The organism is Psychroserpens mesophilus (genome assembly GCF_050617655.1).
GTDB classification, from domain to species: domain Bacteria; phylum Bacteroidota; class Bacteroidia; order Flavobacteriales; family Flavobacteriaceae; genus Psychroserpens; species Psychroserpens mesophilus_A.
This window is the reverse complement of sequence record NZ_JBODQC010000001.1, coordinates 807,398-865,068: the sequence shown is the minus strand read 5'-3', so window position 1 is coordinate 865,068 and position 57,671 is coordinate 807,398. Positions and strand designations below refer to the sequence as shown.

The 57,671-nt window shown below is 31.7% G+C and carries 50 protein-coding genes, 1 tRNA gene and 1 pseudogene (2 of these 52 running past the window's edge); 12 read left to right on the top strand and 40 right to left on the bottom strand.

All coding sequences use genetic code 11. The features are described from left to right. The 10 genes from ACRHNM_RS03760 to ACRHNM_RS03715 form a co-directional block, all read right to left on the bottom strand. On the bottom strand, window positions 1-360 hold the beginning of the coding sequence (locus tag ACRHNM_RS03760) for an arginine decarboxylase (RefSeq protein ID WP_431133807.1). Its footprint begins 1,041 nt before the window's first position; 360 of the gene's 1,401 nt are visible here — the first part of the coding sequence; the start codon lies at window positions 358-360; its stop codon lies off the left edge, out of view. Window positions 361-859: 499 nt separating this feature from the next. Beyond that, the gene (locus ACRHNM_RS03755) at window positions 860-1,744 is read right to left on the bottom strand and encodes a pseudouridine synthase (protein ID WP_431133805.1); all 885 of its coding nucleotides are present in this window, start codon (window positions 1,742-1,744) and stop codon (window positions 860-862) included. A gap of 83 nt (window positions 1,745-1,827) precedes the next feature. Beyond that, complete coding sequence (locus ACRHNM_RS03750; RefSeq protein WP_431133803.1) at window positions 1,828-2,730, bottom strand: geranylgeranylglycerol-phosphate geranylgeranyltransferase; 903 nt, start codon at window positions 2,728-2,730, stop codon at window positions 1,828-1,830. 50 nt (window positions 2,731-2,780) lie between these two features. Next, window positions 2,781-3,710, bottom strand: coding sequence for a mevalonate kinase family protein (locus ACRHNM_RS03745; RefSeq protein ID WP_431133801.1), 930 nt, complete (start codon window positions 3,708-3,710; stop codon window positions 2,781-2,783). Between the two features lie 84 nt (window positions 3,711-3,794). Continuing rightward, complete coding sequence (locus ACRHNM_RS03740; RefSeq protein WP_431133799.1) at window positions 3,795-4,898, bottom strand: diphosphomevalonate/mevalonate 3,5-bisphosphate decarboxylase family protein; 1,104 nt, start codon at window positions 4,896-4,898, stop codon at window positions 3,795-3,797. Window positions 4,899-4,992: 94 nt separating this feature from the next. Continuing rightward, a complete protein-coding gene (locus ACRHNM_RS03735) occupies window positions 4,993-5,529 on the bottom strand; it encodes a DUF1697 domain-containing protein (RefSeq protein ID WP_431133797.1) in 537 nt (178 codons plus the stop codon). After that, window positions 5,522-5,932, bottom strand: coding sequence for a DUF4174 domain-containing protein (locus ACRHNM_RS03730; RefSeq protein WP_431133795.1), 411 nt, complete (start codon window positions 5,930-5,932; stop codon window positions 5,522-5,524). Before ACRHNM_RS03730 ends, ACRHNM_RS03735 begins: the two co-directional genes overlap by 8 nt. A gap of 4 nt (window positions 5,933-5,936) precedes the next feature. Further along, window positions 5,937-7,169 (bottom strand): NAD(P)/FAD-dependent oxidoreductase, encoded by a 1,233-nt coding sequence (locus ACRHNM_RS03725; protein WP_431133793.1) that lies wholly within the window; start codon window positions 7,167-7,169, stop codon window positions 5,937-5,939. Beyond that, entirely contained in the window at window positions 7,166-7,855 is a 690-nt protein-coding gene (locus ACRHNM_RS03720; protein WP_431133791.1) for a glycerophosphodiester phosphodiesterase, read from the bottom strand. The genes ACRHNM_RS03725 and ACRHNM_RS03720 overlap by 4 nt, the downstream gene beginning before the upstream one ends. Next, entirely contained in the window at window positions 7,855-8,715 is an 861-nt protein-coding gene (locus ACRHNM_RS03715) for an acyl-CoA thioesterase (protein ID WP_431133789.1), read from the bottom strand. Before ACRHNM_RS03715 ends, ACRHNM_RS03720 begins: the two co-directional genes overlap by 1 nt. Before the next feature lie 124 nt (window positions 8,716-8,839). Here ACRHNM_RS03715 and ACRHNM_RS03710 point away from each other — a divergent pair, with 124 nt between their 5' ends. Further along, complete coding sequence (locus ACRHNM_RS03710; RefSeq protein ID WP_431133787.1) at window positions 8,840-9,643, top strand: SdiA-regulated domain-containing protein; 804 nt, start codon at window positions 8,840-8,842, stop codon at window positions 9,641-9,643. Here ACRHNM_RS03710 and ACRHNM_RS03705 read toward each other — a convergent pair. From ACRHNM_RS03705 to ACRHNM_RS03695, 3 genes are all read right to left on the bottom strand, one after another. After that, complete coding sequence (locus tag ACRHNM_RS03705; protein WP_431133785.1) at window positions 9,640-10,923, bottom strand: DUF2254 domain-containing protein; 1,284 nt, start codon at window positions 10,921-10,923, stop codon at window positions 9,640-9,642. The two genes, ACRHNM_RS03710 and ACRHNM_RS03705, sit on opposite strands and share 4 nt — an antisense overlap. Before the next feature lies 1 nt (window position 10,924). After that, window positions 10,925-14,581, bottom strand: a complete 3,657-nt coding sequence (locus tag ACRHNM_RS03700) for a metallophosphoesterase (protein ID WP_431133784.1) — start codon at window positions 14,579-14,581, stop codon at window positions 10,925-10,927. Between the two features lie 101 nt (window positions 14,582-14,682). Continuing rightward, entirely contained in the window at window positions 14,683-18,414 is a 3,732-nt protein-coding gene (locus tag ACRHNM_RS03695; protein ID WP_431133782.1) for a metallophosphoesterase, read from the bottom strand. A 206-nt stretch (window positions 18,415-18,620) separates the two neighbouring features. Between ACRHNM_RS03695 and ACRHNM_RS03690 the strand changes: the two genes are divergently transcribed. Then, entirely contained in the window at window positions 18,621-19,886 is a 1,266-nt protein-coding gene (locus ACRHNM_RS03690) for a Pycsar system effector family protein (protein WP_431133780.1), read from the top strand. Here ACRHNM_RS03690 and ACRHNM_RS03685 read toward each other — a convergent pair. Together ACRHNM_RS03685 and ACRHNM_RS03680 are read right to left on the bottom strand one after the other, a co-directional pair. Next, window positions 19,876-22,251, bottom strand: a complete 2,376-nt coding sequence (locus ACRHNM_RS03685) for a GAF domain-containing protein (RefSeq protein ID WP_431133778.1) — start codon at window positions 22,249-22,251, stop codon at window positions 19,876-19,878. The genes ACRHNM_RS03690 and ACRHNM_RS03685 overlap by 11 nt on opposite strands. 258 nt (window positions 22,252-22,509) lie before the next feature. Beyond that, a tRNA-Leu gene (locus ACRHNM_RS03680) sits at window positions 22,510-22,591 on the bottom strand. A 120-nt stretch (window positions 22,592-22,711) separates the two neighbouring features. On the opposite strand from ACRHNM_RS03680, the gene ACRHNM_RS03675 reads away from it, so the two are divergent. Beyond that, entirely contained in the window at window positions 22,712-24,100 is a 1,389-nt protein-coding gene (locus tag ACRHNM_RS03675; protein WP_431133776.1) for a dipeptidase, read from the top strand. Between the two features lie 3 nt (window positions 24,101-24,103). Here the strand turns inward: ACRHNM_RS03675 and ACRHNM_RS03670 are convergent, their stop codons facing one another. Next, entirely contained in the window at window positions 24,104-25,498 is a 1,395-nt protein-coding gene (locus ACRHNM_RS03670) for a M28 family peptidase (protein WP_431133774.1), read from the bottom strand. Window positions 25,499-25,622: 124 nt separating this feature from the next. Between ACRHNM_RS03670 and ACRHNM_RS03665 the strand changes: the two genes are divergently transcribed. The 3 genes from ACRHNM_RS03665 (at window position 25,623) to ACRHNM_RS03655 (ending at window position 29,063) form a co-directional block, all read left to right on the top strand. After that, complete coding sequence (locus ACRHNM_RS03665) at window positions 25,623-25,988, top strand: BlaI/MecI/CopY family transcriptional regulator (RefSeq protein ID WP_431133772.1); 366 nt, start codon at window positions 25,623-25,625, stop codon at window positions 25,986-25,988. 2 nt (window positions 25,989-25,990) lie between these two features. Beyond that, on the top strand, window positions 25,991-27,847 hold the full coding sequence (locus ACRHNM_RS03660) for a M56 family metallopeptidase (protein WP_431133770.1): 1,857 nt from the start codon (window positions 25,991-25,993) through the stop codon (window positions 27,845-27,847). 115 nt (window positions 27,848-27,962) lie between these two features. After that, complete coding sequence (locus ACRHNM_RS03655; protein WP_431133768.1) at window positions 27,963-29,063, top strand: DUF4407 domain-containing protein; 1,101 nt, start codon at window positions 27,963-27,965, stop codon at window positions 29,061-29,063. A gap of 4 nt (window positions 29,064-29,067) precedes the next feature. Here the strand turns inward: ACRHNM_RS03655 and ACRHNM_RS03650 are convergent, their stop codons facing one another. The 3 genes and pseudogenes from ACRHNM_RS03650 to ACRHNM_RS03640 all read right to left on the bottom strand — a co-directional run. After that, on the bottom strand, window positions 29,068-29,358 hold the full coding sequence (locus ACRHNM_RS03650; RefSeq protein WP_431133766.1) for an STAS domain-containing protein: 291 nt from the start codon (window positions 29,356-29,358) through the stop codon (window positions 29,068-29,070). Window positions 29,359-29,545: 187 nt separating this feature from the next. After that, on the bottom strand, window positions 29,546-31,279 hold the full coding sequence (locus ACRHNM_RS03645; protein ID WP_431133764.1) for a DUF885 domain-containing protein: 1,734 nt from the start codon (window positions 31,277-31,279) through the stop codon (window positions 29,546-29,548). A gap of 4 nt (window positions 31,280-31,283) precedes the next feature. After that, a pseudogene (locus ACRHNM_RS03640) lies at window positions 31,284-31,490 on the bottom strand (DUF1272 domain-containing protein); the annotation flags it as partial. Window positions 31,491-31,566: 76 nt separating this feature from the next. On the opposite strand from ACRHNM_RS03640, the gene ACRHNM_RS03635 reads away from it, so the two are divergent. Further along, window positions 31,567-31,704: a hypothetical protein gene (locus tag ACRHNM_RS03635; protein ID WP_431133763.1), complete on the top strand. Its 138-nt coding sequence runs from the start codon at window positions 31,567-31,569 to the stop codon at window positions 31,702-31,704. On the opposite strand, the gene ACRHNM_RS03630 is transcribed toward ACRHNM_RS03635, so the two are convergent. The 7 genes from ACRHNM_RS03630 to ACRHNM_RS03600 all read right to left on the bottom strand — a co-directional run bounded on the left by ACRHNM_RS03630 (window position 31,701) and on the right by ACRHNM_RS03600 (window position 36,657). Continuing rightward, window positions 31,701-32,279 carry a PhnA domain-containing protein gene (locus tag ACRHNM_RS03630; RefSeq protein WP_431133761.1) on the bottom strand — a complete coding sequence of 193 codons (579 nt, stop codon included), beginning with the start codon at window positions 32,277-32,279 and terminating at the stop codon, window positions 31,701-31,703. The two genes, ACRHNM_RS03635 and ACRHNM_RS03630, sit on opposite strands and share 4 nt — an antisense overlap. A gap of 51 nt (window positions 32,280-32,330) precedes the next feature. Further along, window positions 32,331-32,693 carry an MmcQ/YjbR family DNA-binding protein gene (locus ACRHNM_RS03625; RefSeq protein WP_431133759.1) on the bottom strand — a complete coding sequence of 121 codons (363 nt, stop codon included), beginning with the start codon at window positions 32,691-32,693 and terminating at the stop codon, window positions 32,331-32,333. 57 nt (window positions 32,694-32,750) lie between these two features. After that, on the bottom strand, window positions 32,751-33,359 hold the full coding sequence (locus tag ACRHNM_RS03620) for a DUF4230 domain-containing protein (RefSeq protein ID WP_431133757.1): 609 nt from the start codon (window positions 33,357-33,359) through the stop codon (window positions 32,751-32,753). Between the two features lie 59 nt (window positions 33,360-33,418). Further along, on the bottom strand, window positions 33,419-34,168 hold the full coding sequence (locus tag ACRHNM_RS03615) for a cyclase family protein (protein ID WP_431133755.1): 750 nt from the start codon (window positions 34,166-34,168) through the stop codon (window positions 33,419-33,421). Beyond that, window positions 34,168-35,298, bottom strand: coding sequence for a radical SAM family heme chaperone HemW (gene hemW, locus ACRHNM_RS03610; protein WP_431133753.1), 1,131 nt, complete (start codon window positions 35,296-35,298; stop codon window positions 34,168-34,170). The genes ACRHNM_RS03615 and hemW overlap by 1 nt, the downstream gene beginning before the upstream one ends. 168 nt (window positions 35,299-35,466) lie before the next feature. After that, entirely contained in the window at window positions 35,467-36,021 is a 555-nt protein-coding gene (ruvC, locus tag ACRHNM_RS03605; RefSeq protein ID WP_431133751.1) for a crossover junction endodeoxyribonuclease RuvC, read from the bottom strand. Window positions 36,022-36,024: 3 nt separating this feature from the next. Beyond that, window positions 36,025-36,657, bottom strand: a complete 633-nt coding sequence (locus tag ACRHNM_RS03600; RefSeq protein WP_431133749.1) for an outer membrane beta-barrel protein — start codon at window positions 36,655-36,657, stop codon at window positions 36,025-36,027. A 54-nt stretch (window positions 36,658-36,711) separates the two neighbouring features. On the opposite strand from ACRHNM_RS03600, the gene ACRHNM_RS03595 reads away from it, so the two are divergent. From ACRHNM_RS03595 to ACRHNM_RS03580, 4 genes are read left to right on the top strand one after another with little or no spacing between them, the layout of a single operon-like run. Next, window positions 36,712-37,686 carry a lysylphosphatidylglycerol synthase domain-containing protein gene (locus tag ACRHNM_RS03595; protein ID WP_431133747.1) on the top strand — a complete coding sequence of 325 codons (975 nt, stop codon included), beginning with the start codon at window positions 36,712-36,714 and terminating at the stop codon, window positions 37,684-37,686. After that, window positions 37,686-38,810 (top strand): glycosyltransferase family 2 protein, encoded by a 1,125-nt coding sequence (locus ACRHNM_RS03590; RefSeq protein ID WP_431133745.1) that lies wholly within the window; start codon window positions 37,686-37,688, stop codon window positions 38,808-38,810. Before ACRHNM_RS03595 ends, ACRHNM_RS03590 begins: the two co-directional genes overlap by 1 nt. A 53-nt stretch (window positions 38,811-38,863) precedes the next feature. Beyond that, entirely contained in the window at window positions 38,864-39,736 is an 873-nt protein-coding gene (locus ACRHNM_RS03585; protein ID WP_431133743.1) for a hypothetical protein, read from the top strand. Beyond that, the gene (locus ACRHNM_RS03580; RefSeq protein ID WP_431133741.1) at window positions 39,736-40,473 is read left to right on the top strand and encodes a Bax inhibitor-1/YccA family protein; all 738 of its coding nucleotides are present in this window, start codon (window positions 39,736-39,738) and stop codon (window positions 40,471-40,473) included. Before ACRHNM_RS03585 ends, ACRHNM_RS03580 begins: the two co-directional genes overlap by 1 nt. Here the strand turns inward: ACRHNM_RS03580 and ACRHNM_RS03575 are convergent. The 4 genes from ACRHNM_RS03575 to ACRHNM_RS03560 are packed head-to-tail and all read right to left on the bottom strand — an operon-like array spanning window position 40,460 to window position 44,345. Next, window positions 40,460-40,936, bottom strand: a complete 477-nt coding sequence (locus ACRHNM_RS03575) for a hypothetical protein (protein ID WP_431133739.1) — start codon at window positions 40,934-40,936, stop codon at window positions 40,460-40,462. The two genes, ACRHNM_RS03580 and ACRHNM_RS03575, sit on opposite strands and share 14 nt — an antisense overlap. A 51-nt stretch (window positions 40,937-40,987) precedes the next feature. Next, window positions 40,988-42,130, bottom strand: a complete 1,143-nt coding sequence (locus ACRHNM_RS03570) for a tetratricopeptide repeat protein (RefSeq protein ID WP_431133737.1) — start codon at window positions 42,128-42,130, stop codon at window positions 40,988-40,990. Further along, window positions 42,130-43,980: a M56 family metallopeptidase gene (locus ACRHNM_RS03565; protein ID WP_431133735.1), complete on the bottom strand. Its 1,851-nt coding sequence runs from the start codon at window positions 43,978-43,980 to the stop codon at window positions 42,130-42,132. The genes ACRHNM_RS03570 and ACRHNM_RS03565 overlap by 1 nt, the downstream gene beginning before the upstream one ends. 2 nt (window positions 43,981-43,982) lie before the next feature. Beyond that, window positions 43,983-44,345: a BlaI/MecI/CopY family transcriptional regulator gene (locus ACRHNM_RS03560; RefSeq protein WP_431133732.1), complete on the bottom strand. Its 363-nt coding sequence runs from the start codon at window positions 44,343-44,345 to the stop codon at window positions 43,983-43,985. Between the two features lie 118 nt (window positions 44,346-44,463). On the opposite strand from ACRHNM_RS03560, the gene ACRHNM_RS03555 reads away from it, so the two are divergent. After that, entirely contained in the window at window positions 44,464-44,961 is a 498-nt protein-coding gene (locus ACRHNM_RS03555; RefSeq protein WP_431133731.1) for a DUF456 domain-containing protein, read from the top strand. Window positions 44,962-45,212: 251 nt separating this feature from the next. On the opposite strand, the gene ACRHNM_RS03550 is transcribed toward ACRHNM_RS03555, so the two are convergent. The 10 genes from ACRHNM_RS03550 to ACRHNM_RS03505 all read right to left on the bottom strand — a co-directional run. Further along, window positions 45,213-45,881 carry a response regulator gene (locus ACRHNM_RS03550; protein ID WP_431133729.1) on the bottom strand — a complete coding sequence of 223 codons (669 nt, stop codon included), beginning with the start codon at window positions 45,879-45,881 and terminating at the stop codon, window positions 45,213-45,215. Continuing rightward, complete coding sequence (locus ACRHNM_RS03545; RefSeq protein WP_431133727.1) at window positions 45,881-47,914, bottom strand: tetratricopeptide repeat-containing sensor histidine kinase; 2,034 nt, start codon at window positions 47,912-47,914, stop codon at window positions 45,881-45,883. The genes ACRHNM_RS03550 and ACRHNM_RS03545 overlap by 1 nt, the downstream gene beginning before the upstream one ends. A gap of 117 nt (window positions 47,915-48,031) precedes the next feature. Continuing rightward, on the bottom strand, window positions 48,032-48,202 hold the full coding sequence (locus ACRHNM_RS03540; RefSeq protein ID WP_431133725.1) for a hypothetical protein: 171 nt from the start codon (window positions 48,200-48,202) through the stop codon (window positions 48,032-48,034). Between the two features lie 330 nt (window positions 48,203-48,532). After that, window positions 48,533-49,297: a hypothetical protein gene (locus ACRHNM_RS03535; RefSeq protein WP_431133723.1), complete on the bottom strand. Its 765-nt coding sequence runs from the start codon at window positions 49,295-49,297 to the stop codon at window positions 48,533-48,535. A gap of 185 nt (window positions 49,298-49,482) precedes the next feature. Further along, the gene (locus ACRHNM_RS03530; RefSeq protein ID WP_431133721.1) at window positions 49,483-50,937 is read right to left on the bottom strand and encodes a hypothetical protein; all 1,455 of its coding nucleotides are present in this window, start codon (window positions 50,935-50,937) and stop codon (window positions 49,483-49,485) included. A gap of 2 nt (window positions 50,938-50,939) precedes the next feature. Then, complete coding sequence (locus ACRHNM_RS03525) at window positions 50,940-52,868, bottom strand: T9SS sorting signal type C domain-containing protein (protein ID WP_431133719.1); 1,929 nt, start codon at window positions 52,866-52,868, stop codon at window positions 50,940-50,942. Between the two features lie 33 nt (window positions 52,869-52,901). Then, entirely contained in the window at window positions 52,902-53,345 is a 444-nt protein-coding gene (locus ACRHNM_RS03520; protein ID WP_431133717.1) for a response regulator, read from the bottom strand. Then, complete coding sequence (locus ACRHNM_RS03515) at window positions 53,338-55,200, bottom strand: PAS domain S-box protein (protein ID WP_431133715.1); 1,863 nt, start codon at window positions 55,198-55,200, stop codon at window positions 53,338-53,340. The genes ACRHNM_RS03520 and ACRHNM_RS03515 overlap by 8 nt, the downstream gene beginning before the upstream one ends. Further along, window positions 55,184-55,597: a hypothetical protein gene (locus tag ACRHNM_RS03510; protein WP_431133713.1), complete on the bottom strand. Its 414-nt coding sequence runs from the start codon at window positions 55,595-55,597 to the stop codon at window positions 55,184-55,186. Before ACRHNM_RS03510 ends, ACRHNM_RS03515 begins: the two co-directional genes overlap by 17 nt. Window positions 55,598-55,797: 200 nt before the next feature. Continuing rightward, on the bottom strand, window positions 55,798-57,671 hold the 3' portion of the coding sequence (locus tag ACRHNM_RS03505; RefSeq protein WP_431133711.1) for a sigma 54-interacting transcriptional regulator. It continues 1,390 nt past the right edge of the window; the window shows 1,874 of its 3,264 coding nt (coding positions 1,391-3,264); its start codon lies off the right edge, out of view; the stop codon is at window positions 55,798-55,800.

The window sequence follows — 57,671 nt, the reverse complement described above, 5'->3', positions numbered from 1 at the left end:
ACCCTCAGTTTTTAAACGTTCCACAATGTCAATATCAAATGCTGAAGAGGTTTCAATATGAATATCGTTCTTCAATGCTTCATCTAACACATGCTTAAAGTGGGAACTTTTTGTACAATAACAATAATTATATTTCCCTTTGTAGTTGTTTTTTTCAATGGCATCTGCAAACCATTGTTTTGCACGATTGATATTATTTGAAATTTGAGGTAAATATGTAAACTTTAAAGGTGCTCCATACTCTTCAACCAATTGCATTAGGTTGACATCATGAAACTCTAAGGTTTTATTTTCAAGTTTAAATTCTGGTTGAGGAAAATCAAATGTTTGATTTATTAAATCTATGTATTTTGTATTCATTATAAGTTTTAAAAATTAAAAGTATGTCTTATAGATTAACTCGCAGTTAAATCTATAATAACTAAATATAAAAAAAATTGAGGTGATTGTCTTTAAAACAACGTCTTTAACAAATATTAAAAATCAAACCTGAATTTGAGGATGAGTTGTAGGAATGAACCCAAACAAATGTTGGCTCATTAAAATGTAGTATTTAGAAGTTAGCTCTAAAATTCGGTTACTTAATCTATAAGCTGCTTTTGAAGATGACTTCCTAATTTTCAAAAACCCGAACGTAAAAACACGTTTCAATTTGTTCAGCTATAATGCAAAGCAAAAGTAATTTATTTTTTAATACACAATGCTTTTTTATGTTTTTTTTGAAAAAATAATGGCCTGTTTAGTTTTAATCATAAAACACACGCAATGCTTTAAAAATGAACTCAATAGGAGACGTATAAATATTAAGTTATAAGTAAATTATGATTTCAGCATTTAGACTCAAAGCCAAAAACTAAACTTATAACATTTTTAGTGTATTGAGTTCTTGTTCTGTAAGATGTTTCCAATGTCCACGAGGTAAATCTTTTTTAGTAAGATGACCTATTGCTACACAATCTACACGAACAATTTCGTATTTTAAATGATCAAAAATGGTATGAAGAATCGTATTGCCTGTATTTTTAATCTTAAGACCTATTTTTGATTTTGGAGCATCTTCAATGTAGCTAATCTCTTCAACAGGAACCAATTTGCCTTGAATTTTTATTCCTTCTTGAATCTTTTTAAGATCTTCAAACTTCAAATTTTTGTCCAATTCTATTTCAAATAAACGCTCAACACCATTTTTAGAATTGGTAAACTTTTTAACGATAACATCATCATTAGTAAACAATAATAATCCTGTAGAGTTTCGCCCTAAACGACCTATTGGTTTTATTCGGGCAGACGTGGCATTAGCAACCAAATCCATTACAGTTTTGCCTTTACTTTCGCTTGTAGTCGTTGCAAAACCCTTCGGCTTGTTTAATAAAACATACGTTTTCTTTTCCGGATTGATACGAGCTCCATCAAATCTTACTTCATCATCTAATTTTACTTTGTAACCCATTTCAGTAACTACTTTTCCATTTACAGTTACACTACCAACTGAAATATGCATATCTGCATCACGTCTGGAACAAATTCCAGAATTAGAAATGTATTTGTTTAAACGCATTTCATCTGGATTAGATGGTTTAGAAGGTTTTGATGGTGTTTGCTTTTTCTTGACAGGAGCATTACCTCTGGCAAAACTTTTACTTTTAGCATTATCACGTCCTCTACCCGATTTTTTATTGGTAGGTTTACTAGGTCCTCTTCCTGATGGTTTCCCTTTTCCGCTTGCGCCTTGATGTCTGCTCATGATTACTAATTTTTCGCAAAGGTACTACATTAGTTTTTACGAATCGAAATATTCTGCTGTAGATTAATATTATCAATAGGTTGTTAAATTCTATTTAAAACCACATTCACATTAATAAGAACAATAGAAAATACACCTGCTAAAATGATAAATTTCAAAATATTATGCAGTATCAAATAATGTGTTTTGGTATTTGATTTCCAAAGCAATAGCAGATAAATAAGCAGTAAAATTACCGAGAGATAAAAGAAAATATACATATGTCCTACATCATACTGGTATAAAAGTAGATATAAAGGAATACTGGTTAGTAAAATCAACATTGTTAGCATTATTTTTGATGCTTTTTCGCCGTAAACCACTGGAATTGTTTTATATCCAAGCAACAAATCACCTTTCATATTTTCTAAATCTTTTGTGAGTTCTCGCATGGAAATCATTAAAAACAGGAAAACAGCATGTACAAATATGACAGATTCAAAGTTTTTGTAGTAAAGAAAAATAGCAAAAAATGGTGTGATGGTCAAAATAGCTGAAGTAAGGTTTCCTATAAATGGGAGTTTCTTCAACTTGTGTGAGTAAAACCAGATTCCGAAGATATACAACGAGAAAAATATAACAGCATTAAACGAAACGTAGCTTGCCATGATAACAGCAGAAAAATTAAGCACAAAATAAAAAGAGAGTTTTGTATTCTGACTGACTAAACGGTCTAATTTAGATTTATTTGGACGGTTAATTAAATCTTTTTCTGAATCGTAAAAATTATTAATAATGTAACCTCCAGCGATTGTAGCGGCCGAAGCCAGTACCAACATCAGCAAATTTAAATCCAGTAGAACCGTTTTTAAAGGCTTGTCGTGAGCAAGAATATAAATAGATGTTAAGTATTGCGCAAGAACAATAATCAGAATATTATAGCCACGTACTACAGAAAACATACTGAAAAATTTGAGTAGAATGTGTTTCTGTTTACGAGATAGCATAAGTCTTTTTTTAGACTCTTCGACTGCGCTCAGAGTGACAAAATGTAGGTTTAAAAATTGTAAACCACTTCTAATTTGTAGTCTTTAAGTGATTGCTTAGCAGTATCAATATCTTCAGTAAACCCTAAGATATAACCTCCACCACCTGAACCACACAACTTTAAGTAGTATTCGTTGGTTTCAATTCCTTTCTTCCAAAGTTCATGAAATTGTTGTGGAATCATAGGTTTAAAATGGTTTAATACCACTTTAGACAATTGTTTCGTGTTTTTGAAAAGTGACTTGACATCACCTTTTAAGAAATCTTCTACACAAGCATCTGTATGCTTGATAAACTGATCTTTAAGCATACTTCTGAAACCTTCTTGTTTCATATTCTCCATAAAAATACGAACCATAGGAGCTGTTTCTCCAATGATACCAGAATCTAATAAGAAGACTGCTCCTTTACCTTCGGTTTGTTGTGCTGGAATTCCTGTAGCTTCTATATTATCTTTTGAATTGATTAAAATCGGAATACTTAAATAGCTGTTTAAGGGATCTAATCCTGAAGATTTTCCATGGAAAAACGATTCCATTTCAGAAAAAATAGCTTTAAGCTTTAACAACTTTTCTCTGGTTAAGTTTTCTAAAACTGTAATTTTATCATTTGCATATTTGTCATAAATAGCTGCAACTAATGCACCACTACTTCCAACACCATAACCTTGCGGAATTGATGAATCAAAATACATTCCTGCTTTGACATCATTTGCTAAAGTTTCAATATCAAACGTTACCAATCCAGCATCTATATCTTTTAAATAAGATACAAATCGCTTCAAGCTTTCATTAGATTTTAAAGCTTCTTGAGACGGATTTTCTTCAGTCTTTAAAGCACCATTATAAAAATTATAAGGGATTGATAAACCTTTTGAATCTTTAATGATTCCATACTCTCCAAAGAGTAATATTTTTGAATAAAAAAGTGGTCCTTTCATGTATTTCAAGCCATTTGCTTTAACAAATATACGTATTATTCTGCTATTCGGTTTATAGTCAACTGCTAAGAATATAATAAATTATTAGTTTTCACTTACCAGTTGTTGAGCACCAAAACCAATTTGGTCGCTAATATAATGTCCGTTTTGGCAATAAGCAACTAAATTAGTTTTTATAAATTCTATTACTGTATCTTTTTCATTTTCAGGATACAATACATGTACATTGGCTCCTGCATCTAATGTAAAGCACACTTTTGAATTGGTTTCGTTTCGATATGCCCAAATTTCATTAATGATTTCCAATGTGTTAGGTTTCATTAAGATAAAATAAGGCATGCTGGTCATCATCATGGCATGAAGCGTTAAGGCTTCACTTTCTACAATTTTTACAAAAGCATCTACATCTCCATTTTTAAAAATATTAATAAGCTTAGACATGTTTTCATGTGCTTGTTCAAAACGTCGAGATGCAAATGGATGATGATGCATTAAATTATGGCCAATTGTACTGCTAACTTGCTTTTCACCTTTATCTACCAATAAAATTGTATCCTGATAGTTTTTAAAATTTGCATGCACTTCATAGGGATATTTTACTCCGAATAAGTCAGAACTTCCTTCAATCTCTTTATGAGTTCCCCAAACAATCAAATCACCTTCAATACTTCTGCAAGCACTTCCAGAACCTAGTCGTGCCAAAAATGAAGCTTTTTTGTTGAAAAAAGATTTTTCGACTGTGCTCAAGGAAACATCTCTTAACTCTATTTCAATACTAACCAGACACAATGCTAAAGCACTCATACCAGAAGCTGAAGATGCAATACCAGAACTATGAGGAAATGTATTGGAGGTTTCTATTTTGAAATGATAGTCTTTTAAAAATGGCAAATAATCTTCTACTCGCTTGAAAAATGTTTCAATTTTTGGTTTAAAATCGTCTTTTTGTTCGCCATTTAAAAATACATCAAAAGAAAATGAATCGCTATGTTCCTTTTTAGTATAACTTAGAGTTGTTAAGGTTTTACAATGATTTAACGTAAAGCTGATTGATGGATTTTCAGGAATTTGGTGTTCCTTTTTTCCCCAATATTTAACAAGTGCAATATTACTTGGCGATGACCAGGTAACATTTCCGTTATTTAAGCGTTTAGGATATGCTTTTGGAATAAAATCTTGTTCTGTCATGAATCAATTTTCAGAAGACAAAGGCTGTTTAAAACAGACTTTTTGTAATTATTAATTTTTATTTTACAAAAATAAGCAATATCTAATGGTCTTTTTAATTTTCCGAAGATATAGCAATTAACTTGAGCATTGTTTTGTAATTTCTGGATGTAGCTTTTACGTTTAGCTTTTTCTCAAACGAATTCATATTAAATTTAGACTGGCCATAGCCTTTTGATGAATGATAGTAAAGACAATCGTTAATAATGACGAACTCTTCATTTTCGAAAGAGATACTTGAAACCAAATCAATCAAATCTCTTTTAGGAATTTCATTGAATATTATAAAATAGCTGTTTTCTTTTTTTTCTTTTGAAAACGGACAAGCATCAAATATAATTTGCAATTGAGTTCTTGTTTTAGCAATCACTGGTACATCAAATTCAAAATAATTCTTAATCGCCTTTTGTATTGTTTTCTCAATGTTTTGACTATTCTCTTCTTTAGACTGGAGTATGACATTTCCGCTTTGAATGTAAGTCGATACGTTTTCAAAACCAGATTTTGAAAGTAATTCCCGTAATTCAGCCATTGGCACTTTTTTATGACCTCCAACGTTTATTCCTCTCAATAAAACGATATATTTAGTCATTTTTTCTGCGATTTTCAACTTCCCGTCGGCGCATTGGCATACTATCAATTAGCCTAAATATTACATCGGTTTTTACTAGTGTATTTGTACTGTATTTCTCGGCTCCATCTAGACCTATTAAAACCAATTTAAATCCTTTAAAAATCGTAGTCTCTTTAGAAGTTTCAGATTTGTTTTTGAAATTATAAAAGGTGCATTTTTCCTCTAAACATTTGTATAACACTAAGTCTCTATCGATGAGTTCTTTTTTGTCTTTGATAAGAATGTCAAACTGTCGTTCTGCTAATTCAAGGTTGTCTTCATCAGCAACTATGAAGAGAACACGCTCTTCCCATTGATGTTTATCAAGGTTTTGAGACCAAAGGCAATTTGACATAAGCATAATTAAAATTAAATATTTCATATAATTAACCATTTGAAATAGACGTTGCTGCAATATATGCTCCAGACCAGGCATTTTGAAAATTGAATCCACCAGTTATTGCATCTATATTTAATATTTCTCCAGCAAAATATAGATTTTTGTATAGCTTACTCTCAAAGGTTTTAAAATTCACTTCTTTAAGGTTAATGCCTCCAGCTGTGACAAATTCTTCTTTAAACGTACTCTTCCCTGTGACTTTAAACGTCGCTTTTGTAAGCTGAGCTGCTAACATTTCTAGTTGTGATTTATTTACATCTGCCCATCGTGTTTCGTTCGTCATTTCAGAAGCCAAAACTAACTTTTGCCATAGACGTTTTGGTAAATCAAATTGAGCAGACTTAAACACTGATTTCTTGGCAAGATCTTGTTTTAGAACTTTTAAATAATCAAGACAGTTCTCAAAATCTTGCCTGATAAAATTAATTTCTATACTGAATTTATAATCGTGTTTGGCTAATTCGATAGCACCAAAAGCCGATAGTTTTAAAATGGCTGGTGCACTCATACCAACGTGTGTGATTAAAAGTGGACCTTCACTATATAAATTAGAATCAACGACTGTAACCTCAACATTTTGTGCCACAACTCCCGGAATATCTTTAATACGTTCATCTTTAATATCAAAAGTAAACAAGGAAGGTACTGGTTGTGAAATGGTATGTCCTAATGCTTCTAAAAGACTCCAGATTTTAGTATTACTTCCTGTGGCTATTAATAGTTTTTTGCATGAAAAATCGCCTTGATTAGTACTGATTTCAAAATGGAGACCTCTCGACTCTGCTTGAGTTGACACATTTATATGTTTCACCGAATGATTGTATAAAACCTCAACATTATGTTTTTCTGCTTCATTTAAGAAACAATCAATGATGGTTCGTGACGAATTAGTAACAGGAAACATTCTACCATCCTCTTCAATTTTCAGTGCGACACCTCTTTTTTCAAACCAGTCGATGGTATCTCCTGTCATGAACTGATGAAAAGGTCCTAACAATTCTTTCTCTCCTCTTGGGTAATTGAGCACTAACTCGGATGGAATAAATTCGGCATGAGTGACATTGCATCGACCTCCTCCAGAAATTTTTACTTTTTGAAGACCTTCTTTTCCACGTTCGAGAATGGCAACTTTCAATGCTGGGTTTTGCTCTGCAATATTAATCGCTGCAAAAAAGCCTGCTGCTCCACCTCCAACTATAATCACATTATATGCAGTCATATCAAATCAGGATTATCAGAAATAATACCATCTACACCATACGTTTTCATACGCTTTATTGATAGTTGGTCATTGACTGTCCAAGTTAACACTTTATAACCTTTCTCTTGAGCTGTCTTAACATTATCTTTTGTGACTAATGCCACATTTGGATGTATGGCATACGCATTAATTGTGTTTGCGAATTCGATGGCATCTGAAACGCTAGCTTTTGTTAGTACACCTGTGCGCAATTGATTATTAAATTTATAAACGGCCTCTAATTCATGATGTTGAAAGCTTGAAATTAAAAAATGATTCAGATTCCATTGTTTAGTATCGATATACTTTGAAATTATTTTGCAAGTCGCTAAAGCTGTATCTCTACCTTTGAGTTCAATATTGATGATGCATTTTTTGTCAATCGTATCCAGCACTTGCTCTAAAGTAGGAATCTCATATTGACCATTTACCTTGAGGTTTTTCAGTTGTTTTAACGTATGTTTTGAAACTTCACCAGAACCATTTGTCATTCTGTCTAAAGTAAAATCGTGAAAAACTACCAGTTCTCCAGATTTACATTTATGAACATCAACCTCTATCGCATCAACGTCAAATTCTAATGCTTTTTCTATGGATGCTATCGTATTTTCAGCTACATATGTTTTTGCACCTCGATGCCCTATTTTCAATAATTTTTCAGACATTATTTCGGACGCATTAAACCTTCCTGAGCTACAGAGGCTATTAAAACACCATCTCTGGTAAACAAATTTCCTTTAGCAAAACCTCTGGCATTGGATGTATTTGGAGATTCTATTGAATACAATAACCAATCGCTGTAATCAAAATCTCTAAAAAACCACATCGAATGATCTAAACTCGCTGTTTGGGTGTTATTCCAGTTTGCTTTGCTGGCATGTCTATTCATCGCTGAGGTGAGAATATTATAATCTGAAATATAGGTTAAAATTTGTTGTTTATCACTTCTACTTAAGTTTGAAACATCGCCTTTAAGTTTTACCCAAACATCAGTAAAAGGAGGCAAATCTTTTTTATTTAGTGGGTTTGCGATTTGAGTAGGCTTAAATTCTATTGGACGCTCAATTTCGAAAAACCCTTTGATTCTACTCGGAAGTACATCGCGATAGGTTTCAAGCAAATCTGTCCAACTCATCAATTCCTCAGGCAACTTGATATTAGATTTCATCTCAATTTGATGTTCATAACCATCTTCCTGTTTATGAAATGATGCTGATAAAATAAATATAATTTTTCCGTTTTGCTGAGCAGTTACGCGTCTTACTGAAAAACTTCCACCATCTCTTATAATACTCACCTCATATTCGATTGGAATTTCTAAATGGCCAGGTTCTAAGAAATAGGAGTGTAAAGAATGTAATATTCTACCATTTGTAATAGTTCGTGTAGCAGCATTTACAGCTTGAGCTAATACTTGTCCGCCAAAAACATTCGGACTTCCAACTGTTTTACTAAATCCTTGAAATTTGGTGGTTTCAATGTAGTTTAATTGGATTAATTGTAATAAATCTTCAGTTGAGTTCATATCGAAATATTTATTTCTTCAAAGCTAAAAAAACCGTTATTCTAATAAGCCTAAAAAGTGAATTTTATAATTAGTTTAAGATTTAAAATTTTAGTTTTACGGTAACAATTCTATATTTCATTATATGAAAGCATATATCAAACCTATTTTTATTGGCCTGTTTTTGATGTCATGTAGCACAGGAAAACTTGATGCTTTGGCTGATATAACATCTAGCTTAAAAGAAACCTCTGCTTTAGAAAAAACCAAAGACTCAAACATATTATGGGTTATACAAGACGCTGGAAATAATAATCATTTATACGGCTTAGATATTGAAGGACATATTATAAAAGACATTACTGTTAACAATGCAGAAAATAGAGATTGGGAAGATTTGACATCTGATTCTGAAGGAAACATTTACATAGGTGATTTTGGAAATAATAATGAAAAACGTAAAGATTTTACCATATATCAAGTGCCTAATGCAGAAAACGTAACAGATTCAGTAGAAGCAACTGCAATTCATTTCACACTTCCTGATGATATGGATTCTGCAGATTTTGAATCGTTCTTTTTACATCAAGGATTCTTTTATATTTTTAGCAAAGACAAAAAAACCTGTAAACTTATTAAAGTGCCTCATATAAAAGGCAAGCATGAGGCTCGTTTCATTTCTGAAATACAATTAAAAGGGAAACATAATAAAGTTACTTCTGCAGATATAAGTGAGGATGGGAGTATTGTGGTTTTATTAAATCACGACAAACTTTGGAAACTAACCAATTTTTCAAATGATGACTTTTTTAGCGGAACTATTGAGGCTTTAGAATTTGAACATGATTCTCAAAAAGAAGGCATTAATCTGGTCAATGATCATCAAGTACTAATAACTGATGAACGCAACAAATATGATGGCGGAAACATTTATCTTTTTGATTTCTAAATCGTTGGATTTAAAATTTTAACAGCTTCTAAATCTGCACTATTTTTAATAGTTTCTAATGCATCTTCATATAAGTTTTTCAGTTCTTGTTCAATAGCGTCTTTGTAAGTTTCCTCTGCCATTGCATCACTCTTATATAGGTAATTTAACATAAAAAACAGTTTTTGAACTATTATAATATCGTGTTTACAATAGGTTCTTAACGCTGCCATTATCTGAAACAGTAAGTCTTTAAAATCGACAGCATTAATCTTTAAAATTGGAGAAGCATTTGTATTACAAACAATACTTGAATCATTTTTTTGAAGTCTTAGCGCAAATAATTCTGTTAAATAATCGATGGCATTTAATGCTGTTCCAGGATCATTGATACCAGGTGACATGGCTTTAACAGCAATTTCAGTAATCTGCTTGAAAGCGAGCACATAATTATCTTCTATTAATTCACTTTTAGAAAAAAGTAAGGATGCTAATACATCGTTTAAAAGATCGTCATCTAATTCTTTATCTACTTTTAAAATTGGTAATTTTTTTAAAATGTAAGTTCCTTTTATTGGTAATATTTCTAATTTTATGTGTTCTCTGTCTGAAATAATTTTCAATGTTTCAATACTTATATCCTGAAAATACCCTGAATTATTTGAGTATATGGTCTCCCAGTTAGACGTGTCTGGAAACTCATTAGTGTTATTCCCTTCTGAATCAATAAGATGTTTCAATCTCATTTTAGCAGTATTAAAAATGCGATCCATAATATTGTTTACCTGAATTTCCTGAGAAATAGAATGAATAAAATAAATAAAAGCACCTAAACACAAAGTCATTAAAACGATAGCTAATAAGACCGAAAAACCAGGCAACTGATATTTATTTCCGTCAGGTTCAATGGACACCAATGTAAATATGCAGTATAAAAGTGTTGAATTGTATATCCCTAAAATGATTTGATGTCTTCTATTAGAAATTAATCCTGGCAAGACTCTTGGAGAAAAATTGCTTGAAGCCTGATTGAGTAAAATCATTACCAGTGAAAAACTAAACACCATTATGGAAATTAAACCAGCGATAAATGTGGTTAATAAACTTCTTGCCGTTTCAGTGTCATTAACGACAAATACAGGAGCATGCTCTAAAAGGTAGCTAGAGATGCCTTTACTTTCAAAATAATACATTAGCAAAGCAAACAGCAATCCACTAAGACTCAAAAGTGATGGATAAAAAGCAATTTTACTTTCTAATATTAAGATGTATTTAATTGTATTGCTAAAGTATTTTTTCATTTTAGAAACTCAATCCAAATCCGAAACTAAATCTCATACTGTCGTCTGAGGTAAATAAAGCCATATTCATTGATAACATATCTACCATATTCAAAAATAAACCACCACCAACAGAAGTATTTAAAGCATCTTTATTAAAATCAGGGTTTAAAACCAAATCATCACTTACCCAGACACGACCATAATCGAAACCTCCAAAAATACCATATTCAATAGGTACTATTGATGTTTTAACACGTTTAAGATTATATCTCAAATCTGTGCTCTGAAAAAAAGATCGTTTTCCTGAAAACCGTTCATTTCTATAACCTCTCAATCCATTATTTGCACCTAATGTAGCTGCCTGATAAAACTCAAATTCATTTCCAAAATTAACATGACCTTCAACCCTTGAAGCTAAAACAATGTTACCACTTGCGTTTAATTTATAAGCTACTCCAAGAGTTGGAATTACATAACTGTAATTATTAGAATTTGTAAAATTTTTGGTATATCCTAAAGCCACATTAAAATCTATTCCTAAAGTTGGAAATGCTTTTTCATCTACATTATTAAATCCATATGATAATTCGGTATTAAAGAAGAAGTCTCTATCAGGATTAAAATCCATTGGAAATAAACTACTAATAAATCTGCCATCCGTATTTTCAACTCGTATGGCTTCAAAATTAAATCCAACAGATAATTTACTACCATACTCGCCTCTTTTAATTAAAGAGGTTCCAACAGCATACGTGGATTGCCTAACTCTATTAAAATTGAAATCCTCTTCGTCTCCATTTGGATTATCTGTGCTTAAATTTGGTGTAGAGTTTCCAAATCCGAAGAAATTAACTGCAAAACTAGGACTTGCAATTCTTGCGGTTACACCAACATTAATATCGTTAAATATTTCTGCATATTCACCATTATAATTTAAATCAAAACCACCAGTAGCAAAAAACACATGACCATTTATATTATGCTGAGAGGTGAATTTCTCATTGTCATATCTGTTTCTTATGAAGACACTTCCAACGCCTAATTTAAAGCCATCATCAGGATTAAATCCGAAAACAGGTAAAATAACTTTTGAATTAAATTTAACTTTTTGAAAGTCGTATAGATTAGAATAGTAATCATCTTTAAGATGGTGATTTCCATTGTTGGTTATAAACTCACTTTCCTTAGACTTATAATCGTAAATATGAACTTTTTTTCCATTTACGATATTGTATCTGTCTTTGTTTTGACCTCCAACTATTCTCAGTCTTATTTTAGCCTCTCCATCCCCTTTAACTTCAAAATAATCATCATCATCTAAACCAAAAATCCATATTTCTTTATTCTCTTCAGGATGATATAAACGCTCATGAAATAAATCTGTTTTTTTAGCCTGTTTAATGCGGTACACTTTAACAGACACTACTCCATCTGGCAATCTTTCTATTTCAAACCAATCGTCTTTATCAGTTCCTCTTACAGTTGCATATTTGTTTACAATACTGAAATATTCGTCTGAAGTTAATTTTAAATGTTCACGTCTCTGAATTAATTTTTCTTTTATTGACTGAATTGTTTCATCTCTAACCTCCTCAGGAAAATTTAAAAAAGCTCTGTCTATAACCTCTTCGGTTAAATTATTTTTTATGAGTTCAACTTCTTTGTCCCAATCTGCTTTATTTGATTTGGTTAATATGGCTACATCCAATGGAAAGGGTTCTACATTAAACCATTTAGGATCTTTTAACTCACCTTCATAAGAACGCAACAATCTAATTGGAGGGATTAAAAACGTAGCTGTTTTCATCAAATAACCATCATCCATAACAGAAAAAGCCTGATCTCTGTCTCTGGGAACTGGCCTGTAAATTGTTTTACCGTCTTCTTTAAAAACTGCCCATCTCCATTGATCTTGATGCCTATCCCAATCTCCAATAACCATATCAAATAATCTGGCTCTTATATAAGCTGACTCATCAACAACATGATCTTCCTTTTCTCTAAGCTCTTCCAGCATATCATAAGTACTAATCAATTTATCAGCATAGCCAAATCCTACTTTATCACCATGACCATCGGCTGCTCGTTCTTCAATCATATAAATTTCATCACCAAACTCGTCATTAAAATTTCCTATCGCTTTTTGTTTAGGCACATAAAACAATCTAGGTTCTGTATAAAATACACCTACTGCTTTTGATAGCTCAGCTATTGTAAAAGGTGCATAAGGATGGGATCCTGTAAATCCATCAAGTAAGAATGCTTCCGTTTTAGTGCCTTCAAGTTCTGGAGAAATATATTGGTCTCTAAAAAGAACAGATTGTAAATACTGAACACCATTCTTTCTCAATGCACGCATGACGTATTCTCTTCCCTGAGGATCTTTTAAGCGTAATGATTTAGATTGGTGTCCTCCTCCTTTCCTTACGGGAATTAATCCTCCATAAAGCGTATCTAAATTAACTGTAGGCAATTCAACTTCAGTACTAAAATATTTACGATAGCGTTCTCCCCAAGCTTTTTTGTACGACTTTCTTTTATTCGTTTCGTCTTTTGTATAAATAGATGCCTTAACTGTTTTGGGCATGGATTGATTATAATCTGTAACAACACTTTCATTTGCTTTTAGTACTTGGGTTTCAAAAACAGGTGTATTCGTTCCAGTAGCATAAAATCGAACATAAGACGATCCATCGTTAAAAACATCTAATCTTGCATAACCTTGGTGACCATATGAAAATTTTCCACCTCCAACATTTCTGGTAGCAGTTGCTTTTGACCCAGAACCACTAATAATTTGTGGGACATTGTTTTCGATAATGTATTGCAAATTATGCTCGTGACCAGAAACAAAAAGTGCTTTATCATTTTCCTGTGTCATTGTAACCAGCAACTCTTTTAATTCACGGTATCTTTTATTATTTACATCTGTATTTGAAGCTCCACTTGTTTTACGAAGTACATTTTTTAAGGTTCCTAATACTGGAACTGGCGTCATGTGAGAACCAAAACTGTATTGACCACCATGAGGTCCATTTGTAAACATTGGATGATGTATGGCTATGATTGTCGTTTTTCCTCTAGCCTTTTTTACTTCTCCCTCAAATTCATCAATAAAACGTGCTCTTGTTTTAAATTCGCACTCGTCATTTATTTTAGGATGTTTGTCCCAATCTGTTATGTACCATTGTGAATCTACCAAAATAAGTACGATATCATCAGAAATGTTTAGCCTTTGTATTGGACATCCATTTTCAGGTAAAAAAGTATCTTTTCCTAATTGGTCTTCAATATATTTCTCCCGTTCTTTTAAGCCTTTCAAACCATTATCTTTCCAATCATAATCCCCTGAAATAAAAATAGTTTGTCCTTGAAAGTTTTTAACCGATTTTGTTTGAATATCAAGTTGTTGCTTGCCATCATTATCTCCTAAAAAAATAACTGTGCTTTCTTTTGGTGCTTTGTTTAATTCCTCAGAAAATGCCTGAAGAGTTTCTGAAGACGCTCTCTCTGTAGTACTACCAGCATTGCCAATAAGATAAATAGAATGTGCCAGCTCTTTATCTGGCAACGTAGATTTGATACTGGCATCGTAATATTGAGGCTTAAATGTTGCGCATGCGTTGAGTAACATTAAAGCAGAAAATACTACTATAACTTTTAGTTGGTTTTTCATTTTGGCTGGTTATTAATAACTTAAAGATAATAGAAAGATAAGAAATATCTTAAAAAACAAATTTTCTTTTATCAAAGACAACCAACAGCATACCTTTTAAATTAAAAGTTTAGTCCAAAACCAAATGAGAATCGCAACCCTTCAACGCTGTTAAAAAGGTTGAATGTACCTGATAAGCTTTCGGCTGCAGTAATCCAAAATCCTCCTCCATAATTATTATGCCATTTCTCTGAGTTATCATCTTTAAGCCAAACTCTACCAACATCTAGGCCAGCGAAAACTCCAATTTGCAATGGTAGAGTGCTTGTTTTAAAAGAGTTGAAACTATATCTTAAATCTGAACTTCCAACTAAAGAGTTTCTTCCTGTAAATCGTTCAGTTCTATAACCTCTAAGTCCATTTTTTCCACCAATGTTTGCGGCTTGATAAAATAAGATGTTATTCAAATTTCCTATTCTGAATTGTGATCTCAAATCTGTTTTCAAGACCAGTTTCCGATTGCGACTTAAAGCATTATAAAAGCCTAAATTAGAATTCACATAACCATACGTATTTTCAGTGTCTTCAAATTCTGTTTTAGCTCCTACATTTAATAAAAATGTCATTCCTCTGGTTGGATTTAATGCAATATCAAAGCTTTCGTATATATATTCTGCTTCTAAGGCTCCAAACAAACGTCTTTCATAAAATTCATCAACAGATTCAGGTATGATGTCTGTTATAAATCTATTATTTGTATCATCAATTTCTATAGCTTCAAAGATGGCTCTAAACCCATAGTCACTACCAAAACTTCCTTTCTTCAAAATTCCGGCTTTAGCCATATAAATACTCGTTTTAACACGATTATAATCTAGGTCTAAATCATCACCAAAATTTTGTGTTTCATTTCCAAATCCAAAAAAGTTATTTGTAAAATTTGCTGAAGTAAATTGTCCTCCAATATGTAAATTCCAATCGTTCATGATGTTTGCAAACTCGCCATTGTAGTCAATCGCAAATCCATTGGTTGCAAAGAAATAACCTCCTTTAAAACGGTGTTGCTGTGAAAACGGATTTCGCTGAAACCCATTTTTTGTTAACACATATGAAATCCCAAGCGATACACCATCATCTGGATTAAAACCAATAGCAGGTGTAATGACGCTGTTTTTAACTATATTTTTTTTGTAATCAAACAAATTGAGCTTATAAACATCAGTTAACCTAATATTAGCTCCTCTATTCTCTTGTATTGTATTTAGCTTGCTCTCATGATCGTAAACTCTTACTCGTCTTCCGTTTTTTATGATGTAAGTATCGTTTTCCTGACCTCCAATAATTCTTGTAAATATTAAATTATTAGCTTTTCCTGTGACTTCAAAAATATCTTTATCATCTAATCCATAAACCCATATCTCTTTAGTTACATCCTTATGAAATGTTTTATCTACAATGACTTCTGCTTTCTCACCATCAATAATTCTTGAAATTTTAACATGCGTTTCATTATCTGCAATTCTTGTGATTTCAATATAGTCATCTTTATCTGTTCCGGTAAGAATGACTAATTCATTTAAATACTCATAATATCGGTTGGCAATATCTACCAGGTTTGCTCGTCTTCCTTTTAATTTTGATTTAATGTCTTCTAAAGTTTCATCCTGAGCAGCTTCAGGGACTTTAGAAAATGCTCGTTCTATAACTTCGTCTGTAATATTATCTTGTAAAAAAGTAGCGTGTTCTATCCATTTTTCGAGTGTAGATTCCTGTACTAAAACACGATCTAATTTAACACCTGCAGCATTCATCCATTCAATATCTTTGAGTTTTTCATCGTAAACCTGAAGCTGTTTTGTTGAACCAGAAATAATTCTCATAACATCCAATAATGTGCCATCGAAATTTGAAAACACCTGATCACGATCTCTGGGAATTGGACGAAACCATTTATCACCATTTTCTTGATCAAATTGTGCCCAACGCCATTGATCCTGATGACGATCCCAATCACCAATTAACATGTCAAACAGTCTAGCTCTTATGTAAGCATTTTCATCTATTTTGTATTTTTCGTCCTCTCTAACCTTTTCAATAATGTCATGAGTGCTTTCAATATCGTCGGCATAACCAAAGTTTCTTTCATCAGTGTAATTCTCTTCTGGACGCTCTTCAATCATGTAAAGTTCATTCCCGTAATCTTCATTGTATTTCCCTAAATGTTTGTGTTTTGGAATGTAAAATATTCTGGGATTTGTATGATATATTTTCGCTGCATCAGATAAGTCTGGCACAACGGTAAAGGCATATGGATGAGCCGCAGTATAGAAATCCTGGATTAAACCTTCCACAGTTGTCCTTTCAAAATCATCCTGAATGTAAGTATCTTTAAAAAGAACGGTTTGCAAATATTGAGTTGCACTTTTTCTGAGAGCTCGCATATTGAGTTCTCTTCCGTCTTTAGTTTTTAATCTCAATGAACGTGTTTGATGTCCACCTCCTGCTCTCACAATCTCAAGTCCGCCATATAATGTATCTAAAGTGGCAACCTCAGCCTTAATTTTTGTACTATAAATATAACGATAGTGATCTCCCCAAATAGATTTAAAAAAGTCAGATTTATCTGTTTCTTCTTCAGTATAAATTGAAGTTTCTATTTCCTGCGGAAAGGTATCTGGCAAATTAGAAACATCATATTCTTCTGTTGGAGGATAAACTTCTTTTACAAATAATTTTTTTGGTTTTCCGTTATCTTCGCCATAAAAAGTCACCCAACTACTACCATCCTTAAAAACCGTTAATTCTGCAAAACCTTGTTTCCCATATGTAAAAAGGCCAGTACGACTCAAACTGGCATAAGATTCCTTTGCTCCTGAACCTGATACAATTTGCTTTATATTTTCACTCTCATTATACTGAAGCGTGTGCTCATGGCCAGATACAAAGACTAAATTCTTAGAGTCTATTACCAATGTTTTAAGACGTTTCATTAAATTATTGTAACGCTCATTATATCTATCTTGAATTGAAACACCTCCTTGTGTTCGGACTTGCGTTATTAAAGATGATAAAACAGGTAATGGAATCTTTTTTTGTGTTGGATACAGATGCTTTGATGCTGCATAATGACCACCATGAACACCATTGGTATACATAGGATGATGCATTGCAAACACAATTGTTTTGTTTTGAGCTTTTTTTAATTCACCTTCTATTTCTTCAAAAAAGCGTTCTCTGGTTTTGATTTCACAATTATCATTAATTGTTGGGTGATCATTCCAGTTTTCTAAATACCATTGTGTATCAATAATAATAATTTTAATATGTTCTCCGACATCAATATCTTCGAGCGGACAACCATTTTCTGGTTGAAATGTATTTTTTCCCAGAGCGTCTTCTATATATTTTTCCTGAAGTCTTAATCCTTTAGGACCGTTGGCATACCAATCGTGATTTCCAGGAATGAACAGTACTTCGCCATCAAATTCTTTTAAAGACATGATTTGTCCGTCAAGAGCGTTTTCAGCACTTTTTCGTCCTTTAACCCCTTCTTTTGGCAATCCACTTGGGTAAATATTATCTCCCAAAAAAATAGCATAATCTCCTTTTGTATTTTTATTCTTAATGTGGTTGTTAAATGCGGTTAAACCTTCAGACATTCCTCCTTTGGGAGATTTTCCCGCATCACCAATAAGATAGAACGTTCTATCTATTTCTTTATCAGGTAATGTTGTCATTTTATCTTCATCATTTTTATACTGTGCTTTGTAAGTTGCACAAGCATTTAACAGTATGACTACAATTATCAGTAAAACTATCCTGTAAGGTTTTATCATGTCTTTAAGTATAAGCATTGCAAGAACTAAAAACTAAACATTTATTGTTAGTGCTAATGCTAAAGATATTAATTCTAAAGCTAAATAGCTATATCCAGAATCTCTATAATTACTGGTCTTATAAAAAAATTTAATTCTTAAAATCAAATATATCTACGATAAATAAAAGTACGTATTATACATTAGCTAAAGTTTAGTATTTTTACTAAAAATCATATTTTTTTATGGACACTCTTATTGCTAAAGCTGAAAAATTTGTTTTTGATTTATTAAAAAAAGAGTTAGATCAAACCTATTTATATCATAATTACAAGCATACCGAACGCGTTTTAAAAAGCACGCGCGAAATTATTGAAAACACAGATCTGTCAAAAGAAGAAACTGAAATTCTTGAATTAGCGGCCTTGTTTCATGACACAGGTTATATTGAAGGAACGGATAATCATGAAGAAAAAAGTGCAGAAATTGCCACAAAATTTCTAAAAGAACAAGATGTTGATACTACTATCATTGAATCTGTTGCTCATTGTATCATGGAAACTAAATTTAAAGAAGTTCCGTCTACTAAACTAGGAAAAATAATTAGAGATGCTGATGCGTCACATTTTGGTAAAAAATATTTTAGTGAAGCCAGTGAGTTTTTAAGAAAAGAACTTGAATTAAAACAAGGTAAAATATATTCCCCAACCGAATGGCGGAATGAAAACATTAAAGTTTTAACTAAAAAACACCAATTCTATACTGATTATGCATTAAAAAACTGGCAACCAGTTAAAGATGATAACCTTTCAAAGCTCTTTAAAGCAAAGAAAAAACAAAAGAAGAAGTTTAAGAAAGAGGAAATGAAAGCTAAGTACAAAGCACAATATAAAAATGAAAGTCCAGAACGTGGTGTTCAAACATTCTATAGAGTTGCGCTTAGAAACCACATTAAGCTTAGTGATATCGCAGATACCAAAGCCAACATTTTATTGTCTGTAAACGCCATTATAATCTCTGTGGTCCTAGCTAATTTAATCTCAAAATTAGACACCAACCCTTATCTTGCTTGGCCAACAGTCATTTTCACTTTATTTAGTGTAATATCAATGATTATGTCTATTATAGCGACACGTCCAAACGTAACAAGTGGAGAATTCACAAAAGAAGATGTTAAGAATCAAAAAGTAAATTTAAGTTTCTTTGGTAATTTTCATAAAATGAAACTTGAAGAATTTGAATGGGCTATTCAAGAAATGGTTAATGACAAAGATTATATTTACAAAGCATTAACTAAAGATTTATACTTTCTTGGAAAAGTTTTAGAACGAAAATACAAATTACTACGAATTACATATACCGTTTTTATGATAGGCATTATAGTCTCGCTAATTGCATTTGGAATTGCTGTAAAAAATAATCCTGGCATTGATATTGAAGACGTTATAGATACTCCATCAAGCTTCATAAAACCAGAAAAGCCAATTGATTATTTAGCCGTTAAGTTTTAAGTTCTTTTATTAAGTCATCGTAAGTATAGAAATCTTTATTATTATTTTCTGTATGATATAAGACACTTACTCTAATTGCTTTTAATCCAGTTACAGCTTGCAAATCTTGCAATTCAACAATTTCAACATCATCATCTAAATACTTTTTAAATTGTAAAAATTTAATATATCTTAAGTATTCTATTTCGTCTTGTTTTTGAGAATATACAATACTTATTTTTCCTTTTTGAGTTACACGCTCTGTGGTGCCTTTAATATGAGCCTTATCAACTCGTTTTTTAACAATCTCATATCTGGCATTATAAGTTCCATCGACGTCAAATTGCTTTTCATCCATTCTGAAACTTATTGACAAGGGTTGATTAAACACCAATATCATTGAAGCAACATCTAGCTTGACTGGAAATTTGGATTGCATTAAATAAAACGCATTTTCCATTTCAATCATAACTTGTAATTGCCACAATCTTAAGTTGTATAAATAAATAGGGTTAAAACTGTTTTCTTTTGTAATAGATTCACCAATATACATATTGTGCTCAACTCCATCTGTTTTGAAACGCTCAAAATAGTGAGGATACATCGCTTGGGCTTCTACTTGTTTTATATCTAAAAGTGTAGCCATTTCTTTATTAATTATAGCAATCGTATCGTCATATTCTTTTCTATGGTGATACAGAACTTCCATTTTATCATCTATACTATCAAAATACTGTTGCACATCTTCTTTTAAGGCATTAATAGCCACTAAATGATTTAATACCGGATCAATATCTTGCTTAATAAAATCAGATATCTGTTGTTCACTATCAACTTGAAAATGGACTTCCAAATTATCTAAGTACGAATTTATTTGAAATAAAAACTGTTCATAAATGGGAAGGTTTTCTAATTGTAAAGCTTTTTCTAGAATAGATTTTATACCATTTAATTGAATTGTCAAATCTTTACTTGTAGCAAAATTTCTGGCTTCAGAAGACCCTTTGATATCAATTTGGCCATATAACGGGTAAATATTTTCAAAAGCTATTTTATTAAAGCTGGGCTTTTTACCATTCAGTTGGTCTTTGATAAAATTTCTGGCTTCTTTTTCAAAACGCCATTGTACACTGGGATGAATTGAAGTACATTCTCTCTGAATAACAGCTTCAATTAAGTTTTTTTCTTCATTTTTAAACCGCTCAACAGCAGTCACAATAAAAGGCATGACATCGTTTAACTTGTTAGCGTTGATACTGTTTAAAACTTTTGGTTCTTCTGAAACAATTTCAAGAATTCCCATTAACCCATTTTCATTAGCTATAGGAGCTAAAATGGCACTTTTTATATTTTGAGCTTTTAAAGTTTTATATTGAGGAACTTTTCCTTTAGACAACTCATAATATTTATCTACATCTGAAACAGAATAGAATTTTTTATCGTTAAGTAGTGTATGATAAGACACACTACACAATGCTCCAGAACAAGTATTAGATTCTAAATTATTGAGCAAAAAACTATTCATTTTAGTTCCATAAACACGCTCAAACCGATCATCTTCTTCGTTATAAATTGAAAATCCAACTTTTAGGTTTTTCAACCCTAAAAGAGATTGAAAGATTTGATGAAAATCATCCATAAACCCTTCATTCTGTCTTTTATCTTCACCTATTAATGCTGTCTTAATGTTAGATATGGCTTGATCATCTGTAACATTAAAAATGTTAGAAATCACAAAACCCTTGAAAATATAACTATCTTTAGGAAACTTCTCTTTCCATAACTCAATATTTTCAAAATTATCAAGAAGTTCATCTACATCGTTTTGAGTGATTTTTGGAGCTTTTTTTGTTGGAATGATTTCTATAAAATCGGCATTATATAAAATTATATAAAATTTGATTACACCTTTTGCATCAGGAATTTCATAATAAAATGGTTGTTTAAAACTCAAATTAAATCCATAGCAAAATGAAAGAATGATGGTGCATGCAATTATATACCTATCATCTTCTGGCATATTTTTCATTTTCAATTCAAAATCGTCACCAGCATCCTTAATAATACTTTTAAAACGTTCAGAAGAATTGAATATGAGATTATGAAAAGGCACAGATGCTGTTTTAATTTCATTTTTTGTTAAAACAGGACTAAAAGAATCTTGGAGAATAATACCAATTTCTTTTTCACGTTCTTTTAAAATAGAAATATCACTAAATCCGTCGCGTAGTATTGGAAAAGCAGTCGCTGTTTTTAAAACACGTTTTGCTTTGGCCGCAATAAACTCGTCTTCACTTAAAGCTAAGTTTTCATAATACGTTAAGAGCTTATTAAAACTTATTAAAAGCTTAAAGGGAGAATCTAAATTATGGTTGATATCTTTCATAAAGCCACTTTAAAATATATAAAGTTACAAATTAATAAGTATGTCGTTATCAGTTAGACTTTCTTACTTCTAAAATGTAACAAATAAGTATGTTTTTTAATACGATTTAGTTCATATAAAGCTTAGAAAATCTAAAAACACACTTCAAGATCTTTTATGAAACAAAGAAAAAACACTTAAGATAATCTTCTACCTAATAAACTTAACCGTATTGAAATAAAAAAAGCTAACTTTTAAAAGTTAGCTTTTTTTATTCTGTACAGGCGGAGAGACTCGAACTCTCACACCTCGCGGCACTAGATCCTAAGTCTAGCGTGTCTACCAATTCCACCACGCCTGCAACTTTCCAATAAATATTGGGATGCAAATATAAACAATACTTTCAATATTCAAATAACTTTAATTGTGAAAAAATCATCTTCATTTTTGTATTTTTGAAAGAATTCAAAAATACTCACTTATGCAAAACATTCAATCTTATTTAAAAGATCATAAAGATAGATTCTTAAATGAATTAATAGAACTGCTTAAAATACCTTCTGTTAGTGCTGATCCAGCGTTTAAAGATAACGTTTTAAAAACAGCTGATGTTATAAAAGAGAGTCTGTTAAAAGCGGGTTGTGACCAAGTTGAAATTTGTGAAACAGATGGATTTCCTATTGTTTATGGCGAAAAAATGATTGATAAAAATCTCCCAACAGTTTTGGTTTATGGTCACTATGACGTTCAACCTGCTGATCCATTAGAGTTATGGGATTCACCACCTTATGAACCTGTTATCAAAAAAACAGATATACATCCTGAAGGTGCCATTTTTGCTCGTGGTGCTTGTGATGACAAAGGCCAAATGTATATGCATGTTAAAGCTATGGAGTTTATGACAGAAACTGACCAATTACCTTGTAATGTCAAATTTATGATTGAAGGAGAAGAAGAAGTTGGCAGTGTTAACCTTTCAAAATTCGTGAAGAACAATCAGGAAAAACTAAAAAATGATGTGATTTTAATTTCAGACACTGGAATGATTTCCAAAGATGTACCTTCTATCACTACTGGATTACGAGGATTAAGTTATGTTGAAGTTGAAGTCACTGGACCAAACAGAGATTTACATTCTGGTTTGTATGGAGGTGCTGTTGCAAATCCAATCAATATTTTAACTAAGATGATTGCTTCGCTTCATGATGAAAACAATCAGATCACAATTCCTGGGTTTTATGATAAAGTAGAAGATCTTTCAGATGAAGAACGAGCAGAAATGGCTAAAGCTCCTTTCTCATTAGAAGATTATAAAAAATCAATAGATATTGACGCAGTTTATGGTGAAAAAGGCTACACTACAAACGAACGAAATTCCATAAGACCAACATTAGATGTCAACGGAATTTGGGGAGGTTATATTGGCGAAGGTGCAAAAACTGTGATTGCTAGTAAGGCTTATGCCAAAATATCTATGCGATTAGTGCCTCATCAGGAATGGCACGACATTACAGAACTTTTTAAAACACATTTTGAAAGTATCGCTCCTGCTGGTGTAAGAGTAAAAGTAAAACCGCATCACGGCGGACAAGGTTATGTAACGCCTATTGATAGTATAGGTTACCAAGCTGCCTCAAAAGCCTATCAGGATACTTTCGGAAAAACACCAATTCCTCAACGTAGTGGTGGAAGTATTCCAATAGTGTCTCTTTTTGAACAAGAGCTAAAAAGCAAAACCATTTTAATGGGCTTTGGATTAAATAGTGATGCCATTCACTCGCCTAATGAGCATTTTGGAGTTTGGAATTATTTTAAAGGAATAGAAACGATACCTCTATTTTACAAGTACTTTACGGAATTAAGTAAATAGTATTTAATCTTTTACAATTTTATAAGTTCCTGTGTTTTCAGAAGATGATATTTTCAAGAAATAAATACCTCTGGGTAAGTTTTTCATGGATAACGATGTTATTTCTTCAGATGTATTTTGCTGTAGTATTAATTTTCCAGATACATCAAACAGATCTAATGCAACAGACGTTGTATGGTCTGGAATTTCAATATTGAGTTGTGTTTTTACAGGATTAGGAAAGAGGTTGACTTCAGATACTAAAAAATTATCGAGACCTAAAGTATCAAAGACAACACAATCGCTCACTTCAACACAGGTACCTGAAGTGATTTCAACAGCATAATTTCCGCTAGCCATAGGTATATAAGATCGAGAAGTAGCTCCAGAAATTGGAGTATTTGTATCACAATTAATCCATTGGTAAGACGCAGAATCTTGATTTGCGGTTAACAGTATATCTGTTTGAGTTACCCTATTATCAATATCCACTAAACCTCCAACAGTAGCCATATACGCAGTGGTTAACTTTGTTAACTCATAAAAATAAGGTAAATCTAACGTACTGTAACGATCTCCAGAAGAGTGGTAAAAAGGTGTCTCATCATTAGTTTCCCATGATTCTCCCAACAAGACTGCTGAAAAAGCATCCACAGGAAAGTTTCCTACAGCCCAAAAACTAGCGTGATCACTATTAGCTGTACCTGGATTGACTTCAACAACACTTAAATCAAAGGTATAAGAGTTTAATACACTGATGATATCATCTTTCATACCTGCTGAATTAGCAATATTTCTGTAATCGATATCAAATTGGTTATCTCCAGGTGTTCCAGGTGCATCACCATCATAACCCATCATATCCAGATTTAAAACGCCTAATATATTATCGCCATTATTAAAGGCTTGATTAGCGTAAAACTGAGACCCTCTCAAGCCTATCTCTTCTTCATCCCAAAGTGCATATACAATGGTATTATCTAAACATTGCGTAGATAAAATTCTTGCGGCTTCTAATACAGCCGATGTTCCGGTAGCATTATCATCGGCACAATAATCTGCCAATGTATCATAATGCGCGCAAATAATATAGATATTTTCCGGATTTGTTTTTCCTAACTGAGTTGCAATAATATTTCTTCCGTTTGTATTAAACGATTGATCTGTGATGGTGATGTTATCTAATTGCTGAAACTTCTGAACTAAATAATCTGCAGCTATATCATTATTAGCTTGTTGCCTGTTAATTAAAGTAACCGTATTCCCATTGACCACAGTACTCACTTCGCCAGAAAATTCCTGAAGTGTAATTGACATTGAACTTATATTAACCTCATCAATAATATCTTGAACAGATTGTGCTTTGGAACAAAATACACTTAAAAAAAGGCATAGAATAGTAGTTTTAAAGGTCTTCATTGTGGGCAATTTTTCTTTAATTTTTCATCAAATATAGTAGATTTTGGTAAAATAGAGGTTCATATCATTTGTAAGTTAAAATTTTTATTCTACATTTGTAGAGTCAATTCTAAACATGTAGAGTATGCAATTATCAAAATCTGAAGAACAACTCATGCAGCATTTGTGGAAACTTGAAAAAGCATTCATGAAAGATTTACTTGATGCTTATTCTGAACCAAAACCAGCAACAACAACGGTTGCCACCCTTTTAAAGCGCATGATTGACAAAGGCTTTGTAAGCTATAAACTCTATGGAAAGTCTAGAGAATATACTCCCTTGGTTAAGAAAAAAGATTACTTCTCAAAGCACGTTAACACATTAATCAAAACCTTTTTTGATGATAGTGCAAGTCAGTTTGCTTCATTTTTCACTAAAGAAACAAACTTAACTAAAGAAGAATTAGAAGACTTAAAAACTTTAATTGATAACGAAATAAAAAATAAGTAATCATGCTGATTTATCTTTTAAAATCCTCTGCTTGTCTTGCTCTTTTTATGATTTTCTATAAATTACTCTTAGAAAAAACCAGCGTACATACTTTAAAACGCTTTTATCTTATAAGTGTCTTGATTCTAGCATTTACAATTCCGTCACTGACATTTATAGAATATATTGAGCCTGTAATTGCAGACAATATTATGCTTGGAGGTTCATCTTTTGAAATTATTGAAACACAGCCTCAGAAAACAGCAACAGATTATACGTCAATTATTTTGTGGAGTATGTATGGTTTGGGTGTTATTGTTTTTCTTATGAAATTCTGTATGAATCTTTACAGAATTATATCAAGAATTAGGAACAATCCTAAGTATAAATCAGCAACTTTCATTAATGTCCTTGTCAAAAATTTGATAACACCACATACGTTTTTTTGTTACATTTTTTTAAATAAATACAAATTTAAAAACTCTGAAATCCCTGAAGAAGTCATCTTACACGAACAAGCACATGCCAAACAAAGGCATAGTATCGATATTATTTTTATAGAACTTCTTCAAATTTTATTCTGGTTTAATCCTTTAATCTATTTGATAAAAAAAGACATCAAAATGAATCATGAATTCTTAGCTGATGAAGCAGTATTGAAACAAGGAATTCAGCCATCAGTCTACCAAAACACCATATTAGCGTTCTCATCAAAAGCAACTTGTCACCAATTGACAAATGCTATAAACTATTCATCCATCAAAAAACGATTCACAGTTATGAAAACACGTACATCAAAAACTAACGTTTGGCTAAGAAGTCTGTTTATTCTGCCTTTAATTTCAATAATGCTTTATGGTTTTAGTGAGAAAATACAAGTTGTAAAAGAAACCCCTTTACAAGAACCTCTTGTTGAAAGTTTAGATTTATATTTAAACGATGACAATAAACTTTTAAAGGATAATGAAGTCATCACTTTGGAAACAATTGAAAACTTATTTCAAATAAACAATAAGCTTGAAGTAGCCATCACATATAATTTAAGAAACAAGTCAATCAATTCAGAAGCTTTAGTACTAAAACTGAGAGACATTGGCATAAAAAAAATCAGAATTTGCTCCAGTAAAGACGCAGTTTCTGACAGTACTCTCGAACATAAACAGAATGCCAGTAAAGCTCAAATTGAAGGGTATATTAATCCTCAAACCCAAAATTCATATCGAATTTCTTCTAAAACTGAAACACAAAACGATAAGTCTGATGTAAATGACCCAGTTCCTCCTCCTGTTCCAGATGATACTACACCTGAACAACACAAAAAAATGCATCAGGCAGTAAAAACTAATGGAGAGAACATCAACTTTATCACTACAGGAGAAATTAAAACCGGTTTCACAAAAATAAACGGTCAAATACACTATTTTGTGAGCACTTCAAATGGTAAAAAGTATTATAACAATAAAGGGTTTGAAGTTTCAAAAGAAGGACAAACAATCGGCTCCAGTCAAGTCAATGCTTCAGATGTTGTTCCTGGTCAATATATCACCAAAGTGTATAGTGATAACAAACTTGTAGCAGAATTTAAAGACAATAATCCTAATACTCAGCAAACTGTAGTTAATATTCCCTCTCCAACTAAACCAATATCACGCTTAGACCATATCATTAACATGGCTAAAAAAGATGCTGTGTTTTTTTATGAAGGACAAAGTATATCTTCTGATAAAGCCATTGAACTTATTAAAAATAATGATGACCTGAACCTTTTTACTAAAGACATCTCAACAGATAAACCCAGAGTGTTTTTAACTACAGAGACAAGTATTCTAGAAGATAATGATGGTATAAAAAGGAAACCACTTTCTGCTAAAAAGATGTAACAACCTATAATATACAATATTAAAAAGCCTCAACACTGAGGCTTTTTGTGTTAAATTATGTAACAAAGTCTGATTTCTAGCGTTCTAATAGACAATCAATCAAAATCAAATCATCATGCTTAAAAAATTCTTTATCATCTGTTCTGGATCAGATACAGATATTCTTGACAACTGTTCTATCGGTGAACAAAACAAATTTGCTGGTATTGGAGCTACCGTATTTTTCACTGCTGTAATGGCCTTTGTAGCTTGTAGTTATGCTCTTTTTACAGTGTTTGATCATCCTTTTGCTGCCATAGGTTTTGGACTTATTTGGGGATTATTAATCTTCAATTTAGATCGATTTATTGTATCAACAATTAAGAAACGCGACAATATCATTGATGAAATTATACAAGCCTCTCCTCGATTAATTCTAGCTGTGATTATTGCAATCGTAATTTCAAAACCTTTAGAATTGAAAATTTTTGAAAAGGAAATTAATCAGGTTCTTTTAGAGCAGAAAAACGATTTAACTTTAGCCAACAAAGCACAAATTGCCCAACAATTTACACCAAATGTTGAAGCTCTTGAAAACGATATACATGTATTGCAATCTCAAATTAATGCTAAAGAAACTGAAGTTAATGCATTATATGACACGTACATTTCTGAAGCTGAAGGAACTGCTGGCACACAACTTTTAGGAAAAGGTCCTGTATACAAAGAAAAAAGAGAGAAACACGATGCTGCTTTAGCAGAATTACAACAACTTAAAACTGATCATAAAGCTAAAATTGCAGTAATTGAAAATCAAATTACACAATTAAAATCAGATTATGATGCTCAAGTGGTGACGTCACAACCTATTATTGATGGTTTTGATGGATTAATGGCCAGAATAAATGCCTTAGGCAAATTACCTTGGCTTCCTTCTCTTTTTATTTTACTATTATTTTTAGCCATTGAAACATCACCAATATTTGCAAAACTTATGTCTCCAAAAGGCGAATACGATTACAAGTTGGAAGATGCAGAAACTGCTATTAAAACCTGGGTTGAACAAAAAGTGAGCGAGCGAAAAACCCTTCTTAAAACAGACCAAACACTCAATAATAAAATCTACAGCGATATCGCTGAAGAAGACGAACTCTATGCTTATAAACGTAAAAAGGCCAGAGAATTAATGCAACTGCAAGCAGACGCCTTTTTTAAGCATCAAAAAAATGCATTGTAAAAACTTATGCAGCAGTTATCTTAGGTTCTTTAGTTTTAAAATGATTAAAGACCTCTTGGCATCCTAAACCAATAATTGATAAACGTTTTTGCTTTACTATTGATTCGTTGTGTAACTGCGCTATAGCAGTAACACCATGTCTATCGATACTTTTTAAATCTTCAATACTAATGGTAATTGCATTTGCTTTTTCGAAGATGTTTCTGAATTTACTCTTAAACAAATGAATGTTGTGTCTGTCTAAAGACCCTTTTACTTTAAAAAAGTTGTTTGAATCTGTAATTTCTAAGTCCATAATAATAGCATTTTAAGGTTAATCTCATTGTAAATTTTGGCGCTAAAATCAATGATTTATGATATAAATATGCGACATTAAATACAGCTTATGCTATTTTTTCGACTAAATGTATAATTGGTTAGATTTCGTTTATCAACAGTATTATTTATTCGATAAACTGCACGTTAACAAGAGATTAATAAACCTAATCACTATTGGTTTTGGCAATATAGTTGTTGATTCTATTCTCTAAAATTGAAAGGGTTACTGTGCCTTGATTTAAAACAACATCATGAAATTCTCTAATATCAAACTTTGATCCTAAAGTAGTTTCTGCTTTTTTTCTTAACGCTCTTATTTTAAGTTCGCCTATTTTATATGACAAGGCTTGACCTGGCCAAGAAATATAGCGATCAGTTTCTGTATTAATTTCATGAAGTGACAATGCTGTATTTGAAGCCATATAATCTATAACCTGCTGACGTGTCCAGCCTTTAGCATGAATTCCTGTATCTACTACCAATCGGCAAGCCCTCCACATTTCGTAAGTTAATTTGCCAAATTGCTCATAAGGTGTCGTGTACATTCCCATTTCTTCTGCTAAAAACTCACAGTACAATCCCCAACCTTCACCATAAGCAGACAAATACATATTTTTTCTAAACCTTGGAATGCTATCACCTAACTCATTATTTAAACTCCCTTGTAAATGATGTCCAGGAACTGCTTCATGAACGGTTAAGGCAGGCATTGTATACAATGTTCTACTTGGCAAATCATATGTGTTTACCCAATAATATCCAGGATCTGTACTTTCCTTTGTGGTACCAATGTAGCGACCCGTTGTATACTTTGGAGCAATAGCATCTGGAACTGCAGCCACACCATAAGGTTTACGAGGCAGTGTTTTAAAGAAACGTGGCAATTGTGCATCTGCTCGTTTTGCCATATCACGTGCAATCATTAATAATTGCTCAGGCGTTTCAGCATAAAATTGTTTGTCATTTCTTAAAAAATGGAAAAAATCTTCAAAGCTTCCCTTAAAGTTTAAATCACTGATAATGGTTTCCATTTCAGATTTGATACGCGCCACTTCTTTAAGTCCGATTTGATGAATATCGTCAGCACTATATTGCGTACTTGTTGTATAATAATTAATTCTGTTTTGATAGTAAGCCTTTCCATTTGGAGTTTCTGAGACACCCAAAGTTGTTCTGGTCTTCGGAAAGTATTCTGTTTCAAAAAACGTTTTGATTCGCTTAAATTGTGGTGTGACTTTAGTTTCAATTACTGTTTTTGCAGCAATTAATACTGAATCTTTCTGAGAGTCGTTTAAATCGTTTGGAAGATTTTTAAATGGAGTGTAATAAAAGCTATCTTGAAAATTATCAACGATATGTGTATCGTAGGTCGATTCATATCCTTCAAAAATAATTCTGGGTTGAGACACGCCTTTTTTTAAGCCTTCACGCAGATGTACTAAATTTTGATTGACAAACTCAGGAATGGCATTAAGCTTTTTAAGATATTCACGCACTTGCCAATAGCTAGTGAGTGGTCGTACTTCATAAGTTAAATTAGTGTGGAATCCAGTATCTGATAACAACGGATTTAAATAGCCTTCAAACTCATAAAAATCAATTTCATCTTTCAGTACAAATGTTAATAGCGTTAAAGAAATCTGATCTGTTTCATTTAAGGTTTCAGATTTTATTTTTGAAAGCTTATCTAATGTCTTTTGAGCAAATTCAGCTTCTGCTTTATAATAATCTTTAGAGTAATCTCCTAAAGGATATCTATTTCTGTCATAGCCTTCATGATTTTGATAGTCCTCAATTATTGCTTGTAGTTCTTCCGAAGAAGACATTATTTCAGAGCTATCCTGAAATGAAAACAAACAAAAAAAAGTAATAATTAGTAAGGGTTTTAAATAGAACATGAGTTTAATTTTTATCGAGACGTTTCTGGTGCTGCTTCAAATCAACTGGTTTATGTATAACAACCGTTGAAACTGGATATTTTTTTAATACATTTTCAGGACGAATAGGACGCTTTTCAAAATAACCTCCACAATTCGGACACACTTGCTCTAAAACTCCATCAACACAATCTTGGCAATAAGTACATTCAAACGTACATATCATCGCCTCAGTTGAATCGAATGGCTAAGCCCTGTTACAGTGTTCACAAGTTGGTCTTATGTCTAACATTATTTAATTTTGCAATATGAAATCATCATCCCAAGTCATACTGTACATTATATTGGCCATTATTACAATTTACGGAATTGTTTCTGGAAAATTTCTATTTTTAATCTTTATGATTCCTTTGGGTTTGAATTTCTTTAAAAAGAAAGACGACTAAAGTTTCTTTACATATTTGGTAATGATAACGATTTGTTGTGCTCCTACTTTACCTTCAATATATTCGGCATTTTCATGATCTAGCCTAATATTTCTAACTGCAGTACCTTGTTTGGCAACCATACTTGAGCCTTTTACTTTCAAATCTTTGATCAAAACGACTGAATCACCAGATTCTAAAATCACACCATTGACATCTCTATGAATGATTTTATTAGCTTCATCTTCATGTTCTCCAGTTGCTCTTGCTAAAGCCAAAGCCTCATCATCTAAATACATCATGTCTAGCAAATCTTTTGGCCAACCTTCGCCTCTTAGACGTTGTAACATTCGCCATGCCATAATCTGAACAGCCACATGCTCACTCCACATACTATCATTTAAACACCTCCAATGGTTAGGGTTCATCTCTGTATTACCCTCAATTTGGTCTCTACAAATTTTACAAACCAATACGTCATTAGCCACATTCTCATTTAAGGAAGGTGGAATGGTATATTGTGACAAATCGTTAGTAGCACTGCACATTTCACAGCTATTATTACTTCGTTCCTGAAGCGTTTGTAATACACTCATTTAAGTTTTTAATTTACGATTGTTGAAATTGAATTGTACAAACATACTATTTTATTGAAGAGCATCTCTCATTTTTTTAGTCATCCCTTTGACAACCATATCGTAGGAATGATCAATGAGTTCACAAATAAGTTTTGGTGACAATTCACCTGTATGAATATAAACACTATTCCATTGTTGTTTATGCATGTGGTAACCTGGTTTAATGCTGTTGTATTCATCTCGTAACTTTTGCGCATATTCGGGATCACATTTTAAGTTCACAAACCCATTACCTTCTTCCCATTTTTTTAAGGATGCCAATGCAAACATTTTACCCAAAACTTTAAATACCAAAGTGTCCTGATCAAATGGGAAATGCTCTGTAACGGCTTTCTTTTTTACACAGTAATTTCTGTAGTCTTCGATGTTCATTCCTAAGTTTCTAAAATAATTTCCGCATCACATACGAAATGACAAATTGTTAAGCTCTTATGGTGATAATTTCTTCTGTTCACCTTCAATTTTCAATGCTGAATAATCCAGTTTCCATCCAATAGTTTCGACGATACTTTCAATCAATAAAACCGACTCAAGTGCTTCCTTTTTTGCAATCTCATACAACCCGCTTTCTGGAACTTTGTTCATGATGTGATTTTTAGCTTCATTGTGTAATTCTGTTAAATTTGAAGCTTCAAACTTATTGAACATCCCATCTTTCTTGTCGTAATAATTTAAATCGGTTTCAATGGACAAGACTTCTGGCTGAGGAAAATGAAATAGTTTCACGGTTTTGGTTTTTGTATCAGATTCTAGCTGAATTTTAGATAAATCAAAACCAACATGTGCTTTAGCATTAATGACTACCAGTGCTTTTTTTCGGCTAACGACGAGTTTTAAAAAACGTTCTTTAACATCTTCATAATGGTAAATCTCAGCAAAATCACCTTCAACAGTAATGAATTTACAGACTTTTTTAATTTTATCCAATAAGATTACCGACTGTGAATTAGTGCGTTTTTGTATTCTGAATTGTTTGACTAATGTCACAATAGCTAAAGTAACTAAAATGCTTATTATGATGATAAAAAATGTTTCCATAGGATCTTTATATGCTAATAGACTTCTCGACTAAGCTCGAAGCGACACTGAATTTTAATTTATTCTAATACTTTAAACAAAACAGGCTTGCTTGGTGTGGCATCATTTTCAAAAGAAGCAATTTGTAAATTCAGCATATACTCACCATCTTCAACTTTATTGGGCACATAAATAAGTTCTGTTATTGTACAATCTTTTCTATACTTACCACCAACTTTCCAAAATGCCTTATGCGCTTTTAATTCACCTTGATCTTCTTCTTTATCTACACTAGGTAAATCAATTAACAAATGTTTTATGCCTTTACTCACCAGATATGCAACGGCATCTTCTTTTAAGTAGGTCCAGTTTGTTTTTGAATATTGCTTAGACATTTTATCTTTCATATTGGGTAACGTCCTAATTACAATAGCATCGCGCTTTTTATTACCTAAGGCAAATTTTAATTGGGTTTTTGAAATTACGGTATCCTCACCTTCCTGTTCTGGAGCAACGGTAATCACTTCGGCTAAAAAGAAAAATTGTTTAAGGTTTTTATTTATGGAGTGAAACGCCTTTGTGATATGTCCGACACATTCGGTATGTGTTCCATGTGCATGTGGATTAAATTGAATGTTATTGAAATTCACATCTGCACCTTGAGCAACACTTCCAACCCAATCCTCTAGCTTAACAGGTTCTATTTTGGGCTCGTCAATATACCACGCATTTACATTTTTTTTTGATGCTCGTATCGGAATTGAAATATCCAATGGTTTTGATAAATCTAATTGTAGTTTTCTGGAATTGTATTGTATTGTTGTTAGCACTATAAATTAATTTTAAACAGTTCGGAAGCTATACCATCACATAAAAATTGTCCTTTTTTTGTAACACGTAAATGCTCATCATCAATATACAATAAATGTTGATTTATAAAAACTTTGGATTGCTCTATTAAATAATCTTTAAAAATACTCCCAAAGTCTGCTTCTACTTTATGAATTGAAACTCCCCAAATGGTTCTCAAACCTGTCATAATGTACTCATTGTATTGATCTGTTTTAGTGAGTGTTTCTGTTTCCATTGGGAGTGTTTCATTTTGAATGGACTTGATATATTTTGAATTATTACGCACATTCCATCCACGTTCTTTTCCGTTAAAGGAATGCGCTGAAGGTCCGATACCCAAATACGATTTTCCTTGCCAATACGCAGAATTATTCTTACTGAAATAACCTGTTTTTCCAAAGTTAGACAATTCATAATGCACAAAACCCGAAGCTTCTAATGTCTCTTTTAAAATATGGAACTGATCATGTGCTTGCTCATCATTAACATCTTCAATAAGCCCTTTTTTTACAAAACTCGCTAGTGCTGTTTTGGGCTCAACAGTGAGCGCATAACTTGAAATATGGGGAATATTAAATGATAATACTGTGTTGATATTTTGTTTCCAGCGTTCGTTACTTAAACCTGGAATTCCATAGATTAAATCGACTGAAATATTATCGAAATGTCGTGTTGCTTCAGACAAACACTCTTTTGCTTCTTCAGCATTATGAGCGCGATTCATGAGTTTAAGATCATCTTTAAAAAAGGATTGGATGCCAATGCTTAACCTATTTATTGGTGAAGTCGACAAATCGTAAATTTGTTTAGCTGAAAGATCATCAGGATTAGCTTCAAGCGTAATTTCTGGATGCTCTGAAATCTTATAGTTTTCATTAATTGTATCAATCAAAAATTGTAATTCTTCAATCGTCAACAAACTCGGTGTTCCTCCTCCAAAATAGATAGTTTCAACTGCTTTATTCTTAAATTCGTCTTTTCTAAGTTGAATTTCTTTAGCTAAAGCCATAACCATCTCATCTCGTTTTTTTAAACTTGTTGAAAAATGAAAATCACAATAGTGACAAGCTTGTTTGCAGAATGGTATATGGATGTAAATGCCGCTCAATTTTAGGTGTTTAGGTGTTTAGGTGTTTAGGTGTTTAGGTGTTTAGGTGTTTAGGTGTTTAGGTGTTTAGGTGAAAATTAAAAAAACAATCAAATAAGGATAGATTCTGAATCAAATGCTAAATTACATATCAACAACTTTACGACTTCACATGATACTAAAACTTAACTATTTTTTCACACGACCTTCATTCTGTTTCACAAAAGCGCTCCAACCAGAATAACTTTTTCCAATTTCAATACGACCTTCGTTATAAAAATGACATACTGCTGCTGCTAAACCATCTGTTGCATCTAAGTTTTTAGGTAAAGATTTTAAGTTGAGCAGACTTTGTAGCATTTTTGCCACTTGTTCTTTACTGGCATTTCCATTACCAGTAATTGCCATTTTAATTTTTTTGGGCGAATACTCAGTAATTGGAACTTCACGTGACAAACCTGCTGCCATAGCAACGCCTTGAGCTCGACCAAGTTTTAACATACTTTGTACATTCTTCCCAAAGAATGGTGCTTCAATCGCTATTTCATCAGGATGATGCGTATCAATCAATTCAATAGTGCGTTCAAAAATGAGTTTTAATTTAAGATAATGATCGCTGTACTTCTTTAAATCGAGTTCATTGAGTTGAAGAAACGTCATCTTTTTTCCTTCAACTTTTATGAGTCCGAAACCCATAATAGTTGTTCCAGGGTCAATACCCAATATGATTTTTTCCTTGCTCATTAATTAGCAGTATTGACATCCACTTAGCGAGAATGTAATTCCGAAGGTTATTGTTAACAAATTTCCATTAAACGATCCGAAACCATCTATTACTGGATCAAAATCTTTTCCTAATCCGAGAATATAAGACACATCTGTATATAAAGACATGCGCTGTGTTAAACCATAATGTATTTCAAGTCCTGCCATTACATTTAAAAATGACACTTTATTATTAGAATAGTCGCCTAGAGGTTTTACAAACGTATAACCAGGACCTACATGAGCAACCAAACGTATTTGTTCTGGCAAAAATGTGATCAATTCTGTAGGATCGTAAACAAACTGAGCATTTAGTCTTGTATAGTTGACTTTAAAATCTGGTGAATCGCCATCACTTGAAAATCTATTAAATCCAAAATCAAGTTTTGCTCCAAATTGCGGTTTAAACATGCGTTGAAATCCAGCATTTATCGTTGGAAAATTCATTGACTTCGATTCAAACCCTTCAACAAAACCAGATTGTGATGGACTATTCACGCCTAAAGCGATTTGAGCTTTCCATTTATTAGTGTCTCTTTGAGCAAATGAAAATGATGAAATTAATAAGGCTGCTATTAATAATTTATATTTTTGAGTTTTAAATTTCGAAATCATGTTATTATAATGGTTTATTTTGCAGGCTAAACAAAAAACGTTAAGATAAGCTCAATGCATTTTGGAAGCCTTCCTTACAAAACTAAACAATTCTTTCTTTTACTTATTAAATTAAGTATTGTAGTTGGTGCATTTTATTTTATTTACAAAAAACTCATTGAAAACAAAGAACTTGATTTTCGTGTTTTTCTTCAGTTTTTAAGAGATAATGACACTTTTTCGGTTAAAACCATTCTTATTTTACTTTTTTTAACTGGTTTTAACTGGTTTTTAGAAATCTTAAAATGGAAAATAGTAGTCGCTCCAATAGAACATATTAGTTTTAAAAATGCCCTCGAACAAAGTTTAGGATCTTTAACGGCATCGTTATTTACACCAAACAGAATTGGTGAGTATGGCGCTAAAGCGATTTATTATACTTCTGAGAAACGAAAAAAAATTGTTTTGATCAACTTGCTGAGCAATATGATGCAAATGGGAACTACGATACTCTTTGGTACTATAGGTTTATTTCTCTTGAATTCTAAATACAATCTACATATAGATTACTTTAAAGGCTTTCGTTTTTTGTCTATACTTATTGTCATTGCTGTTTTTACGGCTTTTGGGCTCAAACAAAAGAAATTTAGCATCAAAGGGTTTTCTATTGAACGATTGGTTCGTTTTTACAGGAATATTTCAACTACAACAAAAATTTCAGGTATGGTTTTATCTGTTTTAAGATATCTTGTGTTTTCATTTCAGTTTTATTATCTACTGACTGTTTTTGATGTGAATATGAGTTATTATCATGCTATGATTGTGATTACTTCTATGTATATTTTAGCATCTGTAATTCCTTCCGTTTTTATTTTTGATGTGGTTATAAAAAGTAGTGTCGCTGTGTATGTATTTTCAATTGCAGGCATTAATGATTTTACTACACTTAGTATTGTCACCTTAATGTGGCTTCTTAATTTTGTATTGCCTAGTTTATTTGGAAGCTATTACGTATTAAACTTTAACTTACCTAAAGACACCAACTTATAATGCTAATCATCGTTATTGTAATCCTCATTTTATATCTGCTACTAATTGGCAGTTTTACCTTTGGTTTTGATAAGGTAAAATCAGTTGCTCTGGAAGATATTAAGGCTAAAATTGATTTTAGTATTGTTATTCCTTTTAGAAATGAAGCCAGCCATTTACCAGATTTATTGCACTCTATTTTAGAGTTGAATTACACCAAACATAAATTTGAGATTCTATTCATTGATGACAACTCTGAAGATGAATCGGTAAAACTCATTAGAAGCAAACTGAGTAAAACTCAGATAGATTTCACCATTCTTACGAATGACCAATATTCAAATTCTCCAAAAAAAGACGCAATTACAAAAGCCATTTCTCAATCTAAATATGACTGGATTGTTACTACAGATGCCGACTGTAAATTACCTAAATACTGGTTAGATGCTTTTGATTATTTTATTCAGAAAAATGACACTAAATTTATCGTTGCTCCAGTGACCTATTACCAAACAAATTCGTTTTTAAAACGGTTTCAATTGCTTGATTTTTTAAGTCTTCAAGGTGTCAGCATTGGTGGTTTTGGCATTAACAAACCCATTTTGTGTAATGGCGCAAATCTAGCTTATACAAAAACACTTTTTTCAAAGCTGAATGGGTTTGAAGGGAATTCACATATTTCAAGTGGAGATGATATTTTCTTATTGCAAAAAGTGATTGAAAAATACCCTTCACAAATTCAATATCTAAAAAATGAAAATGCAATTGTAAAAACGGCACCTCAACCAAATCTTAAAAATTTAATATCTCAACGAGTTCGTTGGGCAGCGAAAACATCGAGCTACAACAGTCTTTTCGGAAAACTCACAGGAATAATTGTCTTTTTAATGAACGGTTTTTTAGTGTGTTCTCCCCTTTTAGTACTTGCTAATTTTATATCCTTAAAAATTCTGATGTATGTATTTGTAATTAAGTTTAGCATTGACTTTCTATTACTCTTCAAGACAGCTCGTTTTTTTAATCAGGACGCCTATCTAGCATCTTTCTTTTTTTCAAGTTTTATATATCCATTATTTTCTGTGTATGTTGTTTTTATTTCAGTATTCAGAGGTTATAAATGGAAAGACAGAGCATACAGCAAGTAGTGTTATCTCATTTATTTTTGTTAGATTTACATGAACAACAACTTGATGTCCTGATGAAAAAAATAATCTGTGTTTTATGCTTTATTCTTAGTGTTTCATTTCTAAATGCTCAAGAGCGTTATACTGTAAATGGGGAAACACTTGAATTAAAAACTGAAGTTGATGGCAAACTCGATTTGCTTTGGAATATCATTGATGGTAAATATCGTTATTTCGTTAGAACGGAAGACAATACCATTACAGAACTTAAAAACACAAAAGTAGACCGAAGATTTCAGGAAGAATACAAAACGCTTCTTGAAGAATTAACCAACAATTCAATGTCTACAAAACGTCTAAATTTAACACTATTCAGTTTAAAAGAGTTTATTGACTCCTATAACATATCAGCAGATAGCAATTACCAAACTAATATAAGTCGAAGTAAATTTGAGTTTAGACTTGGTGTTTTTGGAGGTATGACTAACAACCCATTTGTTACAAATCCAAACAATGAAAAAACTCCTCTTTTTGGAGCTGAACTTGAAGTATTAGAAGCCAAGCGCATTTCGAGACATGCTGTTTTTATGCAATTAAAACATGTGCTTGAACAAGACGATATCAAATATTCTACAACAGAATTATCACTAGGTTATCGCTTTAGAGTTATTAATAAAGAAACCTTTAGTCTTTATGCTAACATGAAATTTGCAACACTTAACTTTTCTAATGCTACAGCCATTACTGAAATTAATGGTGTTATCACCACTGAAGAGTTTAGTGACACTGCATTTGATGTACCATTTATTTTTGGTATTGGTGCCGATATTAATGTGAGTAAAAATAGCTTTATCACTTTAGCTTATAATGAGCTTTTTGCGTTGTTTATAGATAATCAAGGTAATTTTTCAACCGACTTTTCTATTGGATACAAGTTTAAATTGTAATGCGCTTATCTAATTACAGAACTAATAATCCCGTATTTTCTAAATATTTTTGGGAAAGTCAAAACAGTTCTCATAAAAAGATGTCTGTTTATGGCGTTCTAATAAAATCTATTCTTTGCATATTAGTTATTGCTACTCTAACAGCTTATATCTGGAAACTTAATGAAAATGGAATGCCTGTAAAATGGTTTACCCTTGGCGGCATGCTGGCTGCTATTATTATAAGTGTTATCATTTCTGTACGACAACATTGGGCTCCATTTTTAGTTCCGATTTACACCATTGCTAAAGGTGTTTTTCTTGGTGGTTTTTCAGCCTATGCACATAAACATTTTCCAGAACTGCCTTATCAGGCTATTGGTGTAACCATAGTCACTTTTTTTGTGATGCTCATATTATACCAAACCAGAATTATTGTGGTTACTAAAAAGCTGAAAAGTGTTATTATTACTGCTACTGTTAGCATTATAGTTGTGTATTTAATGTCTTGGATTCTGAGTTTTTTCGGAATCAAATCTTACATTTGGGGAACCTCCTGGTTTGCTATTATCTTTAATTGTATTGCCGCTATCGTTGCCTCCTTTGCGTTACTTTTAGACTTCGATTATATTGAACGTTATAAAAATAAGGCTCCGAAATTTAAAGAATGGTTAGCAACTTGGGGACTTTTAGCAACGCTTATTTGGTTGTATGTTGAAGTCTTGAGATTAATGCAAAAACTGGCTATTCGATTTTAATAATCACAGGTAAACTAAATTGAGTGGTTACTAGCTGACTCCGTTTTATTGCTGGAAAAATTTTTGGTAACGAATCTAAACTTTGGCGTAATAAACTATCTAATTGTGGGATTTCCTGTTTAATTAACGTACTGCTTTCTATCGAATTGATTGAAAACTCACCTTGATTATCAATAGTGATTTTTAATTGAACCGTATCTTCAATAGATTTTGAAACCACTATATGATACTGAGACAAGTTTGTGTTTAATAGATCTCTAAGCGTGCTTTCAAAACAATGTTTTTTATTTGCTTTTCCTAAGGTCGAATCACAAGATGCAAACGTTGGATATTCATCTACATCATGCCACGTAAACATTTCCAGTTCATTTTCTAGTAACTCTTCAGAATATACTTTTTTCTTGCTGAAGTAGTCACAAGACATCATATTGACAAATACTAGAAAGATTAAAATACGCTTCATGTTGGTTTAACTGATAGCGAAAAATACAATTTTTTTAGATATTAAAGTGCTTTACTCTTTTTCCTTTTCCTTCAGAAATTTTTCTTCCTTTAATTCTGATAATCGGCGTTTTGCAAAGTTTAAAAATGGTGACGTAGAATGTCCATCAATAAAATCCTGATAAGCTATTATTTTTGAATCAATATCTGCATAATAATGATCTTTAGTTGTGACTATAAAAAAAGCTGAAGATGTATTCTCAGGATTTTCTTTTAAAGACACCTCAAAAGCCTCAATGGCTTCCTTGTAACGTTTTTGTCTGTTGAGCAGCATACCAAGCTTTTGATATTCGTAATCTAAAGGCACATCTTTCAATTTAAGAGCTTTTAACAGATAGGTTTCAGCGTTTGCAAAATCATTAAGTCTCTCAAAATACATTCCTATTAAAAATAAGGCATTAGAATCATATGGATTATAATCCAACACTAGTTTACGATGCGTAATAGCCTCTTCGTATTCTGACAATTCAGCATGAATACTACTTAATTTTTCATGAATAAACTCTGAAGATTCTCCTAAGTCAATGAGTTTTTGAAACCAGACTTTAGCGTCTCTGTAATAATCTTGATAATAATAATTTTGCGCTTTTAAACTGATAAGTTCAACATTATTTTCATAAGCTTCTAAGCCTTTATCAATATAGCGATGCGAGATGTCATGTTTTCGTTTTATTAGAAAATGTTTCGCAATTTTAAATATGGCTTTTTGATGTGTGTTATCTAAATCGTAGGCTGTTCTAAACCGATTCATAGCTGTAGAATCATTCATTTTTTCTAAGGCTAATCCCATTTCATAATGGTAATTCGGGTTGCGATAATCGATATTCATTAAGTCATTAAATACTTCAATGGAAGCTTTAAAATGTTTCGTTTTAGATAAGAGTTTTGCATATTCATATTTAGATAATGCATCATCTGGATGTACTTCAACAGTCAACTTATAATAGCGAAGTGCCTCATCATAATTTCCAATAGCAATAAATGATTTTGCAATTTTATCATATACTTCATTTGGATTAACATACGATTGATAGGTTGAAATGGCTTTACTGTAATTTCCGTTGAGATATAAGCTATCTGCAATAGTCAAAACCGAGGGTTGTGCTTCGGTTTTAAAAAATATCAAAACAAACAACAAACTAAATACTATTCTCATTAATTCTTTTTATCTGGAGCAATTTGAAATAAAATTGGCAAACTATAAGGCACAGTAACTGCTTTACCTTTTTGCTTTCCAGGTTTAAATTGCGGTAATAAATTTATAACACGTACCGCTTCAGTTTCTAATTCTGGATGAGATGCTCTTGCTCTAACCTCTATGATTTCTCCCTGAGTATCAATTTTAAAAATAACCGAAATACGCTGCTTACCTGTTAAGCCTAACTGCTTGGCTAAAGCAATATTAAAATTTTTATTTACATGAGATGCAATGCCATTACTCATGCAGGTTTTACGTTCTTCGTTTGTTGTTAAGTTTTGACAGGTCACCATTACTGGAACTTGGTCTACAACAGCAAAAGGCACTTCAATAGATTCTACCACATCAATAACCTTAACGTCTTGCGTAACTTTAGTTGATGCTTTAGGGTTTTGCAAAATCATTTTTCCTGTTCCTGTCATATCCACAATTAACAATTCTTTGAAATAATCATCATATTCTATCATATCAAGTTTTCGATCCATTTTTTGTTTCTCTTCTTCTGTCCAGTTTGAAAAATCATTAACAATTAAACGCAACACACCATCTCGACTATTATTTTCCCATATATCTCTGGCTTCATCTGTTTGCTTCCATGCCAGATATTCTTCGTAAGTTCGATTTATCATCTTATTAATAGATTCAGAGCGTTCAATATTTTGTCCAGAAATGTCATCATTATTTTCTACCTTTTTTCCCTTAAAACCTTTAGATATAAACTGTAAATAAGCATTGAGTTTGTAATATGCGGTTTTGGTTTTTATATATTGGTCTTTATCACTTATGCCAAAATCAAAAATATCTGTAAAAGAAGCTCCACTTTCCTCCATTTCAATAATTTGTTTGTAATATTTTTCTCTTAGCTCTTTATCGCTTAGTTGAGAATCTTCAACTTGAATGGTTTCCTGAATGACTTCGGTTTTTTCTTGAGCATACGAAGACGTGTAAACAAGCATTGTGCTTACTAAAGGAAGTAACAAAGCATATTTTAAAACATGGATTTGTTTTGATTTTGTTTTACTCATCATAAGGATTCGTTTTTTAATTAATGACTGTTTAAAGAATGGGTTAACAAAAGAAAAATTTTGGGTTTCAAATACTTGTGCTAATAAATTGTTGTAGTACTCCGCTTTATTTTTAAACTTTACTGCTTTAGCATCTGCTATAAATTCATGAAGTTCAGAAATTCTGTTTTGATATATATAAACCAGTGGATTGAACCAAAATAGGATTCGGAGTACTTCAAAAAACAGCAAGTCTAATGTATGCTTTTGTTTAACATGAACCATTTCATGTTCTAAAATAGAATCGCGATCTCTAATATTGATGTTTTCACCTATAAAAACATAATGAAAAAATGAAAATGCTGCATTGCTATTAATCAGTTTAATAATTAACAGATTATTACTCCAGCGTTTTGGATGTTTTGAAGCTAATACTACCAATTTAAAAACCTTGAATATTAGAGTTAGGAATGCCATACACATTCCGCTAAAGAGTATTATATTCCATATAGAAATTGGCTCTGGTTCAATAGTAATTCCGGCAAGATTAGCAATTTCAGGATGCACAGAACTCGATTCTGTTAGGTTACCAATAATAACTTCAGGCAACCGAATTACAAATTTTTCAGGTATAATGGTTTTTATACTTTCAATTTTTATAAACGGAACAATAACCGATAGTAAAGCGGTTATTAAAAGGTAAATCCTGTTCCAATTGAAGAAAGTCTCCTTCCGAAGAAACACATCATAAATTATTAAAAACCCAAGTTGAAACGCAACAACTTGCAATATATAATGTAACATATTTAAGTGTTGTTTTTATTAATATCTTTTAAAATGGATTCCAGATCCTTGAGATCCAGATCATTTTTCTTTACAAAAAAAGATACCATACTTTTAAAAGAGCCTTGAAAATAATTATCAACTAAAGTGTTTATTGACTGATTACTATAATCTTGTTTTTGAACAATAGGAAAGTACAAATGGCCTTTGCCTTGTTTTTCATAGTCTACAAATCCTTTAGCCTCCAAGATTCTAACTATAGTAGAAACTGTATTGTACGCAGGTTTTGGTTCGGGCAATTCTGAAATAATAGCTTTCACGTTGGTCTTTTTAAGTTCCCAAAGCACTTGCATGATTTCCTCTTCTGCTTTTGTAAGTTGTTTCATATTTAAAAATTAAACACTTCAAATATAACTAAAATATTAGTTTAAACTAAATATTTAGTTCATAAATGTAACAAATCGATTCTTATGGCGTCTAATTGTTAAATTTTAATGCAACTAAATGGATATTTTTTTAATCATACTTGCTGCCTTTTTTATGATATTGGGAATCATAGGTAGCTTTTTACCTGTTTTACCTGGCCCTTTAACTAGCTGGATAGGTTTACTCATGTTTCATCTTACTGATGTTGTACCAATGAATTGGACATTTTTAGGCATAACACTTTTTGTAGCTATTACAATATGGATTCTTGATTATATAATTCCTGCTATGGGAACAAAACGTTTTGGAGGCAGTAAAGCTGGTATGATTGGAACAACTGTAGGCTTGATTATTGGCTTATTGTCACCAATTCCAGGAGGCATAATAATTGGACCATTTATTGGTGCCTTAATAGGAGAACTCATTAATAAAAGTGAATTTGATAAAGCACTTAAAGCGGCTTTTGGTTCTTTTTTAGGATTCCTTGCATCTACATTTATAAAATGTATGGTGGCACTATTATTTCTAGGACTTTTTATTGTGAAGATTATCGAGTATCAAGATGTACTTTTTTAAATAAATCGTTAAAAAAGACAAAACCTAACAATTAGTATTAATTGTTAGGTTTTTTTTCTTTGCTATTAATTCAACAAAACACTTAGAGGGATTAAAAGTTATTGTGTTGACTATTCAAATATAAGTCTAGATAATAACTTTTTGATGTGGAAAAACCGTAAACATGATGCGGAAAAAACGTACTTTGCAGAATTAACAAGGGTTTAAAGCTGTTTTTTTTGAGGTGAAAATTGCAAATATAATCGCTATTCCTAAAGAAATCCTTTTTTTCTGGCTTCCAATATCAAGGATTCATCCTTACCATCTTCTATTGAAAACAATAATTTGAGTTGTTTTTTGCGTTTTTCTATCGCACTCATAGACAAATTAATATGTTCTGGAAGACTTCTGGTTTTCATTCCTTGAGCTAAGAGGTGGAGAATTTTTCGATTAATCTCATCGACATAGATTTCATTAATAACCGATTTATTTAAAAAGTTTGATACTGTACTACTGTAATATGGTGGATCTACTAATATATGATGAAAGGCTTCTGCCAGTTCGCTTGAAGTCAGATCGCTCTTAATTAAAAATCCGTCAGGATTTATTTCTTTTACGATACTATGTATGCGGTACGATTCATTAAACATAGTAAGGATTATAATTTTAGCATTAGGTAAAATATTCTTAGCAATTTTAGCTAAATCCTCACCAGAAGTTATTCTACCGTCTGAAGATGGAGGCAAACTAATATCAAAAAAACAAACGTCATATGGTCGTTCGTCTGCTGCCTTTTCCATTAATAAATTTGCAGTATCACAGGTATTAGCAGTATCTATTACTAAGGTTTGATTTTCTTTTTTTGTAGCCATTAAAGTATTCTGATATCCTTCAATTATGATAGGATGATCATCAACCATTAAAATATGAATGTGCTGCATTATGGGTTGGTTTTATAAGGAATTTTTATTTGTATCGTTGTACCTTCTTTAATTTTAGATTTAATTTCTACAGTGCCTTCTAAGTCATTAACTCTGGCATTAATATTTTTAATTCCGATGCCTTTCTTACTCTTATTAACATCAAATCCTGAACCATCATCAGTGATTGATAATAAAATTACGTTATTTTTTAGTTGAAAACTAATTTTTACGGTTTCAGCATTTGCATGTTTATAAATGTTTTGAAGGGACTCCTGAATAATTCTGTAAATATTAATTTTGTTTTTATTTGACACCATTTCCCAACTGACATCATCTGTATAATCAAATTTAGATTTTAGTTGATATGCACTGGTTTGTTTCTCAATTAATTCAGAAACAATATCCATAAAGCCAGAACCTGAAACGAAATCGGTGTTGAGGTCATGTGAAATTTTGCGAATGTCATCTTCAATGGTCTTTAATTCATTTATATAATTAGATCTGTTCTGAATGGCTTCTTTGCCTTCTGAGAAATTTAAGCTATCTAAACTGAGACGTGTTCCAAATAATCGCCCTAAAATGCCATCGTGCATTTCTTGAGAAATTCGTTTTTTTTCATTAGCTCTGGCTTCATCTACCTTGTCCTGTTGCGACAACATAAGGTTATAGATTTCTTCATTGGCTTTTTGCTGATCTTTTTCAAACTGAAGTTCTTTATTTTTAGCACGTTGTGTAATGATAATATATAATAAAAATAACGTTACCAGTAATACGGCTGAGACAATTAACAACCACATTCGCTGTTGAGAAATACGTTCGTTTTCCTCTTCTATTTTGTCAGTTTCAAATGCTATTCTGGCAAATTTATCTCTGACATTTCGTTCGACATTTAGCAAGCTATCACTGAGTGTGATATGCTCAATAAGATAGGTTTTCCCTTCTTCACCTTCTTTGAGTTCAGAAAGCACCTTTAGCGCATCTAAAAGTATATCGTTTGAGGATGTTTCTTTTGCAATTTTGTAAGCTATATTAACATATTTCAAAGACGAGTCAGGCATCTGTCTTTTCAAATAAAATTTTGAAAAATCTATGCTGACAGCTAACTTGGTTATATCATCTTTAAGACTATCACTAATGTGAAATGCCTTACTAAATAGGCTTTCCATTTTGTCATAATCGTCATGACCAGCAATTAATTTAGTATATGCTATGTTATCAATAATCAAAGGATAAAATGTAGGATCATAATCGTCATATTGATCCCTTATGTTGACAAGGCTATTATATAAATCAAGTGCTTCATCATAATTTTTCTTTTTTCTGTAAACAAAAGCTTTATTATTTATAGAGAAGATTTCATTATAAAATCCATTGTCCATGGTTTTAGCAACCTTTTCTGCTTTGTTGTGGTATTCGAGAGATTTATCATAGTTGCCTAGTTTTAATGATATAATTCCAAGCAAATTATTGAGATTATAAATCTGCGCGAGATTAAATTCTGTCTTTGGAAAAGACTCAAACATTTTTATAGCTTTTATGGCATTCTCTTCACTACCTATGTAATCTCTTTCAGTTTCTTGAATATCAGATATAACTAACAATACAAACGCCTCATCTTCTACATTACCTAATTTTTTATAAAATTTAATAGCTTTTGAAAAATAATAGTAAGCACTATCGTTTTCATATTGTGAATAATAATATTGACCTATATTAAATAAGGCTGAAGATGTAGCTGTAGAATCATTGACTTTTCTGGCTAATTTTAAATTTTCAAAATTCAGATTTTTATATTGCTCATATTTACCTTCGTTAAGATAAATAGTAGATAATCTTCTTTTGCTTTTTAATATTGAAGAATCAATCTTAAGTTCATTTGCTATTTCTAAAGATTGCTTCGCAAGTTTTTCTTTTTCTTCAAATGACAGATTGTTTTCTTTTGATTGTTCTCTTAAATTAATTAAATCTTTGATTCTATCTTGATTGTCATTTTGAGCTAAAACGAATAATGGAAGAAAAAAAACAAATATTAACTTAAAAAAATCTTTCAAAGTAGTCACGTATAATTTAAATCAAATTTAATTTAAAAATTCAACATCGCAACAAAATAAAAAAGCATTAACCGAATTTACAGTTAATGCTTTATATTTTTTTAAAGTAAGATACTTCTATCCGTTAGGCTTTAAAGTTCTATTTTTCTTAGCATGCGCTAACAAATCATACTGCTTTTGTGTCTTGTAAGTAGGTTCGTTATTATCGGCTACTGTATCACTACTCTGTCCTGAAACAGTTAATAATACTACTGCTAATAATAAAAATGTAATTTTTAGGGTCTTCATAATTTTAATATTTAGGGTTTGTTAAAATTCTATTTTGTTAATAATAAAACAGCATCAAAAATGCCAGTCGAGGGAAGAATGGATTATTAACTAAAATGGCAAACCTGCCAAAAATTCAAAAATTTATGAGGGAAATCAAACGCAAAAAGCGTCTAAAAATAAAAATGGATTATTAAAATTACCTTGATAAGTGATTTAGGGGCTTATGAAGGACTGTAAACATACTACTATTTTGTGTCATAACAAAAATAAATCGGATGAAATGCTGTATTTTATCGATTAAATACATATTTTCCTTAAAAAATGTTCATTACATGTTAATAAGTCCGGTTATTGTATGTTTGGGTTAAAGGGAGCTGCATCCTGATTATCTGGAGTGCCATCTAAATCTGAATCTCTGACATCATCAGAGATAACCAGTAATTGCCAATGCAAAGGTAAATACGTTCCCATGACCAAATTATTGAATTCTGTTGTTGGACCTGATGCTAAGGTAACAGAAATAAAGGTATTTCCTAAGCTTGGCATGAAATGGGTTTGAACGGTTAATAAAGCAGTAAAATTACCAAAGCGAATTAAACGGGCTCCAAACGTTGTAGGAAATCCAAATTCATTAGACTGTTGTGTTGTAGTACAAATGACTTGCGGACTTCCATTAAATCCATGAAATTGCATAATTTGGTTTATTTCAAATGCAACGATGTCGTTGATTTGGACCTGACCGATAAAAGGGCTTGAAGGAATATACCTCCAAACGACATTATTATCATTTCTGAAAACATTCACTCCTATAGTTCCTGATTGTAAGTCTGTGATTTCTTGAGCCACATACCCTTGAGGCATTGTAAAACCAAGAGCAGGATATTGTGAATGAATAAATTGTTGACCAGGATTTGTCAATGTTGGAATTTGTGCTAAAGAGGTAGGTAATCCGTGACTCCCATCCCAATACATAGCTTCTGGTCCAGATATACCATTACATATTTGAGAATTGAATTGTTGTAAATCTTGCTGGTTATTATTGGCATCATCTTTACTGCAAGCAAAGAGTATTGAAATTAATGCTAAAATCAGAATGTATTTAAATGCTTTCATGATATCAATATTTATAATCACATCGAATGGATTAAAAAATGTCATCAAGACTTCTCTAAAACAAAAAAGCATCCCAATTTTCAATAAAGAAAAAAGGAAAGCTTTTAATAGCTCTCAGAACAACTCAAACGTTTATATTACTAAAAAAGCCAAAATTGAAGCACATTTTCAAAACAATTCTAAAATTACTTAATATCTAAATTTAAAGAGAAAACAGTGATTGAAGTAGTCCCTGAACCAGTTAATCTTTGAGCCCAAATTTCAATATAATCATTCTTTCCTAGCTCTACTGTTCCAGATATAGCATTACTCGAAATATCTGAAGTATTATTAACTCGCATTAGCGTATTAGTTTCTATCAAACTTGTGGATCCATTCTTTCTTATAAAAAAAGCATAATAATCACCAATACCACTATTCCCTCTAACTGATAGAGATGCACTTATTTTAAAAGTTCTTGTTTTATTTCCTAAATATGTAATTCGGTTATTTTGTGGTGAAGATGATCTAAACATGTTAACATCATTTGTGGTATTTGAACCTGAGTTTCCCGTTAAATTAAATGCATTACCATTAGTAACAGTTTGAACAAATCCTGTGGTGATGGTTCCATTATAATATATATTTGCAGAAGCAACTTGGTCAGTTTCTACCTTTATTCCAGGACAGTCAACGGTCCATGAATTATTGAAACTATAATCAGGATAAGTTCCTGTACTATATTTTTTAACATATTCTGTGCTTGTTCCGTTAAAGCTAACTCCAGACAGTACAGCTTTCGAAACGCTTGGATTATTACTTAAATCAATTCCTTTTGCTTCTCCATTAATAGTCATAAAACCTCCTTGTTTTTCAATGGAACTAAAAGTACCTGAATAGGTTTCATATACACCTGAATTTGTAGAAAACCAACCTGTATTACTTATAAGTAAATTATTGATGTCACTATATTCAATTCCTGAGGCATTGCCTGTAAATTGAACTATACTTAGGAATACAATTCCATAACCATCTATTACTCCTACAGAAGCGGCATTTGCTATAACAGAATCTCTTATAATTAAACTTTCTGAAGTACTACCAGTCAAATTAAAAATAGTGCCTCCAGCTAAAGTTAAGTTTTTAATAGTACCTCCTTTACTTCCTATAAACATATCTCCACTAGCTTTAATTAATTTGTCTTCGTTTGTATGCAAACCTTTTAAATAAGCATTATTTAGTTCAATTGGAAAAGTTAAGTTTATGATGCCATTAATTTCATAAACTGAATTTGAACTTAGTAAATATTTAGAGCCACCTCCAGCAGTAAGCTCATCACTTAGGTCTGCTTCAGATTTAATTAATTTGTGATTATTTCGTGTTTTAGAATCTAATTTTGTCCAAGTACTTGATTTATAAAAGTAAAAAGCATTTTCTGAAGTATCATAAACTAACAGACCATTTGCCGGATTGGAAATAGATATCCGTTCTGTAGACGTCATCCTCGGAGCCAACATTCCTTTGGTTGTTGAATCTAAATCTAACATTGCAGAAGGATCTGGATTTAAAGTCCCTATCCCAACCTGAGAGTAAAGATTAGCACTTAATAAAAATAAAGTAATTAATGTAAATGCGATTTGGTGTAATTTTTTAGTTTTCATAATTAGTAGTTTAATATTTTAGTAGTTTTTTGGGAGTTATTTGTATTTAAAACAACCAGATAAATACCTTTTGCTTCATTAAATGGAAGTTGTATTTTATTCTGATTAGTTATGTGTTCTGAGAATGATAAAATGTGCTGTCCCAAGATGTTATAGACATCAATACTTTTAATTTCAAGATGATTTGGTTTTGTTAGAACAATTTGGTTTTTACCATTATAATAAACTTGAGTTTTGTTTAGGGTTTGAGTTGTTGTATTTAAGGTTTCAGAAGGTTGAAACACTATAGAATATCTATCAAAATACTCTCCTGCAGGCAAATTAATTTCAAAATTGGAGTCATTTAAATTATAGGTTGTGTTTAATATATTATCTTTTACATAAACAATATCTGTAAAATTTTCAACCGAGTCCAGCATAAGTTGATGTGATCCTTCTTCTGTAATAATCAAGCCTAGTGGAAATTCCATATATTCTGAAAAATCATTGACGCCTTGAATACCAAAATGATTATTAATATTATCATCTATAATAAAAAACACATCATCTTCTCTTTTAACTAGCTGAATAGCGTCATAACCATTATTATAATTTAAGTCTGCTGTAGAGTCTGGCAAAAATCCTAATAATAATTGACGATGAAATCCTTCTGGATCCTCATAACCTATTCGCACATATTTATTATCAAATGACATTCTTTCGAATTGTGAATTAAAAACACGTTGCGAATTTTCAAAAACAATATTTCCTGAGGCCATTGCTTCAATAAAAAACCCTTTGCCAACTGGCACGTATTTTGAAGGCTCTGTTACTTCACCTGCATCACCAATCCCTGAAATGAGAGGTGAAGCGATGGAAGGAGGTGTGCCGCCAGTAAGGTTTCTAATAGCATAACCTCCCATATGACTTGATAAAACATGAGATGTAGAGCCACCATCAACCCAAAAATAAAGAGCTCCTGTGAGAGAGAGGTTATCATATAAAAATTCTTCTGCATCTAAAGCAGATGGATAAGGGTTGCCTAATAAAATATTTTCTCCTGAAGTAACAGGAATGTAGTAATCTCCATTATTTGGTGTTCCATAATACACATAATTTTGATTAGGCTCTGTTGTATTAGTGCCTTTCATGGTATAACCTTCTCCTGGATTCAATGTGCTAGAACTATTTAATTGTATCCAATCATAATAAGAACCTGTGGCATTAGAATATTTATAAAGCCAGCTCGTATTAATCGTCAAAGCTGTAGTTACATTACCACTAACATCTGTAACCGCAGGCAATCCATTATAAGGTGATCCAGAATTAAATAATATTTGTGTTGGGCTAAAAGGGTTATGTGATGAATCACTTCCATCAAATTTTCCTCCTAAGAGAGAAAAGGTACCTCCATTATTTACAGGTGAAGACCAATAATCGTATTGATAAGGTGATGCTTTTCCTTGTTGATCTATCAAAAGTTTTCCTGCTACATTAACATTACTATCTATGCCAGAATGACGTTGTATGAGCTGTGATTCACCATTAAGTCTTAAATCACCACTTTTAAGATTCAACGCATTTACTACCTGTAATAAAAAATCATTGGCGACAGACACACCTTTTTTATTAACTACTGTTACATCAATTTCTAAGTTAAAAAAATTGGCATTTCCGCTATCTCCTGATAAAGTTAGCAAAGTATTCTCAGCACTCTTAAAATAAGTGGTTCCGGAGGAAGCCGCAGTTAAACCATCATTAATAAAATTGCTGTTTAAATAAAAATTTCCATCACACACATGGTTTCCTGTGGTGGCATTTGTGTATTCATCTTGAAAATAAACATTGGTGCCTGATGTAATTTTAAGCGCACCTTTATTTATAATTTGTGCATTTGATAGAAAGCAAATGGCTGAGATGAAAAAAAGTATAAGTGTAGGTTTTAAATTCATAATTATAGATTTGGTTAATACTATGTTTAGGGTCTAAATTATTTTTTTGAAGTATTCATGATTTTTAAAGTTTATAGAGTTATGTGATACACTTTTAAGTTTATCAACCGTTAATGGTTTAGTAATATAACCTGAACAATAGATTTCTTTTTGAGCATTTCGGATATCGTCTGGACAACTTGAAGACGATACCATATAGATGGAAATCTTGTCTTTATTAACTAAATTTATTTTTTTAAATTCTTCTAAAAATTTAAAGCCATCCATTTCTGGCATACTCACGTCCAATAAAATAATATCTGGGATAGTTAAACATTTTATATTGGTATTTAGTTCTAGAAGTTTAAAAAAACTTATTGCTGAAATAGCATTGTTAAAAACCCTAGTTTTAATAGTAGAGTCGTACTTTTCAATAATTCTTTGATTGACAAATAAATCAATTTTATTGTCATCGATTAACATTATATTTTCAACCATTTTTTTTGGTATTTTCTATTAGGTTTGGCAATATTATTTCGAACGAAGTGCCTTTATTTATTACACTTTTGACTATTATATCTCCATTAAATTCTTCTACAATTCGCTTAACAACATAAAGACCAAGCCCTGATCCTCTGGGATTTGTATTACGAACTCTGAAATAGAGATCAAAAACTTTATTAATATGGTCTTTTTTGATTCCAAGTCCATTATCGGAAATCACTATAGAGACTTCTTTATTTGTAGGCTTAACAGACACATCTATTGTAGGAGAATTAGTTTTAGGTTTAGAAAAACAAATAGCATTTTGTATGAGGTTTTGAAAAATGAAATCTAAAAGTTCATTATTAAAATAGAAGTCGCTTGATTGCTCTATATCAATATTGAATACTATATCATCAAATTGTTCCATTCTATTTGAAACAGCTAAGGTGTTTTCTATTATATTTTCAAAATCAACAGGTGTTATATCTCTCCTCTTTTCGCATATAATGGATGCAAATGCCATATCATCCAATAGATCTCTTCCTTTTTCAAAAGTTTCAATTAACATATTAACTAAAACTGAAACTTTATCATTAAGCTTTTCTTCCTTTAATAGAAGTAAAAGACCTTCAGCTGAAGTTAGTGGTGCTTTTAAATCATGAGCAGATCGATATAAAAACAACTCCAAATCTTTGGTCGTTTTCATTAATTTTTCTTCTAACTTTTTTCGTTTTGAAATATCGAGCATAATGGCGCAGTAGAATTTTTCTTTTCCATTATTCCAATGGCTCATCGTGAATTCTACAGGAAACTCTTCTCCATTTTTTCTTAGTCCGAGCATCTCAATATTTCCACCATATAAATTGTTGTCAAGCTTATCTTTTACTTTTAAAAGCTCCTTTATGCCATTATTGATTTCTTTCTTTGAAATTAATATGGATAAATGTTCACCAATAATTTCAGAATCTGTATATCCAAATGCTCTTTCGGCTCCTTCGTTCCACTCAATAATTTTTCCTTTACTGTTAGCCACAACTATAATCCCAACATTTATGGATTGAAATATGTTACTGTATTTTGTTTCTACCGCTTTGAGTTGTTTGTTAACCTTTACACTATTCTTTTGTTTCTTTGATTTTAATATGGCATAAATGACCTCATTTTGAAGGTTAAATACAGGTTTTATTTTAGTGATATAAAACGCTTGATTTCCTTTTGAAGTTAAACCAACCGATTGATAACTGCTTGTTTTTCCTTGAAGGAAAACCTTATCTATTCGTTTTTTAAAGCAATCAACATGTAATGGATTTACAAAGTCGTAAACAAATAATCCGAGGACACTATTATCGGTATGGTTTAACTCAACTTGTGATGTGTTAAAAATTTTTCCATTTCTGGTAATAAACAACTCCTCCTTAGTGATATCTCCAATAAGTCGTTTTTCATTACTATGAGTTGAATCGTAATCTTTTTCTACACTGTAAAAATTAGTGATATCCTTACTGTTTGTTATGTACTTAATAACCTCTCCACTACTGTTTTTTATTGGAGTAATAGTGGTCTCTAACCAATAGTTTTTATCATTTTTACCTTCGTGAAACAATATGCCGTTCCATTCTTTTCCAGCTTGAATTACCGACCAAATTTTCCAAAAAAGTTCTCTAGAATGAATTAGAGATCTCATCAATTGGCTCGCTGGCATTTCAATATCCTTTTTTGAAACACCCAAAATTTTTGAAAAGTTATCATTAGAGTAAAGGATTCTGCCGTTAGCATCAAAAACAGATATTATCAAATGATTTTTTAAAGTTTTTAAAAGATCAGTATCGTGGATGTTATAACATTCACTATTAGTCATGTTGGGCATACAATTTATTTTTAGATTCTATACAAGCGGCTAAAGCATCATCAAAACTCTCAAAAATTTGAACATTAAAGTTCTTTAAATAAATTCTGTTATAAGAAGCTACAAGCAATTTGCTATGTAATGTATTTACAACAAAAGCATGAAGAGTTATTGTTTTAATAATGATACTTTTAGCAAGAGTTTTTGCTGCATCGGGTGAAAAATTCCCAGTAAAATCACAAGCATCAATAAGGAAAGGTAAAGGTTGACCTTTAGTGAGTTTCTTTATTTTTAGAATATAGATTTTAGCGGTATCTACTGAAATATGACAAGTTGTTTGATTGAACTTACAGAACAGTATATCATCTTTCATCCAAAATTCTACGTTTTCAGATTCGTTTTGATTAAGTCTTTTCATGCATTAACATTTTTATAGCTTTTGGGCAAAAACCAAATGCCAAGATATATGCCAAACGAAAAAAGACCTACATAAAAAAATGTATCTACTTAATAATCAGACATAAAAACATGTATAAAAAAAATACAGAAAAATTATATGGCACGGAATACCGAAGAAAATATTCGACGAACGAAAACATCACGGAATACCGTGACTTTTTATGGTTTTTCAATTTTCAATTTTTTTATTCTGTCTCTCAGCGTACTGGGTTTTATTTGAAGTAATGTTGCAGCACCTTCCGAACCACCTATTTTCCAGTTACATTTTTTGAGGATTTTTTTGATATGAATTCTTTGAACATCATCAAGAGATAACGCTGTGGAAGAAATTAAGGATTTTTTTGCTGATGACTGAAAGTTGGGGATGATGAGCTTTTCTTCCTTAGACAAAATTACAGCTCGCTCCATAAGGTTTTCTAATTCTCTTATGTTTCCTGGCCAACTGTAGGATTTTAAACTGGTTTTAGCGCTTTCTGATATGTACTTAATAGTTTTATTATATAGCTTGCTGTATTTGTTTACAAAATGATCAATTAAAATTGGAATATCTTCAACTCGCTCTCTTAACGGCGGAATAGTTATAGGAAATACATTAATTCTGAAATACAAGTCTTCACGGAAATTCTTTTCTTTTATTTCCTTTTTAAGATCTCGATTTGTGGCTGCAATAATTCTTATATCTACTTTTAGTGTTTTATTTCCACCTATTGGCTCTATTTCTGACTCCTGTATAGCTCTTAATAGTTTGGGTTGCATTTCTAAGGGTAATTCACCTATCTCATCTAAAAATAAAGTTCCGCCATCTGCCAACTCAAATTTCCCAGGCTTATCATTAATAGCTCCTGTAAAAGCCCCCTTTTTATGACCAAAAAATTCACTTTCAATTAATTCTTTGGGAATGGCTGCACAATTAACCTTTATTAAAGGCTTGCTCATTCTTGCACTCGTATTATGGATTGCCCTTGCCAATAACTCCTTACCTGTTCCAGATTCGCCTAACAGCAGAACTGTTGCATTAGTTGCTGCGACCCGTTCTACGTCTGTTAAAACTTGACTAAATGATTTGCTTCCGTAAACCATTTCTTCATAATTAAAAGACAAATCAATTTCTTCACGTAAATACGTGTTTTCCTGTTCTAATTCCTTTTTATATTTATTTAATTCAGAATTAAGTTTTAAAAGTTTTTCATTGGTTTTAGTTAATTGGTTTTCTGCTGCTATACGTTCTCTACTTTCAACCATAAGTGAAATAATATTTGCAATTGAGGTTGCAAAGTTTTCTTCCTCGTCGGAATACGTTCTTTCATCACTATAACTTTCAAAACTTATTAAACCATAACGCTTATTCTTGCTATGAATAACTGCGTCAAGACGTGATATCGTTTTCACATCAATATTAAACGCTTTGGAATAGGCTTTTGTTATTGAATGACTGTTAATATCACTAATATTTAAAATAGATTTGTCGCCTAAGGCCTTAAAATATTCGGGGAAATCAGTTTTATTTATTACCAAAATATCATCATCTAAAATTTCTTTTTTAGAATTATAATACACCTTACTTAAGAGCTGTTCTTCATCGTTTTTAAATTTCCAAATTGATACCTGATCTACGTTTAAAACTTCGGAAGACACTTTAGCAGTATGTTTAAGGGTAGACATATAGTCTTGACCAATCATAGATACTAGTTTAGAGATAGCCTCTTTTCGCTTTCGTGAAACCTCAGCGCGTTTCTTTAATAATCTTTCTTCCTTTTTCCGTTCAGAAATATCTGTTATAGTGGCAAAATACGCCAAGTTTTCTCCTTTTTTATCTTTTATAAATGAGAATGCTAAGGACACAGGAAATCGCTCTCCATTTTTTCGCATGTAAATTAATTCTCTTGTCTTGTATTCACCATTTTTAAAGCCATAAAAAGCCTCAATTATTTTGTCATGGTATTCTGGTGGCCAATATTTAAAAGGCGGCTGATCCCCTATTAATTCTTTCTTGGTAAATCCAGTCATTGTACACAATGCTTGATTAACCCGAA

Coding starts and splice junctions, on each gene's coding strand:
- ACRHNM_RS03755 (WP_431133805.1), bottom strand. CDS start 1,744: ATGAGCAGACATCAAGGCGCAAGCGGAAAAGGGAAACCATCAGGAAGA.
- ACRHNM_RS03750 (WP_431133803.1), bottom strand. CDS start 2,730: ATGCTATCTCGTAAACAGAAACACATTCTACTCAAATTTTTCAGTATG.
- ACRHNM_RS03745 (WP_431133801.1), bottom strand. CDS start 3,710: ATGAAAGGACCACTTTTTTATTCAAAAATATTACTCTTTGGAGAGTAT.
- ACRHNM_RS03740 (WP_431133799.1), bottom strand. CDS start 4,898: ATGACAGAACAAGATTTTATTCCAAAAGCATATCCTAAACGCTTAAAT.
- ACRHNM_RS03735 (WP_431133797.1), bottom strand. CDS start 5,529: ATGACTAAATATATCGTTTTATTGAGAGGAATAAACGTTGGAGGTCAT.
- ACRHNM_RS03730 (WP_431133795.1), bottom strand. CDS start 5,932: ATGAAATATTTAATTTTAATTATGCTTATGTCAAATTGCCTTTGGTCT.
- ACRHNM_RS03725 (WP_431133793.1), bottom strand. CDS start 7,169: ATGACTGCATATAATGTGATTATAGTTGGAGGTGGAGCAGCAGGCTTT.
- ACRHNM_RS03720 (WP_431133791.1), bottom strand. CDS start 7,855: ATGTCTGAAAAATTATTGAAAATAGGGCATCGAGGTGCAAAAACATAT.
- ACRHNM_RS03715 (WP_431133789.1), bottom strand. CDS start 8,715: ATGAACTCAACTGAAGATTTATTACAATTAATCCAATTAAACTACATT.
- ACRHNM_RS03710 (WP_431133787.1), top strand. CDS start 8,840: ATGAAAGCATATATCAAACCTATTTTTATTGGCCTGTTTTTGATGTCA.
- ACRHNM_RS03705 (WP_431133785.1), bottom strand. CDS start 10,923: ATGAAAAAATACTTTAGCAATACAATTAAATACATCTTAATATTAGAA.
- ACRHNM_RS03700 (WP_431133784.1), bottom strand. CDS start 14,581: ATGAAAAACCAACTAAAAGTTATAGTAGTATTTTCTGCTTTAATGTTA.
- ACRHNM_RS03695 (WP_431133782.1), bottom strand. CDS start 18,414: ATGCTTATACTTAAAGACATGATAAAACCTTACAGGATAGTTTTACTG.
- ACRHNM_RS03690 (WP_431133780.1), top strand. CDS start 18,621: ATGGACACTCTTATTGCTAAAGCTGAAAAATTTGTTTTTGATTTATTA.
- ACRHNM_RS03685 (WP_431133778.1), bottom strand. CDS start 22,251: ATGAAAGATATCAACCATAATTTAGATTCTCCCTTTAAGCTTTTAATA.
- ACRHNM_RS03675 (WP_431133776.1), top strand. CDS start 22,712: ATGCAAAACATTCAATCTTATTTAAAAGATCATAAAGATAGATTCTTA.
- ACRHNM_RS03670 (WP_431133774.1), bottom strand. CDS start 25,498: ATGAAGACCTTTAAAACTACTATTCTATGCCTTTTTTTAAGTGTATTT.
- ACRHNM_RS03665 (WP_431133772.1), top strand. CDS start 25,623: ATGCAATTATCAAAATCTGAAGAACAACTCATGCAGCATTTGTGGAAA.
- ACRHNM_RS03660 (WP_431133770.1), top strand. CDS start 25,991: ATGCTGATTTATCTTTTAAAATCCTCTGCTTGTCTTGCTCTTTTTATG.
- ACRHNM_RS03655 (WP_431133768.1), top strand. CDS start 27,963: ATGCTTAAAAAATTCTTTATCATCTGTTCTGGATCAGATACAGATATT.
- ACRHNM_RS03650 (WP_431133766.1), bottom strand. CDS start 29,358: ATGGACTTAGAAATTACAGATTCAAACAACTTTTTTAAAGTAAAAGGG.
- ACRHNM_RS03645 (WP_431133764.1), bottom strand. CDS start 31,279: ATGTTCTATTTAAAACCCTTACTAATTATTACTTTTTTTTGTTTGTTT.
- ACRHNM_RS03635 (WP_431133763.1), top strand. CDS start 31,567: ATGAAATCATCATCCCAAGTCATACTGTACATTATATTGGCCATTATT.
- ACRHNM_RS03630 (WP_431133761.1), bottom strand. CDS start 32,279: ATGAGTGTATTACAAACGCTTCAGGAACGAAGTAATAATAGCTGTGAA.
- ACRHNM_RS03625 (WP_431133759.1), bottom strand. CDS start 32,693: ATGAACATCGAAGACTACAGAAATTACTGTGTAAAAAAGAAAGCCGTT.
- ACRHNM_RS03620 (WP_431133757.1), bottom strand. CDS start 33,359: ATGGAAACATTTTTTATCATCATAATAAGCATTTTAGTTACTTTAGCT.
- ruvC (WP_431133751.1), bottom strand. CDS start 36,021: ATGAGCAAGGAAAAAATCATATTGGGTATTGACCCTGGAACAACTATT.
- ACRHNM_RS03600 (WP_431133749.1), bottom strand. CDS start 36,657: ATGATTTCGAAATTTAAAACTCAAAAATATAAATTATTAATAGCAGCC.
- ACRHNM_RS03595 (WP_431133747.1), top strand. CDS start 36,712: ATGCATTTTGGAAGCCTTCCTTACAAAACTAAACAATTCTTTCTTTTA.
- ACRHNM_RS03590 (WP_431133745.1), top strand. CDS start 37,686: ATGCTAATCATCGTTATTGTAATCCTCATTTTATATCTGCTACTAATT.
- ACRHNM_RS03585 (WP_431133743.1), top strand. CDS start 38,864: ATGAAAAAAATAATCTGTGTTTTATGCTTTATTCTTAGTGTTTCATTT.
- ACRHNM_RS03580 (WP_431133741.1), top strand. CDS start 39,736: ATGCGCTTATCTAATTACAGAACTAATAATCCCGTATTTTCTAAATAT.
- ACRHNM_RS03575 (WP_431133739.1), bottom strand. CDS start 40,936: ATGAAGCGTATTTTAATCTTTCTAGTATTTGTCAATATGATGTCTTGT.
- ACRHNM_RS03570 (WP_431133737.1), bottom strand. CDS start 42,130: ATGAGAATAGTATTTAGTTTGTTGTTTGTTTTGATATTTTTTAAAACC.
- ACRHNM_RS03565 (WP_431133735.1), bottom strand. CDS start 43,980: ATGTTACATTATATATTGCAAGTTGTTGCGTTTCAACTTGGGTTTTTA.
- ACRHNM_RS03560 (WP_431133732.1), bottom strand. CDS start 44,345: ATGAAACAACTTACAAAAGCAGAAGAGGAAATCATGCAAGTGCTTTGG.
- ACRHNM_RS03555 (WP_431133731.1), top strand. CDS start 44,464: ATGGATATTTTTTTAATCATACTTGCTGCCTTTTTTATGATATTGGGA.
- ACRHNM_RS03550 (WP_431133729.1), bottom strand. CDS start 45,881: ATGCAGCACATTCATATTTTAATGGTTGATGATCATCCTATCATAATT.
- ACRHNM_RS03540 (WP_431133725.1), bottom strand. CDS start 48,202: ATGAAGACCCTAAAAATTACATTTTTATTATTAGCAGTAGTATTATTA.
- ACRHNM_RS03535 (WP_431133723.1), bottom strand. CDS start 49,297: ATGAAAGCATTTAAATACATTCTGATTTTAGCATTAATTTCAATACTC.
- ACRHNM_RS03530 (WP_431133721.1), bottom strand. CDS start 50,937: ATGAAAACTAAAAAATTACACCAAATCGCATTTACATTAATTACTTTA.
- ACRHNM_RS03525 (WP_431133719.1), bottom strand. CDS start 52,868: ATGAATTTAAAACCTACACTTATACTTTTTTTCATCTCAGCCATTTGC.
- ACRHNM_RS03520 (WP_431133717.1), bottom strand. CDS start 53,345: ATGGTTGAAAATATAATGTTAATCGATGACAATAAAATTGATTTATTT.
- ACRHNM_RS03515 (WP_431133715.1), bottom strand. CDS start 55,200: ATGCCCAACATGACTAATAGTGAATGTTATAACATCCACGATACTGAT.
- ACRHNM_RS03510 (WP_431133713.1), bottom strand. CDS start 55,597: ATGAAAAGACTTAATCAAAACGAATCTGAAAACGTAGAATTTTGGATG.